Annotated in this window: 57 protein-coding genes (1 of these 57 cut by a window edge); 31 read left to right on the forward strand and 26 right to left on the reverse strand. The window is 38.1% G+C overall.

Annotated elements, in window-relative coordinates; translation table 11 throughout:
* The first annotated feature begins 95 nt into the window (after positions 1–95).
* From AABB81_RS12465 to AABB81_RS12475, 3 genes are all read left to right on the forward strand, one after another.
* On the forward strand, positions 96–527 hold the full coding sequence (locus AABB81_RS12465; RefSeq protein WP_342160880.1) for a DoxX family protein: 432 nt from the start codon (positions 96–98) through the stop codon (positions 525–527).
* Positions 528–592: 65 nt separating this feature from the next.
* A complete protein-coding gene (locus tag AABB81_RS12470; RefSeq protein ID WP_342160881.1) occupies positions 593–1,012 on the forward strand; it encodes a MarR family winged helix-turn-helix transcriptional regulator in 420 nt (139 codons plus the stop codon).
* Between the two features lie 35 nt (positions 1,013–1,047).
* Positions 1,048–1,680, forward strand: coding sequence for a nitroreductase family protein (locus AABB81_RS12475; protein WP_342160882.1), 633 nt, complete (start codon positions 1,048–1,050; stop codon positions 1,678–1,680).
* Between the two features lie 50 nt (positions 1,681–1,730).
* Here the strand turns inward: AABB81_RS12475 and AABB81_RS12480 are convergent, their stop codons facing one another.
* Positions 1,731–3,317: a M1 family metallopeptidase gene (locus AABB81_RS12480; protein ID WP_342160883.1), complete on the reverse strand. Its 1,587-nt coding sequence runs from the start codon at positions 3,315–3,317 to the stop codon at positions 1,731–1,733.
* Positions 3,318–3,349: 32 nt separating this feature from the next.
* The gene (gene manA, locus AABB81_RS12485; protein WP_342160884.1) at positions 3,350–4,552 is read right to left on the reverse strand and encodes a mannose-6-phosphate isomerase, class I; all 1,203 of its coding nucleotides are present in this window, start codon (positions 4,550–4,552) and stop codon (positions 3,350–3,352) included.
* Between the two features lie 33 nt (positions 4,553–4,585).
* On the opposite strand from manA, the gene AABB81_RS12490 reads away from it, so the two are divergent.
* Genes AABB81_RS12490 through AABB81_RS12500 form a run of 3 tightly spaced genes read left to right on the forward strand, consistent with a single transcriptional unit; the run spans position 4,586 to position 6,117 of the window.
* The gene (locus tag AABB81_RS12490; protein ID WP_342160885.1) at positions 4,586–4,762 is read left to right on the forward strand and encodes a hypothetical protein; all 177 of its coding nucleotides are present in this window, start codon (positions 4,586–4,588) and stop codon (positions 4,760–4,762) included.
* 55 nt (positions 4,763–4,817) lie between these two features.
* The gene (locus AABB81_RS12495) at positions 4,818–5,384 is read left to right on the forward strand and encodes an RNA polymerase sigma factor (RefSeq protein WP_342160886.1); all 567 of its coding nucleotides are present in this window, start codon (positions 4,818–4,820) and stop codon (positions 5,382–5,384) included.
* The gene (locus tag AABB81_RS12500) at positions 5,371–6,117 is read left to right on the forward strand and encodes a tetratricopeptide repeat protein (RefSeq protein ID WP_342160887.1); all 747 of its coding nucleotides are present in this window, start codon (positions 5,371–5,373) and stop codon (positions 6,115–6,117) included. Before AABB81_RS12495 ends, AABB81_RS12500 begins: the two co-directional genes overlap by 14 nt.
* Here the strand turns inward: AABB81_RS12500 and AABB81_RS12505 are convergent, their stop codons facing one another.
* Both AABB81_RS12505 and AABB81_RS12510 read right to left on the reverse strand, forming a co-directional pair.
* Entirely contained in the window at positions 6,118–8,979 is a 2,862-nt protein-coding gene (locus AABB81_RS12505) for a CHAT domain-containing protein (protein WP_342160888.1), read from the reverse strand.
* A 63-nt stretch (positions 8,980–9,042) separates the two neighbouring features.
* Complete coding sequence (locus AABB81_RS12510; protein WP_342160889.1) at positions 9,043–9,624, reverse strand: DUF3109 family protein; 582 nt, start codon at positions 9,622–9,624, stop codon at positions 9,043–9,045.
* A 169-nt stretch (positions 9,625–9,793) separates the two neighbouring features.
* On the opposite strand from AABB81_RS12510, the gene AABB81_RS12515 reads away from it, so the two are divergent.
* Positions 9,794–10,369 (forward strand): MarC family protein, encoded by a 576-nt coding sequence (locus AABB81_RS12515; protein ID WP_342160890.1) that lies wholly within the window; start codon positions 9,794–9,796, stop codon positions 10,367–10,369.
* Positions 10,370–10,375: 6 nt separating this feature from the next.
* The gene (locus tag AABB81_RS12520; RefSeq protein ID WP_342160891.1) at positions 10,376–10,990 is read left to right on the forward strand and encodes an FAD-dependent oxidoreductase; all 615 of its coding nucleotides are present in this window, start codon (positions 10,376–10,378) and stop codon (positions 10,988–10,990) included.
* 11 nt (positions 10,991–11,001) lie between these two features.
* Here the strand turns inward: AABB81_RS12520 and AABB81_RS12525 are convergent, their stop codons facing one another.
* The 3 genes from AABB81_RS12525 to AABB81_RS12535 form a co-directional block, all read right to left on the reverse strand.
* Positions 11,002–12,594, reverse strand: a complete 1,593-nt coding sequence (locus tag AABB81_RS12525; protein ID WP_342160892.1) for a S41 family peptidase — start codon at positions 12,592–12,594, stop codon at positions 11,002–11,004.
* Positions 12,587–13,015, reverse strand: coding sequence for a deoxycytidylate deaminase (locus AABB81_RS12530; RefSeq protein ID WP_342160893.1), 429 nt, complete (start codon positions 13,013–13,015; stop codon positions 12,587–12,589). The genes AABB81_RS12525 and AABB81_RS12530 overlap by 8 nt, the downstream gene beginning before the upstream one ends.
* 161 nt (positions 13,016–13,176) lie before the next feature.
* Complete coding sequence (locus AABB81_RS12535) at positions 13,177–13,719, reverse strand: RNA methyltransferase (RefSeq protein WP_342160894.1); 543 nt, start codon at positions 13,717–13,719, stop codon at positions 13,177–13,179.
* A 206-nt stretch (positions 13,720–13,925) separates the two neighbouring features.
* Here AABB81_RS12535 and AABB81_RS12540 point away from each other — a divergent pair, with 206 nt between their 5' ends.
* The 5 genes from AABB81_RS12540 to AABB81_RS12560 all read left to right on the forward strand — a co-directional run bounded on the left by AABB81_RS12540 (position 13,926) and on the right by AABB81_RS12560 (position 20,100).
* Entirely contained in the window at positions 13,926–14,600 is a 675-nt protein-coding gene (locus AABB81_RS12540) for a phosphoadenylyl-sulfate reductase (RefSeq protein ID WP_342160895.1), read from the forward strand.
* Positions 14,601–14,812: 212 nt separating this feature from the next.
* A complete protein-coding gene (mutS, locus tag AABB81_RS12545; RefSeq protein ID WP_342161577.1) occupies positions 14,813–17,386 on the forward strand; it encodes a DNA mismatch repair protein MutS in 2,574 nt (857 codons plus the stop codon).
* A gap of 49 nt (positions 17,387–17,435) precedes the next feature.
* Positions 17,436–19,172, forward strand: coding sequence for an alpha/beta hydrolase-fold protein (locus AABB81_RS12550; protein WP_342160896.1), 1,737 nt, complete (start codon positions 17,436–17,438; stop codon positions 19,170–19,172).
* A gap of 69 nt (positions 19,173–19,241) precedes the next feature.
* Complete coding sequence (locus AABB81_RS12555) at positions 19,242–19,526, forward strand: Sec-independent protein translocase subunit TatA/TatB (RefSeq protein WP_342160897.1); 285 nt, start codon at positions 19,242–19,244, stop codon at positions 19,524–19,526.
* A gap of 1 nt (position 19,527) precedes the next feature.
* Positions 19,528–20,100 carry a phosphatase PAP2 family protein gene (locus AABB81_RS12560; RefSeq protein ID WP_342160898.1) on the forward strand — a complete coding sequence of 191 codons (573 nt, stop codon included), beginning with the start codon at positions 19,528–19,530 and terminating at the stop codon, positions 20,098–20,100.
* On the opposite strand, the gene AABB81_RS12565 is transcribed toward AABB81_RS12560, so the two are convergent.
* Positions 20,097–21,065 (reverse strand): LuxE/PaaK family acyltransferase, encoded by a 969-nt coding sequence (locus AABB81_RS12565; protein WP_342160899.1) that lies wholly within the window; start codon positions 21,063–21,065, stop codon positions 20,097–20,099. The genes AABB81_RS12560 and AABB81_RS12565 overlap by 4 nt on opposite strands.
* A 101-nt stretch (positions 21,066–21,166) precedes the next feature.
* Between AABB81_RS12565 and AABB81_RS12570 the strand changes: the two genes are divergently transcribed.
* The 5 genes from AABB81_RS12570 to AABB81_RS12590 all read left to right on the forward strand — a co-directional run bounded on the left by AABB81_RS12570 (position 21,167) and on the right by AABB81_RS12590 (position 26,254).
* Positions 21,167–21,625 carry a hypothetical protein gene (locus AABB81_RS12570; RefSeq protein WP_342160900.1) on the forward strand — a complete coding sequence of 153 codons (459 nt, stop codon included), beginning with the start codon at positions 21,167–21,169 and terminating at the stop codon, positions 21,623–21,625.
* Complete coding sequence (locus AABB81_RS12575; protein ID WP_342160901.1) at positions 21,594–22,136, forward strand: RNA polymerase sigma factor; 543 nt, start codon at positions 21,594–21,596, stop codon at positions 22,134–22,136. Before AABB81_RS12570 ends, AABB81_RS12575 begins: the two co-directional genes overlap by 32 nt.
* Positions 22,137–22,147: 11 nt before the next feature.
* The gene (locus AABB81_RS12580) at positions 22,148–23,401 is read left to right on the forward strand and encodes a hypothetical protein (RefSeq protein ID WP_342160902.1); all 1,254 of its coding nucleotides are present in this window, start codon (positions 22,148–22,150) and stop codon (positions 23,399–23,401) included.
* Positions 23,402–23,583: 182 nt separating this feature from the next.
* The gene (gene amaB, locus AABB81_RS12585) at positions 23,584–25,137 is read left to right on the forward strand and encodes an L-piperidine-6-carboxylate dehydrogenase (protein ID WP_342160903.1); all 1,554 of its coding nucleotides are present in this window, start codon (positions 23,584–23,586) and stop codon (positions 25,135–25,137) included.
* Positions 25,138–25,825: 688 nt separating this feature from the next.
* Positions 25,826–26,254, forward strand: a complete 429-nt coding sequence (locus AABB81_RS12590) for a DUF6646 family protein (protein WP_342160904.1) — start codon at positions 25,826–25,828, stop codon at positions 26,252–26,254.
* Position 26,255: 1 nt separating this feature from the next.
* Here the strand turns inward: AABB81_RS12590 and AABB81_RS12595 are convergent, their stop codons facing one another.
* Genes AABB81_RS12595 through AABB81_RS12605 form a run of 3 tightly spaced genes read right to left on the reverse strand, consistent with a single transcriptional unit; the run spans position 26,256 to position 29,591 of the window.
* Positions 26,256–26,741, reverse strand: a complete 486-nt coding sequence (locus AABB81_RS12595; protein ID WP_342160905.1) for a hypothetical protein — start codon at positions 26,739–26,741, stop codon at positions 26,256–26,258.
* 15 nt (positions 26,742–26,756) lie between these two features.
* A complete protein-coding gene (locus AABB81_RS12600) occupies positions 26,757–28,649 on the reverse strand; it encodes an amidophosphoribosyltransferase (protein WP_342160906.1) in 1,893 nt (630 codons plus the stop codon).
* Positions 28,650–28,661: 12 nt separating this feature from the next.
* Positions 28,662–29,591, reverse strand: a complete 930-nt coding sequence (locus AABB81_RS12605) for a PfkB family carbohydrate kinase (protein ID WP_342160907.1) — start codon at positions 29,589–29,591, stop codon at positions 28,662–28,664.
* Between the two features lie 43 nt (positions 29,592–29,634).
* Here AABB81_RS12605 and AABB81_RS12610 point away from each other — a divergent pair, with 43 nt between their 5' ends.
* From AABB81_RS12610 to AABB81_RS12630, 5 genes are all read left to right on the forward strand, one after another.
* Positions 29,635–30,057 (forward strand): SufE family protein, encoded by a 423-nt coding sequence (locus AABB81_RS12610; RefSeq protein WP_342160908.1) that lies wholly within the window; start codon positions 29,635–29,637, stop codon positions 30,055–30,057.
* A gap of 71 nt (positions 30,058–30,128) precedes the next feature.
* Positions 30,129–30,449, forward strand: coding sequence for a DUF59 domain-containing protein (locus AABB81_RS12615; RefSeq protein ID WP_342160909.1), 321 nt, complete (start codon positions 30,129–30,131; stop codon positions 30,447–30,449).
* 33 nt (positions 30,450–30,482) lie between these two features.
* A complete protein-coding gene (locus AABB81_RS12620) occupies positions 30,483–30,989 on the forward strand; it encodes a DUF2480 family protein (protein WP_342160910.1) in 507 nt (168 codons plus the stop codon).
* A gap of 62 nt (positions 30,990–31,051) precedes the next feature.
* Positions 31,052–31,975 carry a DUF3078 domain-containing protein gene (locus tag AABB81_RS12625; protein ID WP_342160911.1) on the forward strand — a complete coding sequence of 308 codons (924 nt, stop codon included), beginning with the start codon at positions 31,052–31,054 and terminating at the stop codon, positions 31,973–31,975.
* Positions 31,976–32,082: 107 nt separating this feature from the next.
* Positions 32,083–33,156, forward strand: coding sequence for a CNNM domain-containing protein (locus tag AABB81_RS12630; protein ID WP_342160912.1), 1,074 nt, complete (start codon positions 32,083–32,085; stop codon positions 33,154–33,156).
* Positions 33,157–33,158: 2 nt separating this feature from the next.
* On the opposite strand, the gene hflX is transcribed toward AABB81_RS12630, so the two are convergent.
* Complete coding sequence (gene hflX / locus AABB81_RS12635; RefSeq protein ID WP_342160913.1) at positions 33,159–34,382, reverse strand: GTPase HflX; 1,224 nt, start codon at positions 34,380–34,382, stop codon at positions 33,159–33,161.
* A gap of 74 nt (positions 34,383–34,456) precedes the next feature.
* Between hflX and AABB81_RS12640 the strand changes: the two genes are divergently transcribed.
* Positions 34,457–35,395 carry an endonuclease/exonuclease/phosphatase family protein gene (locus AABB81_RS12640; protein WP_342160914.1) on the forward strand — a complete coding sequence of 313 codons (939 nt, stop codon included), beginning with the start codon at positions 34,457–34,459 and terminating at the stop codon, positions 35,393–35,395.
* Positions 35,396–35,422: 27 nt separating this feature from the next.
* On the opposite strand, the gene AABB81_RS12645 is transcribed toward AABB81_RS12640, so the two are convergent.
* Together AABB81_RS12645 and AABB81_RS12650 are read right to left on the reverse strand one after the other, a co-directional pair.
* Positions 35,423–36,817: a DUF5689 domain-containing protein gene (locus AABB81_RS12645; RefSeq protein WP_342160915.1), complete on the reverse strand. Its 1,395-nt coding sequence runs from the start codon at positions 36,815–36,817 to the stop codon at positions 35,423–35,425.
* Positions 36,814–39,612, reverse strand: a complete 2,799-nt coding sequence (locus AABB81_RS12650) for a carboxypeptidase-like regulatory domain-containing protein (RefSeq protein ID WP_342160916.1) — start codon at positions 39,610–39,612, stop codon at positions 36,814–36,816. Before AABB81_RS12650 ends, AABB81_RS12645 begins: the two co-directional genes overlap by 4 nt.
* A 160-nt stretch (positions 39,613–39,772) precedes the next feature.
* Here AABB81_RS12650 and AABB81_RS12655 point away from each other — a divergent pair, with 160 nt between their 5' ends.
* Positions 39,773–40,807, forward strand: coding sequence for an endonuclease/exonuclease/phosphatase family protein (locus AABB81_RS12655; protein ID WP_342160917.1), 1,035 nt, complete (start codon positions 39,773–39,775; stop codon positions 40,805–40,807).
* 13 nt (positions 40,808–40,820) lie between these two features.
* Here the strand turns inward: AABB81_RS12655 and AABB81_RS12660 are convergent, their stop codons facing one another.
* A complete protein-coding gene (locus AABB81_RS12660) occupies positions 40,821–41,159 on the reverse strand; it encodes a toxin-antitoxin system YwqK family antitoxin (RefSeq protein WP_342160918.1) in 339 nt (112 codons plus the stop codon).
* A 107-nt stretch (positions 41,160–41,266) separates the two neighbouring features.
* Between AABB81_RS12660 and AABB81_RS12665 the strand changes: the two genes are divergently transcribed.
* Complete coding sequence (locus AABB81_RS12665; protein WP_342160919.1) at positions 41,267–42,076, forward strand: DUF695 domain-containing protein; 810 nt, start codon at positions 41,267–41,269, stop codon at positions 42,074–42,076.
* A 13-nt stretch (positions 42,077–42,089) separates the two neighbouring features.
* A complete protein-coding gene (mmuM, locus tag AABB81_RS12670) occupies positions 42,090–42,992 on the forward strand; it encodes a homocysteine S-methyltransferase (protein WP_342160920.1) in 903 nt (300 codons plus the stop codon).
* 26 nt (positions 42,993–43,018) lie between these two features.
* Here the strand turns inward: mmuM and radA are convergent, their stop codons facing one another.
* From radA to kbl, 4 genes are read right to left on the reverse strand one after another with little or no spacing between them, the layout of a single operon-like run.
* Positions 43,019–44,380, reverse strand: coding sequence for a DNA repair protein RadA (gene radA / locus AABB81_RS12675; protein ID WP_342160921.1), 1,362 nt, complete (start codon positions 44,378–44,380; stop codon positions 43,019–43,021).
* A gap of 20 nt (positions 44,381–44,400) precedes the next feature.
* Entirely contained in the window at positions 44,401–45,153 is a 753-nt protein-coding gene (locus tag AABB81_RS12680) for a UDP-2,3-diacylglucosamine diphosphatase (RefSeq protein ID WP_342160922.1), read from the reverse strand.
* Between the two features lie 34 nt (positions 45,154–45,187).
* Positions 45,188–45,640 carry a 6-pyruvoyl trahydropterin synthase family protein gene (locus AABB81_RS12685; protein WP_342160923.1) on the reverse strand — a complete coding sequence of 151 codons (453 nt, stop codon included), beginning with the start codon at positions 45,638–45,640 and terminating at the stop codon, positions 45,188–45,190.
* Positions 45,641–45,678: 38 nt separating this feature from the next.
* Positions 45,679–46,872: a glycine C-acetyltransferase gene (gene kbl, locus AABB81_RS12690; RefSeq protein ID WP_342160924.1), complete on the reverse strand. Its 1,194-nt coding sequence runs from the start codon at positions 46,870–46,872 to the stop codon at positions 45,679–45,681.
* Between the two features lie 190 nt (positions 46,873–47,062).
* On the opposite strand from kbl, the gene AABB81_RS12695 reads away from it, so the two are divergent.
* The gene (locus tag AABB81_RS12695; RefSeq protein WP_342160925.1) at positions 47,063–47,413 is read left to right on the forward strand and encodes a hypothetical protein; all 351 of its coding nucleotides are present in this window, start codon (positions 47,063–47,065) and stop codon (positions 47,411–47,413) included.
* A gap of 20 nt (positions 47,414–47,433) precedes the next feature.
* On the opposite strand, the gene dprA is transcribed toward AABB81_RS12695, so the two are convergent.
* The gene (gene dprA / locus AABB81_RS12700; RefSeq protein WP_342160926.1) at positions 47,434–48,537 is read right to left on the reverse strand and encodes a DNA-processing protein DprA; all 1,104 of its coding nucleotides are present in this window, start codon (positions 48,535–48,537) and stop codon (positions 47,434–47,436) included.
* 116 nt (positions 48,538–48,653) lie between these two features.
* On the opposite strand from dprA, the gene AABB81_RS12705 reads away from it, so the two are divergent.
* Positions 48,654–49,574, forward strand: coding sequence for an HU domain-containing protein (locus tag AABB81_RS12705; RefSeq protein ID WP_342160927.1), 921 nt, complete (start codon positions 48,654–48,656; stop codon positions 49,572–49,574).
* A gap of 63 nt (positions 49,575–49,637) precedes the next feature.
* Positions 49,638–50,147, forward strand: coding sequence for an acyl-CoA thioesterase (locus AABB81_RS12710; RefSeq protein WP_342160928.1), 510 nt, complete (start codon positions 49,638–49,640; stop codon positions 50,145–50,147).
* On the opposite strand, the gene AABB81_RS12715 is transcribed toward AABB81_RS12710, so the two are convergent.
* The 6 genes from AABB81_RS12715 to AABB81_RS12740 all read right to left on the reverse strand — a co-directional run bounded on the left by AABB81_RS12715 (position 50,144) and on the right by AABB81_RS12740 (position 57,104).
* The gene (locus AABB81_RS12715) at positions 50,144–51,007 is read right to left on the reverse strand and encodes a fructosamine kinase family protein (RefSeq protein ID WP_342160929.1); all 864 of its coding nucleotides are present in this window, start codon (positions 51,005–51,007) and stop codon (positions 50,144–50,146) included. The two genes, AABB81_RS12710 and AABB81_RS12715, sit on opposite strands and share 4 nt — an antisense overlap.
* A gap of 13 nt (positions 51,008–51,020) precedes the next feature.
* Positions 51,021–52,184 carry a murein hydrolase activator EnvC family protein gene (locus AABB81_RS12720; RefSeq protein WP_342160930.1) on the reverse strand — a complete coding sequence of 388 codons (1,164 nt, stop codon included), beginning with the start codon at positions 52,182–52,184 and terminating at the stop codon, positions 51,021–51,023.
* A gap of 95 nt (positions 52,185–52,279) precedes the next feature.
* Positions 52,280–53,047 carry a lipoprotein insertase outer membrane protein LolB1 gene (gene lolB1 / locus AABB81_RS12725; RefSeq protein WP_342160931.1) on the reverse strand — a complete coding sequence of 256 codons (768 nt, stop codon included), beginning with the start codon at positions 53,045–53,047 and terminating at the stop codon, positions 52,280–52,282.
* A gap of 9 nt (positions 53,048–53,056) precedes the next feature.
* The gene (locus AABB81_RS12730; protein WP_342160932.1) at positions 53,057–53,971 is read right to left on the reverse strand and encodes a tetratricopeptide repeat protein; all 915 of its coding nucleotides are present in this window, start codon (positions 53,969–53,971) and stop codon (positions 53,057–53,059) included.
* Between the two features lie 66 nt (positions 53,972–54,037).
* Positions 54,038–55,045: a sugar phosphate nucleotidyltransferase gene (locus AABB81_RS12735; protein WP_342160933.1), complete on the reverse strand. Its 1,008-nt coding sequence runs from the start codon at positions 55,043–55,045 to the stop codon at positions 54,038–54,040.
* 52 nt (positions 55,046–55,097) lie between these two features.
* Complete coding sequence (locus tag AABB81_RS12740; RefSeq protein WP_342160934.1) at positions 55,098–57,104, reverse strand: ComEC/Rec2 family competence protein; 2,007 nt, start codon at positions 57,102–57,104, stop codon at positions 55,098–55,100.
* A 90-nt stretch (positions 57,105–57,194) separates the two neighbouring features.
* Between AABB81_RS12740 and AABB81_RS12745 the strand changes: the two genes are divergently transcribed.
* A protein-coding gene (locus AABB81_RS12745; protein WP_342160935.1) for an MATE family efflux transporter crosses the window boundary here: on the forward strand, positions 57,195–57,671 show its start. Its footprint extends 861 nt past the window's final position; the window shows 477 of its 1,338 coding nt (coding positions 1–477); the start codon lies at positions 57,195–57,197; its stop codon lies beyond the right edge, outside the window.

A 57,671-nucleotide genomic window follows, 5' to 3' on the forward strand; every position in this document is an offset into this window, starting at 1 on the left:
TTGCAATTAACATTTATTTAAGAAGCGATTGATGATTTAATTACCTATATTTGCATCGCGCACGATACAAACGTGAGCGACTAATTATATATCACATGACAAACCAGGTAGAAACATCGCTGATTCAAAATGGGTTTAGAATCTTATTGGCCGTGTTTATGATCCTTGCGGGCTTTAGCCACCTAAGTTTTAATCGCATAGATTTTCAGGCTCAGGTTCCTGATTGGGTACCAATGAGTAAAGACCTGGTTGTTATTTTATCGGGTATCGTAGAAATTGCTTTAGGGCTGGGCCTGGCTTTTTGGAAAAAGGAACGCGTCAAATTCGGTTGGGCATTAGCCCTGTTTTTTATCCTCATTTTTCCGGGCAATATTGCCCAATATCTTGACGGTAAAGATGCCTTTGGTGTTTTAAATTCAGACGGAGCCAGATTAGGACGTCTGTTTTTTCAACCCTTTCTTATTGTTTGGGCACTTTGGTCATCCGGTGCGTACAGGGCTTGGAGAAACAACAAAACTGAAAACTGATGAATGATACTCAACTACAATTAAGCAATCAAATCTGCTTCCCGCTATATTCAGCCTCGCGACTTATGACGCAAGCGTACAAGCCTCATTTAGATGAATTAGGCATTACCTATCCTCAATATTTGGTGCTCATGGTCTTGTGGGAAAACGATGGCCTCACTGTGAATCAGATCAGTGGCAAACTGCTCCTAAAAACCAATACCCTATCTCCTTTACTAAAACGCATGGAGCATATGAAACTTTTGAAGCGCAGCCGTTCCAAAGAAGATGAAAGAACCGTTATCATTGAATTAACGACTGAAGGCAAGCAGCTAAAAACCAAAGCACTTCCAATTCCTGAAAAATTAGTTGCCGAATTAAAATCCGATAAGATCGAATTTGAAGATCTTCTCGCATTAAAAGATACACTTTGTGAATTGATATCAGTGCTCAACACGAAAAAGGTTGTCTTAGAAAACCAAAGTGTTGAACCCATTAAAAAATAAAAACAAATCATATAAATACATTAAAATAGAATACTATGGAATTATTAGATAAATTAAACTGGAGATATGCTGCCAAAGCTATGAACGGTGAAAAAGTACCTCAAGAAAAAATAGATAATATTATCGAGGCGATCTCATTGGCACCTACCTCAAGCGGCCTTCAGCCTTTTGAAGTCATCGTGATCACAAATCAGGAATTGAAAGAAAAAATCAAACCAATCTCATGGAATCAATCTGTTATTACAGACTGTTCGCATTTGTTTGTATTTGCCGCCTGGGATACCTATACCCCGGAGCGCATCAACAAGATGTTTGATTTGACAAATACCGTTCGTGGATTTAAAAACGAAGGGTGGGAAAATTACAGACAGATGTTATTGGGAAGTTATCCTCAAAAAGACCCTGAGATCAATTTTAACCATGCCGCTAAACAAGCTTATATTGCCTTTTCACAGGCCATCGCTGCTGCTGCCTTTCAGGGAGTGGATACGACTCCTTTAGAAGGTTTTGACGCTGACGCCCTTGACGAGATATTGAATTTAAAAGAAAAAGGACTGAGAAGTTGTGTCATGCTTCCTGTTGGCTACAGAGATGCTGAAAATGACTGGCTGGTCAATCTTAAAAAAGTTCGAAAAAGCAAAGAAGATTTAGTAACGTTGATAAAGTAATAAATTGACCCTAAAACAAAAAAAGCCCAAAGAATATTCTTTGGGTTTTTTTATTTCTCTTCAAACAAAAGCCAAACCTCAGGATCAATCAATACCTCCTCGGGTTTCGACTCAAGCTCATATTCAACACTTGTTGACTTTTCTGTTAATTCAACAGTTTCGGTCCTTATCACCCCGTTCTGAACGATCCCAAATTCAACAGGAACATCAAAAATATGGTGCGATTGAACCTGCTCGATATTGATTTTGAGTTTCCCGTTTTTGAATTTCCAGTTCCACTTAAGTTCAGGATAACCTTTAAGAAACAACCATTGTGCAAAGAAGCCCTTCAGATCCTCTCCCGAAACCTCCTCCATTACTTTCCTGAAGTCTTCAGTCATGGCATTGGCATTTTGAAAATTCTTGTAATAAGCCCGAATTCCTTTCCAAAAAACCTCATCGCCAAGCTTGTGCCTGAGCATATTGAGCACCCACCCGCCTTTTTGATAGGTATTGCGGTTCAATACTTTCAGAGGGTCCTTAATGGAATTGTCAACCACGGGAGAAGGGTTTTCCTTATAATATGCTATAACTTCCTCGCGATCCTGAATCAACTCTTTTTTTCTTATATCGTTTCCATCAACCGATTCCTGATATAAGATGGCAAAATAGGTTGCAAATCCTTCACTGAGCCAAACATGGTTCCAGCTATTTTCACTGGCCGAATTGCCGAACCATTGATGTGCAATCTCATGAGCCATCAATCGTTGAATTTCTTTTTTGCCTGTAATTGATTTTTCGTTATATGCAATGGTTCCTGCATTCTCAAGCCCTCCCCAGGCAGTTTTAGCCTGCATATTGGTAAGCTTGGCATAGGAATATGGCCCAACCTCATTGATAAAATAATTTAAAATCTTTGTCGCTTCCTCAAAATCGGTAAATCCCTCTAATCTGTTTTCAGGATATACCCAGGCACTTACCTCTATGTCGCCAACCTTTCCCAGGAATGTACTGGCAAATTTCGTAACTCCAATCGTAACCACCTTGGTCGCTACCGGTGCCGGCTCCACATATCTTGTAAGTTTGAGTCCATTGCCCAGGTTGCTTTCTTCAATCTTTTTCCCTGTGGCAATAACATCGTAATATTCTGGAGCTGTAATTCTAAATTCAACCGACGCCTTGTCTGAAGGATGATCTACACAAGGCAGCCAGTACCTTGCCAAATTTGGCCAGTTATCACCAAAAAAAGAGCGCTGACCATATTTTGTCTTGTCGATTACCAAACCCTTTTCAGGGATTCCATGATACTGTATCCTATAGGTACGGATCCTTGTGCCCTCCTGAGCTGGTTGGATCACTATTTTGTGATTTGCGTAGGTATAATTGACCTTGCCATTTCCATTGAAGACCCCTGTCAATTCCATTCCGAAATTCCCTGATTTTTGAATCAGGTCCAAGGCAAATGAATCTTCAATATTTTCTAAATCCACTGTAACTAAAGCTTCTCCAAGAATCTCATTGCTTTGATCATTTAGTGTTAGGTTAAAAATGTAGTTCTGCACTTCAGCAGATGTATTCCTCTTGTAAACATCCTGAGCAAAGGAAGAAATCGCAAGGGTTAAACCAAGAAAAAGGGTAAAAATATATTTTTTATACATAGGATAAAATTTCGATTATATTTATCTTAAATCTAAGGAGTCGCTGCTTTGTATATAACGGCCTCACTAAAAGTTGTTATTTGAAATTCGGCCCCGGACATGGCGATAAAACTCTCCCCCTTTTTCAAGTTTAGTGAACTGTTTTTTTCAGTCACCTCTGCTTCGCCTTCCATAATGATATAGATTTCGACTGAAACTGTTTTGCCCGAATAAGAATTTTCAGGGCTGATCAACAGTTCACTTAGTTCAAAATCAGGAGCAGGGCTCACATATTTTCTTTCAATGCCACCGGCTTGTACATCGCCTGCTAAAATCCTTGGGGTTGTCTCCTCAAAAACCACGTGTTTCAATAATTCCGGGACATCCACGTGCTTTTGGGTTAAACCTCCCCTTAACACATTGTCAGAATTTGCCATTAATTCCATATTCTGTCCTTCCAGATAGGCATGAGGTACTCCTGCATCCTGAAAGACAGCCTGTCCTTTTTTTACATTGACAATATTGAAAAAATAGATTGAATATATACCCCTGTCATAGTTTCCTTTGCCCTGATTTAAAAGGAATGCCTTTGCCGCCCAATAATCCGGGCTGGACCTGTCAATTTTCCCCTCATAAAACAAGGGCATAATCCCTTCGATCAGGGGTTTTAATATGGAATTGCTTTCCTCAACTCCTAACTCCATCACATACTGATACAGTGCTTTATATCCTCCTTTTTTAAATATGGGAAGCAGGTGGCTAAACATTTGTTTGTCGTTAAGAAGCTTTATTAATTGAGCCTTGGGTAAAAATCCGTGTAGCAACCAAAAATCACCAAGAGCCACCATAATCTCCGGTTTATGATTATCATCTTTGTAATTCCGATATGGAGCAGTTAATGGAATCCCTTGTTCATTTTCCAGTTGAAACCCTTTTTCAGCTTCCTTTTTTGAGGGATGGACTTGTATGGAAAGCATCTTGTGAACATCCAAAACTTTGAGTAGAAATGGCAATTTGCCAAAAGCTTTAAACGTTTGTTCTCCTAATAGTGATCGCGGACTGGTTTCTAATAAAGCATCCAAAGGCACTTCTCCGCCCTCAACCTCAACCAAAGCCGGTGCACTTACATGAGCTCCCAGCCAATATTCTGCATATGGCCTCTGATCTGGTTCAATACCCAGCAGGGCAGGAATAAATTTTTGCCCTCCCCAGGCATAATGCTGTATACGGCCTTTTAAGGCAAATACCTTTTTCATACATTTCTTTTCAAGGTTCGAATATAATCAATAATGACAAAAATGATAAGGCCAACCTTTGGAATTCAATATCATTTGATCCTGTTAGAAGCAGCGATTACTCATAAAAGAGCCTGTTTTGAAAGGATAAACCTTACATGGAGAACGGCAATAAAAGCAACTTATGGTTTTGTTTCCTGTAATTTTGACATAAAACAAACGCTTATTTGAGATCCTTCAGGGATCAAGAGGCTCGATATAAAACTTTTTACTTTCTTTGTTAACCATGAATCATCAGGAATCAGAAAATCTAATCGAATTATTAAAAAGAGGGGACCAAAAGACTTTGGAAAAAATATATCTCGAAAACAGAGAGGGGTTTATCAATTTTTCAAAAAAATACAATGTTGACGAAAATGATGCGATAGACATTTACCAGGATTCTATCCTTATTTTAAGAGAGAATGCCATCAATGGGAAAATTGATCATCTGCAAAGTAATATTTCAACATACCTCTTTGCCATAGGAAAATATAAGATATACCATAATTTCAGGGTCCAGTCAAAAATAGAAATGACAAATGATTTTAATCTTGTCGAAGAAAATGTAGATTTTGATGTTAACCTTTATGGCCCCGTTTTAACTAAAGAACAGGAGTTATTAAAAAAATACTATGATCAGTTAGGTGATAGATGCAAAAGTATCTTAAATTTGTTCTATTATCAGGGATACAATCTTGATGAAATCAGAGCAATTCTGAATTATAGCAATAAAAAAGTTTTAAAAAGCCAAAAATCACGCTGTATCAAGCAACTGAAAGATTTGGTAAATAAGCATTATGGAAAATCATGATTTGATCGATCGTTATTTTGAAAATTCTCTTCGTCCAAAAGAGCAACAACGCTTTAATGAGCTTTTGCAAAACGATTTGAATTTTAAAAACGAATTCCTGTTTCAAAAAAACCTTAAACAGGTTATTGCAGCGAATCAAAAAGAAGAGCTGAAATCTGTGCTGTCCAATATTGAAGAGAGGGCAAAAAAGCGTTCGCCATTTGCATCAGTGCCTAAAAAATGGCTTGTTGCTGCTTCTGTAATGATCATTATGGGTATAACTACCTGGATACTGCAAAAAACTTATTACCCTACCAATGAGGCTATCTATGCTGAATATTTTAAAGCAGACAGAAATACAATTCAACCTGTAGTCAGGGGAGAAGCTTTAAACACTATTGAATACAGAGCCTTTGTGGCTTATGAGGCAGAAGATTACTACAAGGCAATCAACCTGTTCAATTCTGTAAAGCACCCGGATGCCACTTATATACTTTATTATAAAGGCCTTTGCTACTTGGCTGTAGGTAAATCGTATAAAGCTATTGAATTGTTATCTCTTGTAAGCAATGAAGTTGAGGTTGAAGGCCCATCTGCTGAATTAAATGCAAAATCAAAATGGTTTCTGGCCTTGGCTTACCTTCAAAATAACGAGAATGAAAAGGCTGTATCACAGCTGAAATTGACCGCAAACAATCCGGTTTCAATGTTCAAAAAACAGGAAGCAAACGAAATCCTGGAATATCTACAGTAATTATCTGAATCTTTTAATTAGGAAAGTGATTATGATGAGCCCGCAAATGGATAAAACCATCCAGATGACAGGATACATTGTATTTTTAATTTTAATTGGATCTGTTTGTCCGTTAATAACAAACCCCGACCAATAATAGGGATGTTTTAACGCAGTGTCAGATGTTTTGTCAAGATAATCCAGTTTTGCCCGCCTTAATGCTTCGCTCTTACTTTTCCCCTTTTTCAAGTACCTGTAAAAATCAACCATAATGGTTTTTGTTTCCTTATCCGGAACTTTCCATAAACTCATCATTACGGATGGTATCCCTGAATAGTGAAACGCCCTGGCCATACTCATCACACCTTCTCCTTTCTCAATCTTTCCAAATCCTGTGTTACATGCACTCAATACCACTAAATTTGCCTGAGAATGTGACATGTATATTTCAGAAGCTGTAAGTTCACCATCTTCAAACAATAACCTGTTATAGAGGGAGTTTTCATTATCGATTTCAGCGTGCATGGCAAGATGTAATATTGAGAACTCTTTTTTGTGTAACATAAAATTCTCTTTTTTTGCTTCCTCTCCCACGAATTTCTCACCGTTTGTTAAAGAGGCAATTTGATCAATTTCGCTTTTGCTTGAGGCTAATTCCTTCCCCTCAGTATACATTGGGGCAAATCCGGCCCAATCCTTAGGAGTATCATATTTAAAAAACTCTTTTTGTAATTCAAGAAATATCCTTGCCGAACCATTATAACTAACGTTATACTTTTCAATCAGCAACGACCCGTCAGAAGATCGAAGAATTTCGAAAGGAATATAATTCAACACATTATCCGCCACAATAACAAGGTTTCTTTTTTCCCGATCAAACTGCTGTCCCAACAAGTACATAAAAAGATCATAACTCAACTCATCAATATTATCCCTATTTGATAAATGATGTTTAAAATCATTGGTAATATTGATAAGTTTGTCTGCGATGTCCGCCCTCAGCAAACTTATTGTGTCCTTTCTAATGTTAAAGCTAAATAAGCTATGTTCTCCCAAAAAATAAGTAATCATTTGAGTATCATCGTCTAACTGAGCCTGCACATCTTCAATTTCTAATAAAACTTTCGCTGAATTTATACTTTTAAATTTTGGATAATTCTTGTAAAAATCCTTGTATATGCTGTCCAGCTTATGGCTTAATCGAATACTCTCATCTAAAAGCGACTGATAAAGTTCCTTATCGGGCTCGCTTGAGCTCTTTTCAAAAAAGATATCCATCTTAACCTTTTCCAAGGCTGTTTTTGTCGTTTGTTCTAAATTGAGCTTTATCTCTGGTATTTCACCATAAGCCCTGTATTCAATTCCTTGCAGTCCTTTCAGTAAGGTGGTATTGCGATTTGTCTCTGATAGCTCAAATGCCTTTTGAAGGTATTTATGCTCTTGCGTTTCATGATAAAGCAACCAGCAAAGGCCTAGGTCTGTTTCAAAGACCTCCCTGTATTTATTAGCAAAATCTATCCGGGAACGATCGGATGAAAAATTATTCTGAGTGTGTGTTATCAAGGCTATTTTCTGATCTACCAACCTGTAAGCCTCAAGCAGGTTTTGAATTTTCTGATCCTTTTCATAGATTTCAATATACCAATCACCCAGAAGCATTAACGAATTTAGGGCTTGTAAGGGGCCTATTACGGTTCCCAAATCTTCTTTGTCGTAATTGGCGGCTGCAAGGCTCATTTGTACATGGTCTGCAAACTTGAATGCATCTTTTTTTAGTTTATACAATTTTGCCAATTGCAGGTAATTCTCGGCAACTAAATCACTTTTATCCCCGTATATTTCAATATTTGATTTTAATGCTTCGAGCAGTAATCTTTCAGCTTCATCAAGGTGGATACCCCTGTCAAGATACAACTGGGCCAAAAAATTCCTGGCGTTTGCCAAGTACTGCCTGCTGTTTATTCTCTTGCCAATTTCTATAGCCTTTTTGTAATACGCTTCTGCCTTGTCAAATTTTTTGACCAACATATAAGAATTTCCAAGGTCATAGTAGGTTTCACAGGTCCACCTGTGCCATTGACCGTAAGTCGATATTCTGATTTTTAGATTTTTCTCAAGTAAAGTTACAGCCTCCTCATATTTTTCCTCGGCTTCTAAAATATTGGCATACGTGGTATACACAAACGTCATATTTGGATTAAACTCTCCATAAGAAATCAAGCCCTTTTCCATGGCCTTTTCAGCATAGATCTCTGCTTTGGATAATTCTCCTGAATAGAAATAGATCAGAGCCATCCCAACATACACATCCGAAAGGAAATTCTTTGGTTGTCCGCTTTTTAAAAGCAGCGTTTCGGCCTGTCGATAAAGTTCCATGGCCTTTTGATTTTGCCCCAGGTCGCCAAAGACAAGGGCGAGGTTATACGCTGAAACTGCCAAGGCATATGGATCAGTTTTTATTCTTTTTTTGATATCGAAAGACTTTTCATAATAATAGGTAGTACTATCGTAATCTGCTTTAAAATAGTGGTTTATACCAATTGTATTATAACTGTCGGCAATATTTAAACTATCGAAATGTTTAAGGGAGATTAAAAGGGATGATCTTGCCAGCTTTGTGGATTCTTCATAATTCCCGAGGCTTTGCACAACTTTGGCCTTGGTCTGATAGGTAGTGGCAAAGAATTTCTCATCGGCGTTTTGAGTTTTTAACTTGGCTAATAACTCGTCGAGAATTTGATCTGCTTTGCTAAACTTGCCTGCACGGTTAAGTTCTGCTGCTAATCTGTTTTGATTGATGACATAGTCCTTTTCGATGGCCTGAGACCAAACAAAAGATGGGCCTAATAAAAGTAAACATATATATAATAATCGCTTAACCACCTATAATCTTGAATCTATATGAACGTAAATATAAACTAAGTTATCAAATTGAGGTTTCTAAATCTAAGATTGATTCGAACGGCTTCTTTCTTCAGCGATATGCTCAAGCTCCTTGTACCACTGTTCTCCAAATTTGCGCACGAGTGCTTGTTTTACAAATTTATATACCGGAACACTTAATTCTTTCCCCAGGTTACAGGCATCGTCACAAATTTCCCAACGGTCGTAATTCACGGCTGCAAATTCACTATACTGTTTAATCCTTATCGGATATAAATGGCAAGACACCGGTTTTTTAAAGCTTATTTCACCTTGATTATATGCTTCCTCTATACCACATAGGGCTACTTTTTTTTCGTCGTAGATTACATAGGCGCAATCAGCTCCATTAATCAGTGTGGTTTCATGTTCGCCAAGTTCATTCGTTGTATATGCCCCTTGTTTCTTTATGGCCTCAAGACCTTCCTTTCTTAAGTATTTTTCGAGGATTGGAAGTATTTCCTGAAGAACGGGCAACTCATCTTTCTCAAGTGGAGCACCGGCATCACCATTAACGCAGCAGGCTCCTTTACATGCACTTAGGTTGCAAATAAATTCTTTTTCAAGGATCTCCTCTGAAACTATGGTTTTATCAAGTTGAAACATATATTCTTGGGTATAAAGGGCAAAAATACATTGTTTTTAATAATAGATCATAAAACTCATCTGTTTTGTCAACATTTACAGAGATAAAATTATGTTTATGAACTGAAATATTTCTGCTAATCCATTGAATCTAATTTTCTAACTTTGCGAACATTTTTAAAACATGTTCATGGAACTTAATTTTAAGGAAATTGTTACAGCTACCATGGTATTATTTGCCGTGATAGACATCCTTGGGAGTATTCCCATCATAATTGATTTAAGGCAAAAAGTAGGTCATATTCAATCTGAAAAGGCATCGATAGTAGCGATGTTCATTATGATCCTGTTTTTGTTTTTAGGAGTTCAAATACTTAATTTAATAGGAATTGACGTGTATTCGTTTGCCGTAGCGGGTTCTTTTGTGATTTTCTTTCTTGCCATCGAAATGATCCTTGGAATTCAGCTGTACAAAGAAGAGTCTCCCAAAACCGCCAGCGTCGTACCTCTTGCGTTTCCTCTAATTGCAGGTGCAGGAACCATGACCACGATATTGTCTCTTAAAGCGGAATTTCAAACAATCAATATAATTGTTGCCATTATCATAAATATCATTTTTATATATATTGTATTGAAATCATCTTCAAAAATTGAAAGAATTATTGGTGAGGGCGGGATCAATGTTTTAAGAAAAATATTTGGGGTAATTCTTTTGGCCATTGCCGTAAAGCTTTTTGCTTCAAATATCCAAGGACTTTTAAATTAAGTATATATGAATTTTGACGTATTGATTATTGGTGGAGGTGTTGCCGGAATGTCTTGTGCTCTCGTCCTGGGCTCTGCCCGGTCAAAACCATATGCCAAAGACAAAAAAATTGGCATTGTGATGCATCAAAAGACCTCTGCTTTAGATGGGGCTCTTTTTAATAATGTTTTGGGAATTGCTCCGGGGACTACAGGAAAAGAAATTCTTTTAAAAGGCAGACAACAATTGGCAGATACCTATCCTCATGTTGTACAGCTGGAAAAGGAGAAAGTTTTAGGTGTTTATCCTTCTGATGGGGGCTTCAGGGTAAGCACTAATAGAAATTCGTATACGAGCCGCATTGTGGTCGTTGCTGTGGGCCCCTCAAATTTGTTTAATATAGACGGTTTGGAGCAATATGTTGAAGCCCACCCCAATCTGCCTGCTAAAAAAGAGCGCATACAATTGAAAAACTGTGATCATAAGATAATTGAGAACCTTTATGTTGCAGGCGTATTGGCAGGTTGGCGCAGTCAATTTGCGACTGCCGCAGGGAGTGGTGCCCATGTCGCTACTGAAATCTTAACCCAATGGAATGAAGGGCAAACATCTATGGTACACGATTCTGAGCCAAAAAATTAAAGCCCAAGCCCTTAAGGGTCAATAGGATAACCTTCATCATGCAATTCAATGACCTTCCTGATCATCATGTCCTGCTCATTTACAATCCTAAAGTAGGCGTTGATATCAAATATCTGCTGGGCAAACAAGGCTTTTAAGTACAACCTGAAGTTCTTCTCTTCTTCTCCGGTAAAACTTTGGAATTCACTGGGGATTTCAGACATGTATTCGTTAAAGATGTGCTTGTCTTTATCAAAGTCGCTCATTAATGTATCAAAACTCCAACCTTCGAATTCATCGACATGCGTATCCAAATATTGAAACACGAATTGACGTGACCGCTGATAGTGAAAATCTGGGAAAAACATGGTTGTGTCGATGGGCACGAATATATCGGGAATTATTCCTCCACCTCCGTAAACGATCTTTCCTTTAGGCGTTTCATATTTTAACGAATCATTTACTTTTATGCTGTCGGCATTCATGAGTTCTCCTCCGTGATACCGCTGCTCAAAATCATTAAAGTATTCTCCATTACCCTTATTTTCATATGGTTTCTGAATGGATCTCCCCGTTGGAGTGTAATACCTTGAGACCGTCAAACGAACTGCCGACCCATCACCTAACTGCATTTCCTGTTGTACGAGTCCCTTTCCAAAAGATCTTCTGCCTACTATAGTCCCTTTATCATTGTCCTGTAATGCACCTGCAACAATTTCACTGGCAGAAGCCGAAGCCCCGTTGATCAGCACGAAGACATGACCATCTTCAAAATCCCCTTTACTCGTGGCAAAGGTTTCGTCGATCCTTCCTTTTTTGTTTTTCGTAAAAACAATGAGCTTTCCATCTTCAAGAAATTCATCAATAATTTGAGTTGCCACCTGTAAATATCCTCCGGGGTTATGCCTCAGGTCCAGTACCAGTTTCTTCATTCCTTTATCAAGCAAATCGTTCAGTGCAACCTTGAATTCTTGATAGGTTGTTGCTGCAAACTTGTTGATTTTGATATAACCCAGGTCTTCACTGAGCATATAATGAGCATCAACACTGTTGATGGGAACCTCACCTCTTACAATCGTAAATGGAAGTAGCTCATCTTCTGATTTTCTGTAAATGATCAGGTCAACAGAAGTGTCGGGTTTCCCCTTTAACGTCTTTAGAATGTAGTCGCTGTTAATTTGTTTTCCATAAAGTGTATCATTATCGGCAATGAGAATTCTATCACCAGCTTTGATACCCGCCTTTTCACTTGGCCCTTTGTCAAGCACTTTGACAACCGTTAAAGAATCTCTATACATTCTGAACTGAATCCCAATACCTACAAATTTACCATTCATTGACTCAGATACCCCCTCTAATTCCCTGGCAGAAATATACACTGAATGCGGATCCAGCTTATCGAGCATATGCTTTATCGTGCCATCCAATAAACTATCTGTATCAACTTCATCTACATATTCATATTGGATATAATCAATCAATCGTTTGATTTTCCTTTCCTGCGGTGTGCCGCCAAAAAAAGTTATGGTCTTCTTCTGGTAATTTAGGGAAGTGCCTAAAAATATGCCCATAGCAATTGATATCGCAATGATCAAAGGGAGAAATATTCTGGTTCTTCTATTCATTTATGGGCAAGTATAAAATTTCAATATTGGCCTTTTTTAAAAAATCAATTCCTGATTCATCTTTATAGGAATTCGCATAAACCATTCTTTTTATACCTGACTGGTGAATTAATTTACTGCATTCCTTGCAGGGTGATAATGTAATGTAAAGTGTGGCACCCTGACAGGCCTGAGTAGAAGAAGCAACTTTTAAAATTGCATTGGCTTCTGCATGTAACACGTGCCATTTTGTATTCCCAAGGTCATCTTCACAGCAATTGTCAAAACCTGTTGGTGTTCCGTTATATCCGTCAGAGATGATCATTTTATCTTTAACGATCAGGGCTCCGACCTGTTTTCTTTTACAGTGAGAAAGTTTTGACCATTCAATTGCCATCTTCAAATAGGCCTGATCATATCTTCTCTGTTTTTTATCCGTCATTATTCTGGCTATCGTATATGATTCCGAATTAGCGAAAATATAAAACTTTAAAATGAAAGGTGTTAAAAAATTATCAAAATTTACCCTGGCTTTATTAAATTATAAAAACGTGGCAGTCAAGAGGTCTTCACATGATCCGTTGGTTTTGGAAAATGAAAGGGCTACTTCTGTGAATTGATTTTCATTTTCACAAAAAGGTCCCAAATAACAATGCCACAGCTTACTGAGATATTAAGAGAATGCTTGGTTCCAAATTGTGGGATTTCAAGGCACAGGTCAGATGCATCCACGACATCTTGTTGTACTCCTTTTACTTCATTCCCAAATACAACAGCATATTTGACCCCTTTCTCAGGAATAAAGGAGTTCAGGGGTGTGCTTTGATCGGCCTGTTCAATTGAAATTACCTTTATCTTGTTGCCTTTAAGTTTTGATACCAAATCTTTTGTCTTTTCCTCATAAGCCCATTCTACCGATTCAGTTGATCCCAAAGCAGTTTTATGTATTTCTTTATGCGGGGGCCTGGCCGTGATCCCGCACAGGTATATCTTTTCTATTAGAAAAGCATCGGAAGTTCTGAAAACAGAACCAATGTTATTTAAACTTCTAATATTATCCAAGACAACGATAAGGGGAATTTTTTCAGTCTTTCTGAATTGCTCAATAGTAAGCCTCTTTAATTCGCTGTTCTTTAATTTTCGCATGGTAATTCTTATTGGTCAGGCAAAATTATAAAATCCAAATCAGCTTGTTGCTTTTAAACCTTTTTTATTTAAAATTGATATAAATTAGGCAAAACATGACTTTTATCATAGCATTCCGCTAGGGTTTATAGTTTTTTTGCATAATTTTTATGGAAAGGCCTAAATATATAACTATTTTAGCCTCTTATTTTTAGAATTCAATTGATATGTTAAGCCTAGTTAATCATTCTGGAACTGAGAAACTGAACCAGCAATACGACAAATTAAGTGTATACAAAAGAGTAGAACAATTGTATACCGATTTTGATGCAGGAGATATTATGATCACCTCGGCATTCGCGGCGACTTCGGCTTTTTTACTAAAGGTGTTTTCGGATATTAACAAAGACCAGGTTATCTATTTTATAGATACGGGTTATCACTTTAAAGAAACTTTGGTTTATAAAGAATACCTAACAGAATTATATGACCTCAATGTCGTAAGCATTAAAGCCGAGCCTGTAGAATTTCAATTCTCTAAAGAAAAGGAACTTTGGAAAAACAATCCTAACAGGTGTTGTCATATCAATAAGGTGAAACCTCTGGACCACATCAAAAAAGAGTATAAAATATGGGTTTCCGGATTGATGAAATGGCAAAGCGATCATCGCAACAGCCTGAATATATTTGAGCAGAAAGAAAACATTTTAAAATTTTATCCCCTGTTGGACGTCGATTATATTCAAAGGGACCAATTTATTATTGATCATCATTTACCTTTTCACCCCTTGAAGTCTAAAGGATATTCTTCCATTGGCTGCTTCCATTGTACGGTTCCCGGAGAAGACCGTCACGGAAGATGGAATAATTCACCAAAGACTGAATGCGGATTACATCTCTGATTTCACATGCTCACTGACAATTCTCTAAAGAGTTGTATCATGACTTCGGGATTTTTGGTTTTTTCAGGGTTTTCATAATTCTCGATTCCCTTATTCTTTTTAATATTATATCTTTGCCTTCCTGAGCCCTTAATTATGAGGTGTCACTACAAATAATTAATAAAATCTTCTAAACATTGACTAAGGCAAAAGCGAAAAAAGTTACCCCCTTGATGTTGCAGTATAACAATATCAAAACCAAGTATCCTGACGCTTTGCTGTTATTTCGTGTTGGCGACTTTTATGAAACTTTTGGTGAAGATGCCAGGAAGGCTGCGAAAATTCTGGGAATCGTCCTTACGAAAAGAGGGGCCGGATCAGACAGTGAAACCGCTTTGGCGGGATTCCCACATCACTCTTTGAACACCTACCTTCCCAAACTGGTTAAGGCAGGATTGCGTGTGGCCATTTGTGACCAACTAGAAGATCCTAAGCTCACAAAAAAAATTGTGAAAAGAGGCGTTACTGAACTCGTTACTCCCGGGGTCTCTTTAAATGATGAGGTTTTGCATTCAAAAACCAATAATTTTTTAGCAGCACTTCATTTCGGGAAAAAACAAATTGGTATTTCATTTTTAGACGTTTCAACAGGGGAATTTATTACTTCTCAGGGGAATCAGGAATACATCGACAAATTATTGCAGAATTTTGACCCAAGTGAAGTACTTGTTCGAAAAGATTGCAAACTTAAATTCAATAATTATTTTGGGAGTCAGTTCTATACCTTTTTTCTAGACGACTGGATCTTTAATGAGGATGCCTCTAATGAGATCCTTAACCTTCATTTCAAGGTTCGATCACTCAAGGGCTTTGGAATTGACGACCTAAATGAGGGGATTGTCGCTTCGGGGGTAATCCTTCATTATCTCTCAGAAACACAACATCACAAGCTTGAACATATTTCAAATATACAGAGGCTGATTGAAGAAGATTTTGTTTGGATGGACCGCTTTACCATTCGCAACCTTGAGCTCTACCATGGCAATACACCCGGATCTGTCACCTTACTGGATGTAATCGACAGTACCATTTCTCCAATGGGTGGAAGACTTCTTAAAAGATGGCTGGCACTTCCGTTGAAAAATATTGAAGACATCAAAAACCGTCATGAAATAGTCAAATTTTTTATACAAAATGAACAGTTCCTCCAGTCACAAAACGAGCAAATTGATCAGATCAGCGATCTTGAAAGACTGGTGTCAAAAGTGGCGACATCTAAAATCAATCCCAGGGAAGTCGTCCTGCTGAAGAATTCACTTGAGGCAATTTTACCCTTGCGAGAAATAGCTCTGAAAAGTGCCCATCCACAACTCATTTCCATTGCCAAAGAACTGGATCCGATGACAGAAATGATCTCAAAAATCCATAACACTCTTGAAGATGACGCTCCGGTGGCAATAAGTAAAGGTAAAGTTGTTAAATCGGGTGTACATGCCGAACTGGATGAATTGAGGCGTATATCCAATAGCGGCAAAGAATACCTCGATCATATGGTAACCCGGGAAATCGAAAGAACTCAGATCAGTAGTTTAAAAATTGCCTTTAATAACGTTTTTGGATATTATATAGAAGTTAGAAATACGCATAGAGATAAAGTGCCCGAAGATTGGATCAGAAAACAAACCCTGGTTTCTGCTGAACGCTATATCACTGAGGAACTCAAAGAATACGAATCAAAAATTTTGGGAGCCCAGGAAAAAATTGCAGCTATCGAGCTCGAAATTTACCATGACTTGTTGGAATTTATCGTTCCGTTTATTGTGAAAATTCAAAAAAACGCGCATATCATAGCCCAACTCGATTGTTTAGGTTCCTTTGCCAAAGTTGCCGTTGACAATAATTACGTAAGGCCCGACATAGACGATTCCACTTTAATCGAGATTCATAATGGCAGGCATCCTGTTATTGAAAAGCAACTTCCCTCGGGAGAGCAATATGTTGCCAATGATATAGTGCTCAATCGCGATCAGCAACAGGTCATCATGATAACAGGACCCAATATGAGCGGTAAATCGGCTATTTTAAGGCAAACCGCACTGATTGTTCTTCTGGCGCAAATAGGATCATACGTTCCTGCTCAAAATGCCAGGCTTGGCGTTGTCGACAAAATTTTTACAAGGGTCGGTGCCAGCGATAATATCTCTATGGGCGAATCAACGTTTATGGTTGAAATGAATGAAACGGCCAATATTTTAAACAATTTGTCAGAAAGGAGTTTGATCTTACTCGATGAGATCGGGCGCGGCACCAGTACCTACGACGGGATTTCGATAGCCTGGGCCATAGCAGAATACCTTCATGAACACCCCACAAGGGCGAAAACACTGTTTGCCACACATTATCACGAGCTGAATGACATGAGTGAAACATTTGAAAGAATTAAAAATTTCAACGTTTCGATCAAAGAACTAAAAGATAAGGTCATATTTATCAGAAAGCTCGTTCCGGGCGGAAGCAAACACAGTTTTGGAATACATGTGGCCAAACTTGCCGGAATGCCCAGTCCGGTTCTTCACCGGGCTAATAAGATGCTGTCACATCTTGAAAAAAGCCATGCTTCTGAAGAAATCCAGGCCAAATTAAAAACGGCCAGCCAGAAAGATTTACAGTTGAGCTTTATCAACTTGGATGATCCCTTGCTTGAAGAGATCAAAGAAGAGATCTTAGGTACTGATATTGATACCTTGACGCCCATTGACGCCCTGATGAAGCTCAATGAGATTAAAAGAATGCTCACTAAGAAATAAGTCAATTCCTGAATTTTTTTTTGCTTATCTTGAGATCAAATTCTACTGTATGAAATTGACTATTCCTTTACTTGGCCTTTATCTTTTGTTTATGGCTGCGTGTCAGCAAAATCCAGATAAAAAAAATGTGGAAATCAGTGTTTCCCTGCCAACAACAACCGATCAGAAAGCCATGGATGGAAGGCTGCTGCTGATCTTTGCAAATAACAACGAGACAGAGCCCAGGTTTCAAATAAATGGTGGATTGAAGTCACAAGTAATCTTTGGAATGAATGTGGTCAATCATAAGCCCGAACAAAAAATCTTGTTTGATAACAAAGCGCTGGGGTTTCCTTTAGAAAAACTGAGTGATTTAAAAGAAGGAGACTACTATGTACAGGGTCTTTTTCATGTATATGAGACTTTTAACCTGTCTACCGGTCAAACGGTCAAACTTCCTATGGATCACGGAGAAGGGCAACAATGGAGCCGCTCCCCGGGAAATCTTTACAGCAAGCCCATTAAGATAACGATCGGTGCAAACGGGCTTGAGAATTTTGAATTGATCCTGGATCAAGTTATTCCCGAAATTAAACCTCCGGAGGATACAGAATGGGTAAAACACATTAAATTCAAGTCTGAAAAGCTATCGGAATTTTGGGGGCGTGACATATACCTGGGTGCCCATATCTTATTGCCTAAAGGCTTTGACAAACATCCGGAGGCCAAATACCCTCTAATGATATTTCACGGACATTTCCCTGCTGATTTTGGAGGGTTCAGAACCACCCCCCCCGACAAGAGCCTTGAACCGGTTTACTCCGACAGGTTTAAAGTCGAAGGGTATAACATCATTCAGCAAGAGGAGGCCTATAACTTTTACAAGAGGTGGAATGAGCCGGATTTTCCAAGGTTTCTTATAATAGAAATTCAACATCCCACCCCCTATTATGATGATTCCTATGCCGTGAATTCTGCCAGTCAAGGTCCTTATGGAGATGCCATTACCTATGAATTGATTCCTCATATTGAAAAGGAATTCAGGGGGTTGGGAGAAGGCTGGTCCAGATTTCTCTACGGAGGCTCTACCGGAGGTTGGGAGGCTCTTGCGGTTCAGGTAAAATATCCGGATCAATACAATGGATGCTTCGCTGCCTGCCCTGATCCTATAGACTTCAGCAGTTATTGTCTGACAAATATATATGAAGATACAAACGCCTATTTCTATGAATCCGATTTTAAAACCCTCGAGGTCCCTTCTCACAGGGATTATCTGGGGCAGATCACCTCTACAGTAAAACAAGACAACCATCTTGAACTCGTTCTTGGCGACAAATCGAGATCAGGTCAACAATTCGATATTTGGGAAGCGACCTATTCTCCGCAGGCCGAGGACGGATATCCCGAACGAATATGGGACAAATACACCGGAGACATCAATCCTGAAGTAGCTGATTATTGGAAAGAAAACTATGATCTTCGTTATATTCTTGAAAGAGACTGGGACAAATTAGGTGACAAATTGAAAGGTAAAATCCATATTTATTGCGGCGATATGGATAATTACTATTTAAACAATGCGGTTTATTCCATGGAGTCCTTTTTAGAAAGCACTTCCGATCCTTATTATGACGGTGAAGTAGATTATGGCGACAGGGCTGAACATTGCTGGAATGGCGACCAGGATAACCCAAATCATATCTCTCGATTGCGATATAATTCGATGTATGTTCCAAAGATCATGAAAAGAATCGCTGCTTCTGCGCCCCCCGGTGCGGATTTGACAAGTTGGAGATATAAAGATTAAAAAAGGCTTATTGGTCATTGCTCATTAAAACGAGTAATTGTATTATCTTTGTGGCGTAAATCAAGAAATATGTATTTATTTATTAGTGGAGCTGAAATATTTATCATTCTTGTGATCGTGGTAATGTTATTTGGAGCAGATAAGTTACCCGAACTGGCCCGTGGCCTTGGAAAGGGAATGCAACAGTTGAAAAATGCTACTAACGAAGTGAAAAAAGAAATTACCGAAGGTGTCAAAAAGCAAGGAATTGACGCCGATCTAACCAGCGATATTGAGAAGGAAGTCAAGAATATCAAGAATAAAGTAAAAGATAATATTGATGACCTTACGGGTCCAATAAAAAGAAACTTATAGTTTGAACTTATTAGATAAAATTATTCAATTCGATAAAAATCTGCTTGTCTTTATCAATGGATTGGGCACAGAGAACTGGGATAGTTTCTGGCTTGCTATAACAAACCCGCTAAGCTGGATTCCACTGTATCTCTTATTCTTTTATTTGATCTTTAATACCTTCGGATGGAAAAAAGGCCTTGGTTTGTTATTACTTACTGCTGTTCTTGTTGCATTTTCGGATCAGTTCACCGTTTTTCTAAAAAATTACTTTGAAAGACTCAGGCCAAACCGAGATCCGGCTATCAATAACGTGATCAGGATTCTAAAGAATAATTCGAGCTTCAGTTTTGTTTCGGGTCATGCCACCACTTCAACTGCAGTTACTCTAATGATGCATCTTATCCTAAAAAAATACTATAAATACACCATTTTGTTTTTTATCTGGCCCCTGTTGTTTTCGTATAGTCGCATGTATATCGGTGTACACTTCCCAATGGATGTTTTAACGGGAGCTTTGATCGGGTTGCTGATCGGCTATGTTTTTTACAGACTCAGTATGAAATTACTGCCCTGGATCGATAAAACATTTTAAACCACCATTAGGTTACAACCTCTGATATCTGAGTGGTCAAACCGACCAAGGATTTCAAATTTACTATCGCTTATTTTACGGCCCAGATCCTGCGTGGCAATAAATGAACAGGAATTGACATTCGCAAGGTCCACAACGTTGATACCGCCGTTTCTGTTATTTTCAAGCATATGAAAAGGGTCTTCGGTATCTCTTATCAGGACCTTCATCCAGGGTGGAGTTTCAAATATTCCGTCACCCAAAGAATATGCTTGAGACAACAATTCTGTCATACCATATTCAGAATGTATTTTGTCTACGCCAAATCCCTCGGAAAGAATCTCATGGAGTTCTTTTCTTACAAGTTCCTTTCTCCTGCCCTTCATTCCTCCCGTTTCCATGACCACGGCGTGCTTTAGTTCAAACCTGTGGCTTTCAATAAGGTCTAATAAGGCATAAGTTACTCCAATGAGCAGGACTTTCTCTCCTTTTGAATCCAAATGCATGAGCAGTTCGCTTAGTGCCTCCAATTCATTCAGATAAAAACCGCTGTACTCTGAGCTGCTTTTTCCAATAAGGTGATCGACCATATAAATCAGCGAGGAGCCTTTTCTTTCCAAATAACCCGGAAGCAAAGCAAGCACCGTATAGTTTTCAGCACTTCCATAAAAATATTCAAACCCCCTGGTAAAACTTTCCTCGTATAATGTGAGGTCGGTTACCAAATGTCTACTTTGAATGCTGCCGGTAGTGCCACTGCTTGTAAAAACACGTTCAACTTTTTTGGTGTTGCTCAGTACCTCATAAGATTTAAAAAATTCAACGGGAAGATAAGGGATGTTTTTTACGCTGTTTACAGTTTTTGGATCTATCTTTAAAAGGTCAATAAAGCGGCTGTAAACCTGGTTGTTGATCGCTTGGTACCTAAATATTTTCAAGGCTTCGGTTTCAAAATTCCGAAAATCTGAGATGCTGAAAATATCCATCTGATAAAGGCTTCTTTTTAACAAAAGTAGCCCTTTTTTACGCAACCAATTAACAATTGGGCATCTTAAATTATACTAATAGCTGCTTTTTTTGTTAAAAAATGATCATTAAAAAGATATTTTTCGTAATTTTTGCCGTTATATTGTTTGTATCATGCTCAGATGATGACAGCTATGATTATCACTATGAATTGCTGCCCATTGAAGAGGCAATGGTACCTGAAGAATTTGAATACGGTAAAATATATGATATCTCGGTAAAGTATATTGTTCCCGATGACTGTTATAGAAACAGTGACATTTTATACGAATACGACCAGAATGCAAGAAATGTAGCCGTTATTTCGCTTGTTATTGAAAGTAACGATTGCGAAACAATTGATTTAGAGCAGGAACTCACTTTTCAAGTTCATGCTTTGCAGGCGAGTCCTTACATTTTTAGATTCTGGCAAGGAGATGATGATAACGGAGAACCCATTTATTTAATAGTGGAAGTTCCAGTAATAAATTTAAGTGAGCAAAACGCCAATGAGTTTAAAGGGACTCATACAAAAATGTAAAAGTGGAGATATTATCTCCCAGTCTGAGGTTTACCACCTATTTGCTGGTAAGCTTTTCGCTATATGTTTGAAATATTCAAAGACACAAGAAGAAGCTGAAGATAATTTGCAAGAGGCGTTTATTACGATTTTTAATAAAATCAATCAGTTTCAATTTAAAGGTTCTTTTGAAGGATGGATGAAAAGAATCGTTATCAATACAGCCTTACAGACTTATCGTCAAAAGAAGGTGTTGAATTTGATAGAAGAAAATTATCCTGAGGAAGTAGAAGTAGAAGTAGATGAAAATGAAATTTCTCTTGATTTTTTATTGAAAATAATTCAGGAATTGCCTGAACGATATAGAATGGTGTTCAACCTTTATGTGCTTGATGGTTTTTCTCATAAAGAAATATCAGCCATGTTGCAAATCGCAGAAGGAACATCCAAGTCAAACTTGTCAAGAGCAAGACTGATCTTAAAAGAAAAAGTTGAGTTATCGCAGCAGCAAAAGAACGCAGGGCTGTTTTAACAAATAATGAAATGTTAGAAAGAAAAAACATAGACAGGGTTTTTCAGGAAAACTTAAAAGATTTGGAAGTATATCCAAATAAAAGAGTCTGGAACAACATTGAAGCAAAGCTTAGCGGCAGACCTTCCAAACCTGCTGTTGCGCTCTGGAAAAAGCTAAGTGGCGCAGCTGTTATGCTGGTTGCTCTTATCACTACAGGTCTTTTCTATTTTAATGACAGTAAAGTGATTCCTGTCAATTCTCAGGTTAGCAAAACTGATGCCGTCACGATTGATCAATCGGTTGAAACAAAGCTTACCCCTATATTCACTAATGAGCAAACTCAATTAGTCGATAATAACAAGGATAAGAATACGACAAGAAAAACCGAAAAGCCTATTTTTATCAAGAAACCTTCTAACAAGGTAATTGTTACCACCAATGAAATAGCCACAATGTATTCGACCATAGAGAATAAATACGTGGTAGATAAAAATGATTTTCTGGATGAATTGAAGGCGACTGAATCGATAACGGCCAAAATGGAGCGTATTCCTGATAAAATAACCACACAAAACACCATCGATAAAAAATGGTCTGTTGGGCCGACAGTAGCCCCTGTGTTTTACAATTCACTTCAGAATGGATCTCCTCTTAACAATGCGTTGTCCAACAATACCAAAACCTCTGATAATGCACTTTCTATCGGGGTTAAAGTGAATTACCAGCTATCTAATAAATTCTTTATTCAATCGGGCGTGAACAAAGTTGAATTGGCCTACAATACCAAAAATGTCAATGCTTTGATTTCATCCTCTAAGAATGCTTTGAGCAATATCAATACCGACAAACCTGGAGTAATCTTGACTCCTGTGGGAATTGGACGCAGCAACGGAGTTGGAACACAGTTGAATAAATCCACTGTTAGCGGAGATTTGAATCAATCTATTGAATATTTCGAATTGCCAATTGAAATGAAATATAATCTTTATGACAAAAGAATTGGGTTAAATGTGGTTGGTGGTTTCAGTACACTTATTTTATCAAATAATTCACTCTCTATGATAACACAGAGCGAGGTGACTGATTTAGGAAATGCAAACAATCTAAACGACCTCAATTTTAGTGGAAACTTAGGTGTCGACTTCGATTATAAGATCAGTAAAAGCTGGTATTTAAATGTGGCCCCAATGTTCAAATACCAATTCAATACCTATTCTGGTAATTCCGGTAACTTCAGACCTTATTACTTTGGGCTTTACTCTGGCTTAAATTATAAGTTTTAACCGACACATTGACCTGGTATTTAACTCTTCCTTCTATAATCTTTAGGAAATCTTCATTTTTATCGTATTCAAATTAAAGTTTTGTGAATAATGTCAAATTATTTTACCAAATCCTATTAATTTTACATTTTAATGCACGTTGAATGTTGACGTCAAACAAACTTTAATTTAAAACATAAAATATGGGATTAGTTGCGACAGATTATGGAATAAAACAAGCCTTGATACAATTAGGGGTAAAAGAGATCAATGAGGGGAGTTCAACTGGTTCAGATTGTTTTTCCAATGGAGATCTCATCTCTTCTTTTTCTCCCGTTGACGGTGAATTAATTGCCAAAGTCAAAACGACTTCAGGTGAAGATTACGACAGGGTAATGCGAACGGCTGAAGCCGCTTTTTTAAAATGGCGTGTCATCCCGGCTCCCCAGCGTGGTGAAATCGTTAGACAGTTTGGAGATAAGTTAAGAGAGCTTAAAGACCCGCTGGGCAAATTGGTTTCATACGAGATGGGGAAAAGCCTGCAAGAAGGATTGGGTGAAGTTCAGGAAATGATTGATATCTGTGATTTTGCCGTAGGTCTGTCCAGACAACTTCATGGTCTTACCATGCACAGTGAACGTCCTGGTCACCGCATGTATGAGCAGTATCATTCCTTAGGTATCGTTGGCATCATTTCAGCATTTAATTTCCCTGTTGCTGTTTGGGCCTGGAACACTGCCCTGGCATGGATCTGCGGTGATGTCTGTGTTTGGAAACCCAGTGAGAAAGCACCACTTTGCGGAATTGCCTGCCAACATATTGCAGCCTCAGTCTTTGAAGCCAATAATTTACCTGAAGGAATTTCCTGTTTGATCAATGGTGACTACCGGGTTGGTGAAATGCTTACAACCGATAAAAGGGTTCCCTTGATTTCTGCTACAGGTTCCATTAGGATGGGAAAGATCGTTGCACAAAAAGTTGCTGCCCGATTAGGAAAATCCTTATTGGAATTGGGGGGTAACAATGCAATCATCGTTACTCCGGATGCTGATATTAAAATGACCATTATCGGAGCCGTTTTCGGTGCTGTCGGAACGGCAGGTCAAAGATGTACTTCAACAAGAAGGCTCATCATTCACGAGAGTGTATACGATAAAGTAAGAGATGCTTTAGTCGAGGCATATGCACAGCTGCGCATCGGAAATCCTTTGGACGAATCCAACCACGTCGGACCGTTGATTGATGTGGAAGCTGTTAATATGTATCAATCCGCACTTGATAAAGTAGTTGAAGAAGGAGGAAACCTCTTGCTTAAAGGTGGTGTTTTGAAAGGTGAGGGATATGAAAGCGCATGTTATGTTAAACCTGCAATTGCAGAAGCGCAAAACAACTATCAGATTGTTCAGCATGAGACTTTCGCTCCTATTCTTTATCTGCTTAAATATTCAGGTGGACTGGAAAATGCAATCGCCTTACAGAATGGAGTCGTACAGGGACTTAGTTCGGCTATTATGACAAACAATTTGAGAGAAGCAGAGCTGTTTTTATCAGTGGAAGGTTCTGACTGCGGAATAGCCAACGTCAATATTGGAACATCAGGGGCTGAAATAGGCGGTGCCTTTGGCGGAGAAAAAGAAACAGGAGGGGGTCGCGAATCAGGTTCTGACGCTTGGAAAGTTTACATGAGAAGACAAACCAACACGATTAATTATACAACAGACCTTCCTCTGGCTCAGGGGATAAAGTTTGATTTGTAAAATATTAAGATATAATGCAAAAAAAATCGCCCCGATCTCTCGGGGCGACATTTGGTTGAAATAAATCAACCAAAATCAACTAACCAAACCTTATTTTAAATATTTTTATTGCGTTTTTATAATTACTTCTATAATTTCTAACGCTAAGCTTCTAATTTTGTTGTCGTCATGTGGAAGATTTTTTTACTACATTATAAGAACCCAATAATTCTATCTCCAACCTCGTATTTCAACTACAAAATAAATACTTCTATTTCTAAATTATCATAATCTAATGTTAAAGTTTTTTAAGGACTAAAACCAAATAGCAGCTTTATTTAAATTCTATTATTACAAATCAACATTCGTGCCAATTTCGACTCAGAAAAATCCTAAACTGTTAATATAATATTAAAAAACACGATACTGTTTTAAAGTATTTCGAATCCTGAAAAAATCATTAAATATACCTGATTGGACGTAATTTTTTCTAGAACCTTACCTTTGACATTCACAAACCTCTGAATATTTTTAGATTTAATTTCCAGGTTTTTTGTATCCATTTCAACATAACAACATATAGATCATGTCAATATGTCTTTCAAGCTAATCTATGTTGTTTCACCTCTTTAAAAATCAACTCCAAATACATAATATTTTACTTGTTTTTTCGTTATCAATAAGGAGTTTAATTTTTTAAACTTTTGCTATGAAAAATTTAATAATTACCCTATGCTTCTTGCTTGGAGCATTCTTCAGTTATGGTCAGTCTTTTGACGGGAAAAGTGATCAAAAAATCAATATTGGTTATGAAGCCTATGGTTTCGGAAATGGCGTAAAAGCCACCTATGATTATGGTCTTGGAAAACTATTTTCACTTGGTGCCGGTGCCAGTGTCTATTTTAACGATGGCGAAAACGATTATTATATTTTTGCCAGAAGTCAGGTTCATCTGGGAATAGCCTTTGACCTGCCATGTGAATTTGACATATATCCAGGACTTGAATTAGGTTACCTGTCGAGCGAAAAAATAGGTGTTTCAGGCTATCTGGGTTTTCGGTACTTTTTCACCAAAAAAGTCGGTGTTTTTGCCGAAATCGGCAACAATGGATCTGTTGGGGTAAGTTTTAATGTCTAGATTAGGGCCTGTAAACTTTATCCAATCTTTTTACACCGGTGATTTTATGAAAACCTTCCAGGCCATTGACAGAATACAATAAAACGGCCTCATCGTCTTTAAGCTCGAATGGAATCTTTTTTATGGGCTTTTTAGGCTGGTTGCCAAATTCTTCAGAAGGGTCTTTGGCAAAGACCAGTTCCTTTTCTTTAAATTCAGAAAAATTACCTTCAATCTCAAATTTATCACCATTAAACATAGGAACAATGCTGTACTCATGATTTTGAAAATACAGTTTAGAAAATGAAATATTTAATGATTTGGTATTGCCGACGATTCTAACAGTTGTTCCCTGGGTGCCCTGTTTACCTCCAACCCAATAAAAATAGGTCTTTTCCTTTATTTCAAATGGAGCCGAAGTTTCAATACTCTGAGATTTGCATCCCATTACAATAATTGACAGAACAAAGGTTATCAGAAAAATTTTCGGCGATTTCAATATATTCATAAATTCGGGTATTGATTAATAGGCTCTTTCACTTTTACCCTCGTAAAAATTCATAAAAGCCCTATTGACTACTTTCATTCCTCCCGGAGTTGGAAAATCTCCTGTAAAATACCAGTCTCCCGTATCGTTAGGGCAGGCTCTGTGAAGGTTCTCAATTGATTGAAATATAATTTTCACCTCAGCCTTGATGTTCTCCGTTTTTAAGAGTTCCGCAATTTTATCCGAAATTTGTTCGGGTGTAAATGGAGCATAAATCTCCTTGACATGATTTTCAGGATGGTCCTGATCCAAACTTTTCTTACATTTTAAATATACCTCATCGACAATATGGTACTTCCCTGCATCCTTTAATAACTCTAAAGTAGCTTTAAAGGCAATAAATTCATCAATTCTGGCCATATCAATTCCATAACAATCAGGATATCTTATTTGAGGAGCTGAGGATACGACAATGATCTTTTTAGGATTCAAACGGTCGAGAATCTTAATGATGCTCTTTTTTAACGTGGTTCCCCTTACGATACTGTCATCGATGATCACTAAATTATCAGTGGGCTTGACTACGCCATAGGTAACATCGTATACATGGGCTACAAGGTCGTCTCTGCTATTGTCATCAGTTATGAAAGTTCTTAATTTCGCATCTTTTATGGCAATCTTTTCTATCCTCGGACGCTCCGACAAAATTTCAGTGAGCTTTTGTGCAGAAATATTCTTATTCCCTTTTAAAATGGTCTGTAGCTTGTGTTCGTTCAGGTATTCTTCGGCAGCCTCAGTCATCCCGTAAAAGGAGGTCTCTGCTGTATTTGGGATATACGAAAATACCGAATTTGATATGTCGTTGTCTATTGATTCCAATACTTTAGGAAAAATATATTTACCAAGCATTTTTCTTTCCTGATAAATGGACGCATCACTTCCCCTGGAAAAATATATTCTCTCAAACGAACAGGATTTTTTAGGAAGTTGCTCCATAATCTGCTGCATGCTTACCTCCCCGTCCTTTTTTATAATTAAGGCATGAGCCCTTTCAATCTCTTTCACCTCATCAATATCCACATTAAAAACCGTTTGTATAACGGGTCTTTCTGAAGCGACTACAACGACCTCCTCGTCAGCGTAATAATAAGCTGGTCTGATACCTGCCGGATCCCTAAGAACAAAGGCATCTCCATGCCCAATCATACCTGCCATGGCATATCCTCCATCCCAGTTCTTTGAAGCCCTCGTTAATATTTTCTGAATATTTAATTCTTTTGCTATAAGTGGAGAAGCCTGTTTCTTACTGATCCCTTTCTGTTTGAATTTATAATAAAGATCAAGAACTTCATCGTCCAAAAAATGGCCGATCTTTTCCATGACGGTCACTGTATCGGTATATTCCTTTGGATGTTGGCCCAATTCAATAAGTTCCTTTAAAAGCTCTCCCGAATTGGTCATATTAAAGTTTCCTGCTACGATCAGGTTTTTATGTTTCCAATTGTTTTGTCTCAAAAATGGATGAACACTTTCAATACTGTTCTTTCCAAATGTACCATAACGAACATGGCCCAAATAGATATTGCCCAGATAGGGCATGTTTGACAATTGCCAATCAAGGTCATTTGCTCTTTCGGGATACTCCTGCAAAACACCGTTTAATCGTGAATTGATCTTTGCGAATACATCTTGAATTGGTTGCTGGTCATTTGACCTTACCCTGCTGATATATCGGGCCCCGGGTTCAACATCAAACTTGATACTGGCAAAGCCTGCCCCGTCTTGCCCCCTATTGTGTTGCTTCTCCATTAACAGATACATCTTATTGATTCCATAAAATGCAGTTCCGTATTTATCTTTATAATACTGAAGAGGTTTTAACAGTCGAACGAGGGCAATTCCACATTCATGTTGTAAAGCATCACTCATTTTTTAAAGCAGTTAATGTGTTAATTCAATATCAAATTGAGTAAGTTGTTTGAATTCCTTTAATCTTGCCTGAATTTCATTTTGGCTCAGGTTTTGCATTCTTTCGGTACCAAATTTTTCAACACAAAAAGAGGCAAAATTTGAACCGTAAATTACCGCTCTTTTCATATTTTCAAAAGAAACATCATGGCTGCTGGCTAAATAACCTATAAAGCCCCCGGCAAAAGTATCTCCTGCCCCGGTTGGATCAAAAATATCTTCCAAAGGAAGTGCAGGTGCAAAAAACACATCCCCGTTATTAAACAATAATGCCCCATTCTCCCCTTTTTTGATCACTACATATTGGGGGCCCATTTTATGGATCTTTTGAGCTGCTTTAACCAGAGAATATTCTCCACTCAATTGTCTGGCCTCTTCGTCATTTATCGTAATAACATCTACTTTTGCAATAACCTGATGCAATTCATCCATTGTATTATCCATCCAAAAATTCATGGTGTCTAATACAACCAGTTTTGGTCGCTCAGGAATTTGATTGATCACAGACATCTGAACCAGCGGATGCAAATTCCCTAACATTAAAAAATCACAATCCATAAAATTTTCGGGTACAACGGGATTGAATTCGGCTAGCACATTTAAATCAGTAACCAGGGTTTCCCTTGTGTTTAAATTATAATCATATTTGCCACTCCAAAAAAAAGTTTTCCCTTCCTTGATCACTTCAACTCCCTCAAGGTCAATATTCTTGTCACTCAACATATCAAGGTATCTGACAGGGAAATCCCCTCCTACCACAGAAATTATGCCTGATTCCAATCCAAAATAAGAAGCAGACAGGCCGATATAGGTAGCGGCACCACCCAGGATTTTTTCGGTCTTTCCAAACGGAGTTTCTATGGCATCAAATGCAACGGTTCCTACGATTAAAAGTTTTCCCATGTCAATTACAAATTACTTATTTTTGCAAAAATAAGTTTAAAATATGACTATTAAAGAAATACAAGAAGAAATTATTGAAGACTTTGACCTGTTTGAAGACTGGATGCAACGCTATGAATTTATCATTGAAATGGGAAAATCGATGCCTCAAATAAAAGAAGTTAACAAATCAGATGAAAACCTCATCAAAGGCTGCCAGTCAAAAGTATGGCTTCATGCAGACTATGAGGATGGCAAACTCTTGTTTTCGGCAGACAGCGACGCCATTTTAACCAAAGGAATTGTTTCGTTACTCCTGAGAATTTACAACAACCAGACTCCCGATGATATTCTCTCCAATGAGCCGTACTTTATTGATGCTATTGGTTTAAAAGAGCATTTATCACCAACAAGGGCAAACGGCCTTTTGTCGATGGTCAAACAAATCAAACTTCTGGCACTGGCCCATAAATCCAAAAACGCTTGAAATTAGAATTTTGTGGTAAAGGTACATTAGCGTATCTTTGCCCTTATTTAGAATGATTTTAAAGAACCGGCATGAATAATAAAGTAAAGGAAGATCTTGGAGAAAAGATTGTAGATGTTATCAAAACCATATTTGATCCTGAGATCCCCGTTGACATATATGAACTAGGATTGATTTATGATGTTTTTGTAAACGAGGATATGGATGTCAAAGTGTTAATGACGCTAACTTCGCCTAACTGTCCTGTTGCAGAAACCCTGCCCATGGAAGTGGAAGAAAAGATCAGGTCTATTGAAGAGGTGAGAAACGCGGAGGTTGAGATCACATTTGATCCTACCTGGACACAGGATATGATGAGCGAGGAAGCAAAACTCGAACTGGGTTTTCTTTAAATTGATCACGAAAGTCAATTAAGTACTAAAACTATGTCAGGAGAAATAGTCAACAGAGTTGCCAAGAGCAAACTAAGAACACTGGATCTGGAAGATTTTTTTCCGGAAGGGGAAAGAGTATTATTGGATATTAGCCAGTGGTTGTTCGAAGGCATTATTTTAAAAGAAAAAGATTTCAGAGAATCGGTAAGAGATCATCGCTGGGAAGAATACCAAGATAAATATGTTGCCGTTACCTGTTCATCTGATGCAATCATACCATCCTGGGCTTATTTGCTTATTAGTGTGGCTTTGGCTCCCTATGCTAAAAAAATTGTGGTTGGCGATCTTGAATTACTCGAAAACATGATCTTTCAAGAGGTCGTTGCAACGATTCCTTTGGACTCTTTTGCAGGTTCTCCCGTTATTATAAAAGGATGTTCAGACAAAAATATCCCTGATTCGGCATTCGCTCAGATCACCCAAAAATTGTTACCGGTTGTCAACTCTTTAATGTTTGGAGAGGCATGTTCGAGCGTACCTTTGTTTAAAAAGAAATAATAGAATTCTTTTTTTTATCCAATTTAGCTATTTTTGCCCCTTACTAATCAAATGTTTCCCCCATGAAAAAATTAATCGTCGTATTGTTTATTGTTTCTGGAATCAGCCAGATCAATGCCCAAACAAAAGAAGAATTAAAAGCCTTACAAAAGGAAAAGAATGATTCAATAAGCGTCCTAAAAGGAAAAGCTGACGCTATTCAAAGCCAAATAGATGCCTTGCCGGGCTGGAGGTTAAGAGCCACCGGAACCATTGGTGGGAGCATATCAGGATTCAACAATTGGTATTCTAAAGAAAGCCCCAATTCTTCTGTAGGCAACTTTGGAATAAATGTAAACGCATTTGCGGATCGTATCGAGGAAAAATATTTCTGGAAAAATGCGATGAATGTAAATATTGGATGGGTCAAATTCGATGATAAAGACGATGATACAGACAGTGATTCGTATGAAGTTGCAACGGATGTTTTTAGTTTGAGCTCTCTCTACGGATATAAAGTTTCCAAAAATTTTGCAGTATCAGCTTTAATGGAATACCGATCAACATTGGTGAATAACTTTAACGATCCCGGTTTCCTTGACCTTGGTGTGGGTGGAACCTGGACCCCTATCGCTGATTTGGTCGTCGTTATTCACCCTGCCAACTACAATTTTGTATTTAGCAAAGGAGATGCAGAATATGATTCCACTTTCGGTGCAAAAGTAGTAGCAGATTACACGAGAAAGTTTGGCGGGTTAAACGTAAAATCTAATTTGTCGGTTTTCATGAGTTATGAAGGATCAGATTATTCCAATTATACCTGGACAAACTCATTTAGCTACACACTTTGGAAATCCCTTGGGGTTGGATTCGATTTTGGTCTAAGGAAGAACAAACAGGAAGCGCTTAATTACAACCTGATTTCAGATCCGGATGCGACCTTTGACTCTATAAATAATGATCTGCAATCGTATTGGCTAATCGGGCTTAATATAACGCTGGATTAAACTTTTTTAGTTCATACTTTATTCACGCAATTTGAATTACCTGAAAAAATTATCTCAAATTTTATTATAAACTGTTAATTTTAATAAATTAGCTGAAACAAAGATATATGACCCTATTAGTAGTATATGGAGTTCTTTCTATTTGCTTCTCTTTTCTCTGCTCAATTCTCGAAGCAGTTTTATTGAGTGTAACACCAACCTTTATTACAGTAAGGATAAATGAGGGTAAAAGTTATGCCAGAACTTTGAAAAAACTTAAAGAGAAAATAGATGAACCACTAATTACTATTTTAACGATTAATACCATCGCCCATACGGTTGGCGCTATTTTAGTGGGTGTTGAGGCTGAAAAAACATTTGGCTCAGGGAATAATTCGGTCGGAATTGTATCGGCTATTATGACTCTTTTGATTTTGATTCTCTCAGAAATAATTCCAAAATCAATAGGCGCGAATTATTGGAAAAGTCTTGCGAATTTTTCAACAAAAGCAATCATGCTGCTTATGTTTCCACTGAAATATACCGGGATCTTATGGCTGCTGAAATTTGCAACAAGGATTGTTGGTAAAAATTCGCATAACGCCAATATCAGCCGAGAAGATTTCCACGCTATGGCAGATATCGCACATGAAGAAGGTATCTTTCAGGAGTCTGAAAGCCTCGTCATCAAAAACGTCATTGACTTCGAAAACATGGCCGTTAAAGATATCATGACTCCCAGAACTGTGCTAAAAACAGCTCCGGAACAAATGAAAATAAGAGATTTTTACGACAAAAACCCAAAATTAAAGTTTTCACGGGTCCCTATTTTTAAAGATGGATCGGATGACATTTCAGGTTATTTTCTCAAAGATGAATTATTTGAATCTATCATCAACGGAGATGGAGACAAGGAACTAAAAAGTATATCGAGAGAAATTGTAGTGACCGACAGGGAAACCCCTATCAAAAATTTATTCGAACAACTGATAGAAAAACAGGAACACATCGCCCTTGTTGTTGATGAATTTGGTACCGTGAGCGGTATTGTCTCTCAAGAAGATATCATCGAGACTTTACTCGGTTTTGAAATTGTCGATGAAAGCGACGCAGATGAAGACTTGCAGCTTTTGGCTCGGAAAATCTGGAAGATCAGAGCTAAGCGGCATGGCATGGTTGACGGTGATAAGGACGAAAAGTAACTTTAGACGTTTTCTTCATATTCCTGATACAGGAAGTCATTGTAAGGAAACCTCGTAATGTGAATCTTTTTCACTTCTTCAAACACTATTTTTTTGAAATCTTCCAGGTTATCCTTTTTTAGTGCAGAAATAAAAACACATTTGTTTTCCATTTTGGCATACCACGACTTTTTCCAGTCTTCCAGTGTATAGTGTTCCTTGGAACGTTCAGTTGTTAAATCATCCTCTTCAATGGATTCGTGCTTAAATGCATCAATTTTATTAAAAACCATGATTGTTGGTTTACTTGAATCTTCACCTTGAGGAGTTATCTCACTGATAATATTGTTCACCGAAGCAATGTGATCTTCAAAATTGGAATGTGAAATATCAACTACATGCAACAAAAGATCTGCTTCCCTCACCTCATCAAGTGTAGACTTGAATGACTCTACCAGTTGAGTTGGGAGTTTTCGAATAAATCCAACGGTATCAGTTAGCAAGAAAGGTATATTTCTGATCACCACTTTTCTTACTGTGGTATCCAAAGTGGCAAACAGTTTGTTTTCTGCAAAAACTTCGCTTTTACTGATGACATTCATCAGGGTTGATTTTCCAACATTGGTGTAACCAATAAGGGCAACCCTTACCATTTTCCCTCTGTTTTTACGTTGAATCGACATTTGACTGTCAATCTTTTTCAACCTTTTCTTTAGCAGGGAAATCTTGTCCCTGATAATTCTTCTATCGGTTTCTATCTCTGTTTCCCCAGGACCTCGGAGTCCTATACCCCCTTTTTGTCTTTCGAGGTGGGTCCACATTCTTGTTAACCTTGGCAACAAATACTGACACTGAGCCAACTCTACCTGAGTTCTGGCATAAGAGGTTTCGGCACGTTGGGCAAATATATCAAGTATCAGGTTTGTTCTGTCAAGAACTTTACAATCAAGCAATTTTTCAATGTTTCGCAATTGGGCCGGGTTCAATTCATCATCAAAAATGACTGTTTTGATCTCCTTATCCTGGATAAAACTTCTCACTTCGTCCAGTTTCCCGGAGCCAATAAATGTTTTTGGGTTGGGGTATTCCAACTTTTGAACAAATCTCTTTACCACTTCACCTCCGGCAGTATAGGTTAGAAACTCGAGCTCATCCAGGTATTCTTTGGATTTCTCCTCGTTCTGCTCTTTGGTTATGACGCCAACCAATACCACGTTCTCAATATTTGAATCCCTTTTTTCTATCATGGTACAAATTTACAATCCTTTTTAAACTAATCTAGTCGATTTTACTTAATTTGGAGCATCACTTGCAATTTTCTATGTTTCACACTTATTCTGTTGCCTTTTACAATCTCGAAAACTTGTTTGACCCTCTCGACAATGAGACCACACGTGACAAAGATTATACGCCTCAAGGAATCTATCAATGGAATAAAGAGAAATACCTTCAAAAAATTGAACACGTCTCAAGGGTTATTTCAAAAGTAGGCAAGATGAGGTCAAATATCCCTCCGGTATTAATGGGTGTTTGTGAAATCGAGAATGAATTCTGCCTCAACGACCTCATACAGTCTGATCATTTAAAAAAATATGACTACGATTGGGTTTTTGATAATTCAGGTGACCCCAGAGGAATAAATGTAGCCCTGTTATACCAAAAACAATATTTTAAAATAGAAAACCAGGCTACATATCCGATATCGCTGCATATTGATGGTCAAATTGAATATTCAAGAAACATTTTGCATATAAGCGGAACACTATTTGACAAGAAGATACATCTCATTATCAATCACTGGCCTTCAAGGACAGATGGGACAATTAAAACCAATTCCAAAAGAATGCTTGCCTCGAAGACAGTGCTGCAAATAATTGATAAAATACGCCTTGATGAGCCTTCAGCCAACATGTTGATCATGGGCGATTTTAATGATGATCCTTTAAGTGAAAGCCTTCAGGCCTTTAAGTCACGTGATTTTACCAATGCCATGGAGGGATTTCATCATCAGAAAAAGGGTTCTGTAAAATACAAAGGGAAATGGAAAATGTTTGATCAAATCCTTTTAAACCAACAGCTGCTCAATACATCATGGTTTTGTTACCAGGAGGCTCATATCTTTGTGGAGCCCTTTCTTATTCAAAAAACAGGAAGATTTAAAGGTTCTCCTAAAAGAACCTTCATAAACCGGTACCATCAGGGCGGTTATAGTGATCATTTCCCGGTTTTTATTTATTTTAATACAGCGCTTCAGGTATAAAGGCATTATCAATTAAAATCTCCCGGATCAATTCGAAGAGGTATCTCCTAAAATCAAAATATTGTCCAGATCATAAGTCGTCGAAGCCCCTGGATCGGAGCCTGTATATTTAAAAGCTAGCCGAATACTGCCTTCTAAACAATCAAGTTGAAAAGAATTGGTACCGGTAAATTCCTTATTGCTTCCATCCCTGCTTCCAACGGGAATCTTTATATCCAACTGATGCCAGCTCGCTTTATTAATATCATCCGTATCATCGGTACTGAACCAAACGGTTAAAAGGGTTCCTTCTTCAAAAGTTGTTCTTATGTCGAATGTCAGGTATTCATCTCTCGATTTGTCTAGTTCAATTACCGGGCTTACCAGCCAAACCTCCATAACATACTCATTGGAATCATAGGCTGAAATTTGAAGAAAGCCATTCTCATCAGCGCTTCTTTTTCTAAATCTGCCATTGCCAAAATTTTTATTTACATTTTGCCAGCCAATTTTATCAATATCCTTGGTGCTCTTAAGCTCGTCAAAATTCTCATAAAAGATAATATCCTTTTTCTCATTCTCGACCCCTTCAGGACATTCAAAAAATACCGGGTCACAGCGCTCCTCTTCCGATTGCTTAAGGTCTTCGGGAGAATTCAAGATCAAATTGATCTTACGGGAATAATAGTCGCTGCTCATCACAGCGTTCAGATCAAACTTCTTACCGGGTAATAGGTTTGACCTGAAGTTGGCGTAGGTACTCGTGAACAAATAGCTTCTTGCCAGATTATCGCATTGTTCAACAATACGCATGCCGTTGTAACGGTCATATGCTTCAGCTGCAAATGATTTTCCGAGATCCTGTCGAATAAATTGAATTTGATCGAGCGCTACAAAAATGTTCATCATTGACTTGGTAACCTCTTCCAGGGAAATATTGAGCGGAATGATTTCAACTGTTTCAAGTGAACGAATGATAAACTTATCAAGTAAACTTACAGGGATGTCGACAAGTGAACCTCCTGATAAATAACCAATGACGTACTTCCCATTCTCCTTTTGCATACTTAATCCGGCCAGCTTCAGGAATAATTTTCGGCCAAGATTATATTTGGAATAATATGATCTTCTGTCAATTTTAAGTTCCAGGCCATGAGTTGGATTTTCCGGTTGATCCTGAACGACCAGTGTCTTATAAAAATTTCCAGCCTCATCACTTGAAATCACAAATGCCTCTACTACGATATGATCATCAGCGTCAAATGTATATATCTCTTTTTCTGACTGTTCGAATGAATTAATGGCTGTTCCAATATCGGATGTTACCGAAATATCGACTGCTGAGTGTTCAGGGATCCAAATATCGGTTCCGGGCTCCTGCAGACAGGCAAAACAAGGTAAAAAAATAGCAAGTAAAGTTGATTTTGTAAAAATATATTTCATAGTCTGATATAAAACGAAGTAAAAAAAGTTGTTCCATATGAAAACCAGTATTTTGGACCAAACAAGGGTTTTCTTCTGAGCTTGTCTTCCTTTAATGTGAGGTAATTTGCATTTCTGGATTGCTCAAAACCCCCTGTTTTGTATATAGTATTTGTGAGGTTATTTACAGAAGCAAAAAAACCAATATACAGGTCCTTTATTTTCCATGATTTTCCACCAACCATATTCAGGTTCATATAAGGTTCCAGCGATTCCTGACCCAACAATTTTTTGGCCAGATCAATATCAACCGGATGAATTGGCAAGCCGTCGGTATTCAGAAAGAAATTTTTAGTCCTGGTTATAGGAGCAACTGCAACAAAAGATTTATGAAAATAATTTAAACTGCTGCTAAACCACCAGTACTTGGGGCTCGAATACTCAAAACCAAATGAATACACCTCTTGAGGACCGCCGGTGGCATAATAGCCCCTTAAAAAGGATTTACCCAGGTTTAAAGGTCCTTCAATGGCATTAGACGTGAGGTACAGTTGAGGGTTTGAAGCATATATGGACCTGCCCAAAGCGGTGACAGCCTTCAGTTTGAAATTCATAAATAAAGGTACTTCAACGCTAAATTCAAGCCCCGCGTTTTGTTTATCGATACTTGTGAGAACCTCCTGAACAAAGGCACTGGACGCTGAATTTTCAAGGCCAGTAAGTCCATCGGCATAATAGAAGGAAACCTTTGATCCGTCCTTTATCCTCACATAATAGCCTGATATGGTTGCGTGGAAGTTAGGATGTCTCCAGGTATATTTCAAATCAATGCCCGTCATTCGCTGAGGTTTAAGATCATTGACCAGGTCATTGCTTACCCTGACATTGGAGAATACATGATTCATCACAGGGGCCTTTTGTAAATAGTTAACATTCAATGCCATGACATGCCTTCCAGAAAACTTATACGAAAAACCCGTTTTAAATGCCGGCAAATGAAATGTCGCAACTTTGCTCTTTCCCAGGGAAGCGTTCTGTGGAAAGAATCCGTTTTCATAGATTCCATTTCTAAAGTAACTGTTCGATGTAAATGCCAAACCTATAAATGCATCCGTTTTTTTTGACCTGTAACTTGTTTGGATAAATGCATTAACCTCCTTCGCCATAAGTTGATAATTGTACCTGAACTTTTCGTTTTCCTGGACTATTCTGTTGATTTCTTGAAGGTTGTTTTGGGCCCGGCTAAAATTGTTGGCAAATGAATCCACATCCAGGTATCCAGAACCTCCAAGAAGGTCTGTCATCAAGGCATAATTCTCTGAAGTGTTCCCTGTGATTGAAACTGCCCCATCCATTGAAAGTTTATCGGATAAAATTGTTGTAAAACCCGAGTTTAAAGCCCAAAACTGATTATCCTGACGATCTTCATACAGGGCATAAATAGCATTATTCCCTACAGAAGGGTTCGTGTTTTCATCATACATTTGCTCCCAGTCGATCTGGCCCTTTTTCATAAATTCCTGTTCAGCCAAATAGGCTCTTCCAAAATCCGGATTGGAAGGGTCTTTAAGAAAATAGCTCGGCAATTTTTGATAATAAGATGGGTCGGGGTTTATTCCTCCTCCAATAAATGATTGAGAATTCTGTAAATATCTTAGCCCTGAATAATCTAACCTGCTCGAGGAAACTGCTCCAAATTGATAGGTAAAATGACTGTGGATACTTGTCTTTTGATTTATACTAAACTGATAATTAAGTTGAAATATAGGCTCAAGGATTCCTTTCTCACGGGAATTTCTTTTGTTGTTTTTCTGGTATCCCCAGTAAGAATTGTAAGACTCATTTTTTAATTCAAATACTTCTTTTGTTAAAGGAGATGACTTACCTTTTCTGGTATAGGCATAAATAAAAGTGGCATTAATACTTTGTCGCTCACCAAAATGTTTATCAATTGAAGCAAGAAAGGAATAGGCCTTGTAATTTGTTCCTGCCCTGTAACCTTGATCAGCCATCCTTACTGAAGCCGATAACATACAGGCCCAGCCTTTATTCATCAATCCACTGGTAAAAGTTGCCATAAACCTGTTTTGATAATTTTTATTAGACAATGCGCCCGAAAGTTTTATGCCTTTCCGCTGCTTTGAAGCCCTGCTTATCATATTAACTCCGTCAAACAATCCTCCGATGCCATAAGGAGAAGTTTGCATCGAGGCAAATCGCTCCTGCTCTCGCAAAGCATCATTTAATCCACCCCAATTGCTCCATTCCGGGCGTCCTGAATAAATTTTATTCATAGTTACCCCGTTCAACATGACTTGAGTGTGTTCAGAGCCAAGAAACCTGGGCCTGAAAAAATTGGAACCGAAATCATAGGCTGCCGTTCTCGAAAAAAGATCCTTTCCAGCCATTAAAATCCCTGAAATATTCTCGACCTCACCATTACCACTGTCAATTTCATCCTGGCTGAATTCAACCCAGTCATCATTTTTGACCATCTCTTTCGTTCTTAAAAGAGTCACCGGGCCCATATCAATTTCCTTTGCGCTGCCATCAAGTTTTAGAGGGATTCTACGTTTTTTATAACCCTTCAATTCAAGGTTTAATACCGCTGTTCCGAGCATCGGGCTTTCTATGATAAAATAACCTTCTTCATCAGTGTATACTGACATGTTATGGCCTTCAAAACTTATTGAGACAGGATACAAACCTCTGCCGGAAATTTGATCAACAACCCTCCCCGAGACATTTATTTGGGCAAAAACCAAAAAGCCTTTTAAGAAGCAAAGAATAACCAGCGTAACGATTCTTGGGTCCATAAAATGTCGATGAATAAAATGTACACTCTTTTGGTACACTTCAAAAACAGATGTCAACAAATTTGAAAAACACTTAATTTCTTGCTTACAATTTCATTTTTTCATCATAAATCAAAACGCTGATCTTCGATTCCCGATGAAGAGATATTATAAAATAGTCATGCTTATTTTCTTGTTGCAACTTGTTCAGCCTGTTGATGGTCAAACAAAAAAATACAAGGTGATGACCATTGGCTTTTACAATGTTGAAAACCTTTTTGATACGATTGATGACCCCAAAACCATTGACGAAGATTACACGCCAAACGGCAAAAATCACTACTCCCAAAAAGACTACAAAAAGAAGATCGACCATATGGCAAAAGTAATCTCAGAAATAGGGTCAACACCAAAAAGCAAAGGGCCGGTAATTCTGGGTTTGGCAGAAATTGAAAATTTTAGCGTGCTTCGTGATTTGATTGAAACAGATCAGTTACGCAGACATCAGTATCAGATTATACATCAGGATTCTCCAGACAGAAGAGGCATTGACGTTGCTTTACTCTATCAACAAGAATTTTTTACACCCTTAGGGACCGAAATCATTGAAGTCAAACTTTGGAGTGATAAAGGCCAAAGGATATATACACGTGATATTCTCTATGTTTACGGTATCCTGGAGGATGAAGAATTGCATATTCTTGTGAACCACTGGCCCTCAAGACGAGGAGGTAAAAATAAAAGCAATCCCAAAAGAGTAAAAGCGGCCTATCTGGCAAAACAATTCACTGACAGGATATTTATTGAAAACCCAGATGCTAAAATTATAATTATGGGCGACTTTAATGATGATCCGAGTGACGAAAGCATCAAAAACGGGCTTCTTTTACCGTCAGCTGTTGAACAGGAAACCGGTAAGCGGTTCTTTAACCCCATGGAAAGCATGCATAAAAAAGGATTCAATACCCTGGCTTACCGTGATGGATTGAATCTATTCGATCAGATGATTATCTGTAATAACTTGATTCGCGATGGGCAAAGTGAATCAGGATACCTGTTCTTTAGAGCAGGAATCTACAATCCCTCATATTTAATAACAAAGCGGGGTAGGTATCTGGGATACCCTTTTAGAAGTTTTGATAATAATCACTATTCAGGAGGTTACAGCGACCATTTTCCGGTATATATTGAATTGGTCAAACCTTTTTCAAATTGATGCAAGCTTGTTATTATTCTATAGGAATTTCTTCAACCTTTACAATTTTGTTTTTGTTATACACAACTTTGGTTTTCTTATCCATAAACCAATAATACCAGGTTCCTACTTTATCACCATTGTCATATATGGCGACACATTTTCTGTTTCCGTTAGGATAGTAGCTCTCCCACGAAGCGTGCAGCTTACTCTCTTTGGTCATAAAACCATGTTGCATAACCGACCCGTCATCATAGTAAATTGTAACTTCAAAAAGATCTCCAACGGGTTCAATTTTTTGATTTTTCCTTTCCTGTGAATAAGAAAATGCAGTGTATAAAACCATGATCAAGAAAATCAGTATCTTTTTCATTATTTTGGATCTTTAAAATTTATGATAAATTTAGTCCTATTCTCTATTCTTTCCTATGATAATTATCATCGATTAATTTATTAACTTTGAGATTATTAGCTTTTCATATGAGTCGTTCCTTTTTCTTTTTAATTGTTCTTTTATTGACTTGTGTTAATGTACTTCAGGCCCAGGACGACTGGGTTGAATACGTTTCCATGAAAGAAAATGGTCCGATGTCTGTCTCGCTTGACTTAAGTCTTGACCTGGCCAAACCAAATTATCCCAACCTTCTCATTGTTGGGGTCAAATTTAAAAACTGTCTCAACAATGGTTTTCCATCCGAAGATAGTCTTGACGAAATATTCTCCTTTTCAGATTCTACCTTGGCTGCTATCGATAAGATTGCCAAAAATCGTTTGGCTGGCTATATCACCTACCAATGCATGGCATTTGATGTTTTTTATGTCAAAGACACTGTTAATCTCAGAGCGGAATTAAACAAAATGTTCGACGATAATTTCTCCGGGGTCAAAACCATTATCGATATTAGAAGAGATAAAAAGTGGTCTTATTATTACAATTTCCTTTATCCGAGAAATTTTTCTTCTGAATTTTTGATTGATCAGGGCTATCTCCATGATCTTGTTCTTCAGGGAGATGATCTTCAAGGTCTGAGGAAGGTCAATCATTGGTTTTATTTTAAAAGTGTGACAAAAAGAAATGATATGGGTAAAGCTTTAAAAACACTGAAATTCTCTCTTGACTCCATCGCCTATCAAAAAGAAAGGCAATTCCCTTTTCAATTAACCATTTCAAGACAGGATTCAATTTTACCGATGTCTATTTATGAGCTAACCACAATGCTTCGCAATTTATCAGCATCAATGAATGGTCTTTATGATGGCTGGAGTACAGAAGTAAAACCTAAGCAATAAAATATATTGTTTTATGAATACGATTAACTATCCCCTGATCCTTGATGGAGGTCTTTCAAATGTTCTTGAAGATTATGGCTGTAATCTCAATCATGAGCTTTGGTCTGCCAGGCTTCTAAAGACAGATCCTGAATTGCTGGTAAAGGTACACTATACCTATTTGGAAGCGGGCGCTCGTTGTATTACAACGTCGAGTTATCAGGCTACCGTTGAAGGTTTTATGCGATCTGGAATTGATAAAAATGAAGCTGAAAAACTTTTATTGAGTTCCGTTACACTCGCCGAAAAGGCAAGGAATCTTTATTACAATAGACACGGGTTGACTCAAAAGGTCTATATCGCTGCCAGTATGGGGCCCTATGGAGCCTTTCTGGCGGATGGATCAGAATATCAAGGAAATTACGGAATTTCAGAGGAAGCATTAAAAAACTTTCACGGTAAAAGAATTCGGTTATTTGCAACTACGGGGGCAGATTTCTTAGCTTTCGAAACCATTCCAAGCTATTTGGAAGTAAAAGTATTGTCTGAGCTACTCGATCAATATACCAAGCCTTCGTGGGTGTCATTTTCATGCAAAGACGAACTACACTTAAATGACGGAACAAGAATTGAGGAAGCAGCGTGCTTGCTTGCCAACAAACCACAACCGTTTGCCATCGGCGTGAACTGTACATCTCCAAAATATATATCTGAAATCATCGACGGTCTGAAAAAATCAGCGCCGGGTAAAAAGATCATTGTGTACCCAAACTCAGGAGAAGTTTATCATGTAGAAAGTAAAACGTGGATTGGTGTGTCGGACTCTTACGGTTTTGAAAAAATGGCGGCTGCATGGCGCAAAAAAGGGGCAGATATCATTGGTGGTTGCTGCCGAATAGGCCCCGATCATATCAACAGAATAAAAGGCTTACAATAATTCTTGTTTGGCGTTCGTGTTGTATTCTAGACTTTAAATAAAACACTGATAACCTCTTCTATCTTGCTTACTTTAATGATCTCGATTTCAGGATTCTTTTTGGCGATTTTGTTGAATTTTGATAATACGATTTTCTTAAAACCAAGTTTTTCAGCTTCCTGAATCCTCTGTTCTACCCTCGATATAGCTCTTATCTCTCCGGCTAAGCCCACTTCGGCCGCAAAGCAGATGTTTTGGGGTATGGATATTTCACTATTAGAAGAAAGTACCGCACATACCACTGCCAGGTCAATGGCGGGGTCTTCCACCCTTAATCCTCCTGCAATATTCAAAAATACATCCTTGGCCCCAAGTTTAAAACCTGCTCTTTTTTCCAACACGGCAAGCAGCATATTCAATCTTTTAATATTATACCCTGTACATGATCGCTGGGGCATGCCATAAACAGCAGTACTTACAAGGGCCTGAACTTCTATCATCAGGGGCCTCATTCCTTCAAGAGTAGCAGAAATAGCTGTTCCGGTCAGATCAGAATCTTTTTCGGAAATAAGGATTTCTGATGGATTTTCAACTTCCCTTAAACCCGTGTGAAGCATTTCGTAAATGCCCAGTTCGGCAGTAGATCCAAACCGGTTCTTTTGAGCCCTGAGAATACGATAGGTATGATTCCGGTCTCCTTCGAATTGAAGCACAACATCAACCATATGCTCCAATATTTTAGGACCGGCAATATGTCCTTCTTTGGTAATATGCCCTATTAAAACCACCGGAGTATCCGTTTCCTTGGCATACTTTATCAATTCAGCCGTCGTTTCGCGTATCTGAGAGATACTTCCGGGGGAGGCTTCAATAAGTTCGGTGTGCAGGGTCTGAATAGAGTCTATTACAATAACTTCAGGAGATGTTTCTTCAGCCGAATTAAAGATTTGATGTGTTTTTGTCTCGGTCAGAATCAAACAATTTTCATTAGCCGATTTAAGCCGGTCAGCACGCAATTTGATCTGGGTCATGCTTTCTTCGCCTGAGACATAAAGAACCCTGTTTTTCATCATCAGTGCTATTTGCAGCAGCAAAGTGGATTTTCCAATACCTGGTTCTCCCCCCAATAACACTATGGAACCTTTGACTAATCCTCCTCCTAAAACCCTGTTTAATTCTTTGTTACAGGTGTCGATTCGTTCTTCGTTTACAGCAGTAATTTCCTTTAATTTGACAGCCTTACCAACCTTTTTACCAGAACCAGCTTGCTTCCAGGAAGTCTTTTCCTCTCGCTGTATCACCTCCTCAACGATGGTATTCCATTCATTACAAGAATTGCATTTACCAACCCATTTTGGGAACTGAGCCCCGCAATTTTGACAAAAAAAAGTAGTTTTGATCTTGGCCATAAATGATAATAAGAGGTGTTTTATTGATATGTTTTCAAAGTGAGGTCTTTTCCGTCAAATACAGCATAGGTAAAATGCGAAATCCAGTCTCCGGTATTGATATATTTACTGTTTTTTCCTACCTCAATTTCCATGGGTAAATGCCTGTGTCCAAAGAGAAAATAATCGTAATGCTTTTGTTCCAGCTTTCTTTTGGCATATTGTGCCAGCCATTCATTTTCTTCCCCTAAAAACTTTATGTCTTCCTGCCCGGAAATCAGTTTATTCTTGGTCGAAAGGTATTGGGCAAGTTTAACGCCGATATCCGGATGAACCCATCTGTAAAACCATTTTGACAAAGGATGGGCAAATATTTTTTTCATCCTTTTATAGCCCTTGTCGCCTGGTCCTAAACCATCTCCATGTCCTATTAAAAAGGTTTTACCTTCAAATTCATATTCTTTCGGGTGATGATAAACAGGAATCCCAAGTTCCTTTTCAAAATAATCAACCATCCACAGATCGTGGTTCCCAACAAAGAAATATATTGGAATTCCACTATCTCTGAGTTCGGCAATTTTTCCCAGTACCCTGACAAATCCTTTTGGAACCACTGTTTTATATTCAAACCAGAAATCAAATAAATCCCCTAAGAGAAATATGGCTTCAGCATCGTTCTTTACTTCGTCGAGCCAGGATATAAATTTCTTCTCCCTTAATTTACTGCTCTCAGAATCCGGAATACCAAAATGCTGATCAGAAGCAAAATATATGTTTTTTGGAGGCTTATTCATTCACAAGTTTATTTTTCAAAACAACAGATCTTAACTAGTGCTGGTCATCAGCATGCCACTCAGCATAAGAATTAGCTGTTTCATATAACTTTAACGAATGTAATAAAACATTTTGAGGTAATTGTTTTTGAATTTTCACTGAAAAGTCCAATAGCATATTTTCACTTGTAGGCTGGTATGGCACAAGAACTACATTATGAGAGTGATCATTGATCGTATGCGCTAATTCCCTGTGGGGAGAATTTTCATTCAACACCACGGCGTGATCAAATTTGTCAACGATTTCGTTTTTGACGATGACCTTTAGATCACCAAAATCCATCACCATCCCGTTTTTAGGATGCTGATCATCATCAATAGGTATCCCGATAACGGTAACATGCAAATGATAGCTGTGTCCGTGAATGTTTTTGCATTTGCCATCATAACCATAGAGGGCATGAGCCGTTTCAAAATCGAAATGTTTTGTTATCCTAATTTTATTCATCTTTCAAATTCTGTGGAAATCAACGATCCCATTTTTAATTAAATAACATTCAATTCCTTTCCTACCTTAATAAAAGCAGCAATGGCCTTGTCTAAATGTTCTCTTGAATGTGCAGCACTTAACTGCACTCTTATCCTAGCCTTTCCCTTTGGAACCACCGGGAAAAAGAATCCTATTACATAAATTCCCTCCTTTAGCAAGTCATTGGCCATATCTTGGGATAATTTTGCATCGTATAGCATAACCGGAACAATGGCTGCATCTGCTCCCACTAAGTCAAATCCCGCTTCTTCCATTTTTGATCTGAAATAATTCGTGTTTTCTTCAAGTTTATCCCTTAAACTTGTATCATTCTCTATCAAATCAAAAACCTTCAAAGAAGCTCCTACTATCGCAGGAGCAAGAGAATTGGAAAAAAGATAAGGTCTTGATCGCTGTCGCAATATCTCGATGATTTCTTTAGGGCCAGTCGTATAGCCACCCATAGCCCCGCCAAGGGCTTTTCCAAGGGTTCCTGTAACAATGTCTACCCTTCCCATTACATTTTTCAACTCAACGGTACCTCTTCCTGTTTTACCAATAAAACCGGTTGCGTGACATTCATCGACCATGACCAACGCGTCGTATTTGTCGGCAAGGTCACATATCTTGTCTAATTGAGCTACGATTCCATCCATTGAAAAAACCCCGTCGGTAACAATGATCTTAAATCGATGCCCTTGCTTATTGGCTTCTATCAACTGTTTTTCCAGATCCTGCATGTCATTGTTTTCATATCGGTAACGGGCAGCTTTGCAAAGCCTGACCCCATCGATAATTGAAGCGTGATTAAGCGAATCTGAAATGATGGCATCCTCTTTTTGAAATAATGGTTCAAAAACCCCGCCATTTGCATCAAATGCCGCGGCATATAAAATCGTGTCTTCTGTTTTATAAAAGCGCGCTATTCTTTCCTCCAGTTGTTTATGGATATCCTGGGTTCCGCAAATAAACCTTACCGATGACATACCATAACCATGATGGTCCATTGTATCTTTGGCAGCCTGTATCACCTGGGGGTCATTCGACAAACCAAGGTAATTATTAGCACAAAAATTGATCACTTCTTCTCCTGTGGAAATTTTAATCACAGCATCCTGGGAGCTGGTGATAATTCTTTCCTTTTTATACAAACCAGCCTCTTTAATTGTTCTTAGCTCTTCCTCTAGGTGATCTTTTATTTTATTATACATACGATTGCTTTGTTTTTTGGCAGTTAATACTTTTTAATCCCGGTATTTAGCAGCTAATATTTGTAAGGATACGAATTTAAAACCTTTTAAGTACCACCTTAATACGATGATGGCTCTGCATTGGCAAAAGTAAGAAATTATGGGGTATTTGTATTTCGTAATTAGTATTTTTGACATCTAAATTATTGATATGGCCAGGGATGAAAAGATAAAGATGCAATGGGAAGAAATCCAGAAAAGTATTTCTGAAAAATTTGGAGGAGGTGAAAAAATGGATCTTGATGCCATCATCTATCTTATCGGAATACAGGAACTCGGCAAAGGCTATCAAAAATTCAGCAAGGATGAAAAACTGAACATCATGCATATTGCTATTTGCAAATTGCTCGAACCCTTTGGATATTATGATTTTGATTATTTTGACGATGATGGTTGGCCCCACTATAAAACCATAGACGAACTGCCAACATTAAAGGCAGGTGAGCAATCTGTATTGATGAAGGAGGCCGTTGTTCTTTATTTTGAAAGGTTAAGCGCATAATTTTCCTGTGCTCCACCAGGTTATATAGCCTGAAATCGCTTTCCCGAATGGCCTAATACAATTCCTTTTAGCTCTAGTTGCAGCAAAAGCATCAAGGTTTTTTGAACACCGAATCCGCTCTCAAGAGCCAGCTCGTCAAGGAGTTTTTTACCTGATCCCTCCAATAGATTGTACAGCCGTCTTTCCTGCTCATCGAGTTCGACAAAAAGTTTTTTTTGAACAGGCTTTTTGACTGATGGTTCTGATGTCCATCCCAAAGCGTATTCAAGGTCTTTAAAAGAAGTGACCAAGGCCGCTTTATTGCTTTTAATCAGCATGTTACAACCCTGGCTAAACCTGTCTGTGGTTCGACCCGGAACAGCCAATACATCCCGATGGTAAGACGAAGCTAGTTGAGCCGTGATCAATGATCCCCCTTTATGAGCGGATTCCACGACAAGGGTAGCCTCTGAAATTCCTGCGATAATTCTGTTTCTTTTCACAAAATTCACCGGGTCCGCAACTGTACCCGACCAAAACTCTGTATAAAGCCCGCCATTTGTAATCATTTTCTGAACCGTTCCGGTATGTGATTTCGGATAGATGCGGTCGAGTCCATGAGCCAGAATACCAACGGTACAAATATCGTTGCGCAGAGATTCCTGATGGGCACAAATGTCTATTCCATAAGCCAGTCCGCTCACAATAATGGGGTCATAAATTTTTGCTTCTCGAATAAATTCTTTTAAAAACCGGCTTCCATAGCTTGTCATCAGCCGGGTTCCAACAATACTGATGACCTTTTTTTGGTTGATATTGAACTTTCCTTTTTGAAAAAGTACAATCGGTGCATCCTGGCAGTGTTTTAGTTTTGAGGGGTAGTCCCGATCTGAAAAACAAACGGCATGCAGTTCCTGGTCTTCTAAATAAAGTAGTTCCCTTTCGGCCTTTTCAAAAATTTCCCGCTTATTTAATCCCTTAAAAAGTCCAGAGCCAAATCCTTTGATTTTCCTTTTTTTGTGTTGTTTTTCATCGAATATTGATTTGACATCTCCAAAGTGATCCACAAGTTTTTTAGCTGTTACCGGGCCTATTCCATCCACTGCCTGCAGGGCCAAATAATAAAATAATTCATCATTTTTCATCTTAAAAATTTGATTTTCAATTGTGCATCTTTTTGTTAATAAAAATGACAAGGACAATGTAAACCCTCATTGTTTTTTTTTAGTTTTGTTTAAGTGAATCTAAACTCCCTTTTTCATTGAACCTAGCGAATTACATCAGTGATCTATTATATCGATACGAATGTGTCATTGTTCCAAAATTCGGAGGATTTGTGACCAATAATAAGTCTGCCAGAATCGATATTTCCCGTCACACCTTATATCCACCTTACAAACAGATTACATTCAACAGTCATCTTACCAACAATGACGGGCTTCTGGCAAATTATATTGCCTCGGTTGATCAGATCTCCTATGACTGTGCGGTAAATTATATTCAATTCGAAATTGATGCCTGGAAAGAAAAACTGAAAAACAGTGAACTCACTTTGAACGGATTAGGAACGTTTAACCTTTTGGATGGAAAACTGCATTTCGAACCGCAGCAAAAAGTAAACTATCTAACCTCTTCTTTTGGTCTTTCCAATGTGGTTAGAAGTGAAATTGAAAGAGAGTCAGCTCCTAAAGTGGATACAGTTGTTGAAGCACCTAAGGTAATTCCTGTCAGAGAGAAAAAGACGCCAAATTATCTCAAATATGCTGCAATATTCGTAATTGGCCTATCTGTTATTGGGTTTTCCGCAAAGTATTATCAGGATCACCTTTATAAAAAACAATTGATTGAGGCACAAAATCAGCAAGATTTGATGGAGGAAAAGATAGAAAGTGCCACTTTTGTAATTACCAAACCTCTTCCTACCCTGAATTTGGAGGTCGAAAGCAAGAAAAAAAGCTTTCATGTGATTGCAGGGGCTTTTAGATTTCCGCAAAACGCTGATCGAAAAGTGAAGCAATTGTTGAAGGAAGGTTATGATTCCCGCATTCTTGGAGTGAATAAATGGAACCTTACTGTAGTTTCATATGGTAGTTTCTCTACAAGAGATGAAGCGCTTGAAAATTTGTCGGAGATCAGAAATAATGTCGCTAAAGACTCTTGGTTGCTCATTCAGGAATTTTAATAATTGCCCCTTTATTTATTGAGACTTACTCATTTTTAATTAAATTGTTTATCCCCATTTAAGATGCAAAGCAAGACCCCTAATGATTCTTTAACAATAATGACCGACCTTGTTTTACCGGGTGAAACAAATCCTTTAGACAATCTTTTTGGAGGGGAGCTCCTCGCCAGAATGGATCGTGCTTCGAGTATAGCAGCCAGGAGACATTGCAATCGAATAACCGTTACCGCTTCGGTAAACCATGTGGTTTTTTCAAAAGCTGTTCCGGTTGGCAGCGTGCTCACCATTGAGGCAAAAGTTTCCAGGGCTTTTCAATCATCCATGGAAATTTTTGTTGATGTTTGGATGGAAGACAGGGAGTCAGGAGAGCGAACCAAAGTAAATGAAGGGATCTATACCTTTGTTGCCGTTGACAGGACTGGAGCACCTGTGAAGGTTCCTGGAATTGTGCCTGAAACCAAACTCGAACAAGAGCGGTATGACGGTGCTTTGAGAAGGAAACAGCTCAGCCTTGTTCTTTCAAAAAAAATGGATCCACAGGATGCCACTGAATTGAAGGCTCTTTTCCTCTAATTTTTTCGGGTAAATCTTTTGATTACATTCTCAATACCTGACAAATAAGATCTTCCGAATAAGATCAAATGAACAAGGTTAGGGTATAAATTATGAATTGAAATACGGTTTTGCCAACCTTTTTCCAACGGAAAACAATCATTGTAAAAGTTCAGGAATGCTGAGTCAAAGCCACCAAACATCTGAGTCATGGCAAGGTCTGCCTCACGGTGACCAAAATAAACCGCCGGGTCAATGAATACAGGTTTTTGTCCTGCAGAACAAAGTAAATTACCCGACCAAAGATCTCCGTGCAAAAGCGAAGGAGGCTCAACAGGAATAAGTTCAGAAAAAACCGTGAAGAATCCTTCGAAGGAATTTAAATGACTTTCACTTAGGAGCTTATTGTCAAAAGCTTTTTTTATTAAGGGTTTAATACGGTTTTCAATAAAAAATTGTTCCCAGGAGCTTTTGAATTCATTAGCCTGTTGCAAAGAACCAATATAATTGTCGTAGTCGAGACCGAAAAATGTGTGACTGCTCTGATGAAGATTCGATAAATCCTGTGCAAAGTACATCCAGAATTCTTTGTTGGCCCTCTCCTCTTCAAAATACTGAAGAATCAGCACCTGCAGTTCGTCATGCTCAAAATGGTCGATAACTTCGGGAGTCGTTACGCCACTTTTACCAAGTTGTTTTAAACCTTTGGCTTCCCTTTCTAACATGTTGGGAAACATTTCACGATAATTGGATTTTATGATAAACTGCCCTGCGGAAGTATCCAGCATATAAACATCGTTGATATCTCCTCCCGAAAGCGGGGACATGGATATAATATCGACTGAAAGCCTGTCTTCAATTAACTTTTTGACAACCATCATATGATTGCTGAAACTAAATTTTATAAACCCACTCCTCAGGGTTCTGCCTGTGAATCTCTTTGAACAAGACAAAAGCCAAAATGGTTTTTCCGGTTGTCTTATCGGTATGGATCTTACCAAGCAGTTGTTTGGTCGATACGAGGTCTCCTTTTTGTACGGTTACATTATCGAGGTTCTTGTAGACTGAAATATAATTTCCATGCTGCACAAGAACTGCTTTCTTTTTTCCAGGAAGTATCTGAATAGCCAATACTTTACCGTCAAAGATCACACGGGCATTGGCATCCTTTTCTGTAGCGTAAAAAACGCCATTGCTTTCTATGGTAATACCCTTTAAGGTTGGGTGAGACTGTTTTCCGTACCTTCTTACTATCACTCCTCTTTCAACAGGAGAAGGAAGTTTGCCCTTGTTGGATATAAAGTCTTTTTCAAGAGCAACGGCTTCAGGGGTAAGTGCAAAGCCCGAACTTTTTACATTTGATTCCTTTCTTGAATTAGCCATGGCTTCTGCAATTAAGGCTTCAATCTTTCTTTCTATTTTCTTTTCCTCCTTTTGCTTGGTATTGATTTGAGCGATATATTGTTTTTCCTTCTTTTTAACTGATTTCACCAGGACTTCTCTGGAGGATTTTTCTTTGCTGATACTGTCCTTCTCCTTGAGGTTAATGGCAATCAATTCTTCCTTTGCGCTTCTGGTGTCAATCAACAAATCGTTGAGGTTTTGAAGCTTTATGGTTTCTACTTTGATCTCTTCTCCTTGCCGTTCCCTGTATGCAGCATATTGTTTCAAGTAATCCAAACGCTTATAGGCCTGCAAAAAATTTTCAGACGAAAGGAGAAACATCAAACGGCTGTTCTTTGTTTTACTCTTATACGATTGAACAACCATATTGGCATAGTCCTTTTTAAGAAATTCCAACCTTTCCTCCAGCAAATCCACTTGTCTTTCGTTCTCTTTGATTTCAAGATTCAACTGTTCGGTTTCTTCATTAATCGTATTGATCAACTTTGTTCTGACTCCTATCCGCTGAACCAGATCAGAAAGGTCAGACAATAAGGTTTTTTCTTTCTTTTGTGACTGAAATAAAAGCGTATTGATTTCTTTAATCTCTTTTTGGAGTTGAAGTCGTTGCTTTTCAAGCTCCTGCCTGCTCTGCGCCGCAACTGAAAAAGGCACAAGGCAAAGTATAATAAGTAAAATGATTGAAGATCGAAAATCAATCGATAGGTAGGGTCGACGCTTGCATTCCTCTATGTTAGCCTGAAGTAATATCATTCAAGTTCAATATTTCTGTAACCAGCTGGTATTTCAAAGGGGAATTTCAAAGGAACATTAAATTGTACATTCTTAAAACTTACATCTATGATCGTTTTCATCTTCAGGGTCGTAGCAGTGATTAAAAATCTTTTAGGGAACAAAGATTCACTAATTTTATGAAAATCTTTATATAAAATTGTTAAATTTTGTTTCTTTTCCACATGATTTATTTTCTCAAAGACAACCTTAAAATGATCAGGATCTATCCTGTATGTAATGTCAAAAATAGGATTTCTTTTCTTGGGATGCAATTCATATTGTCGATCCTTTATGCTAACCTGGTATTTTTGGGATTCCAAATCCAACAAAGCCTCCCCTAAAAAGAGGTTCTGAACTTTTTCAAAATCAAAATCGGTACCGAGCCAGGCAGTGATCAGTTGAAAATCTCCATCAAAAGCTGTTTTACCTACTTTTTCATAGAATTTTACTTCTGAAGGCGTGATCATAAGCTTGGCAACCGGAAACCCAAGTTTTGAAAAATTGAGCCAGAGAATAGAATCTTTAACCATCCTCAACGAAGCGTTTATATTGGGATAATCACCCTCTCCCCTGTACTTGATTTGCATCATGGCCTTGACCGAATTTCCTGAAAAACTGGTCGACTGATTCTTCTTGATCACAGAACGCGCAGATAAGATCTCGATGCTTTTATCAGAAACCTTAGCACTTTTACAAGAAATCAGGGTCAAAACAATAACGAGAAAAGTAATGGTTCTATTCATTTACCCTTGTTATTTATCTTTTAAATCCAAAGCCTTGTTGTAAAAATCGGTTGCCTGTTTGTTGTTACCCATGGCTTTATGGCTAAGACTCAGTTCTTCATAAAAAAAGGCCGTTAAATTATTATCGTCAATGATATAATCCAATCCTTCTTCCAATATTTGCATAGCCTCTTTGTACTTTCTTAAACTATTGAGGGCACGCGCATTCATTAAATAAAGACTTGGCTGGGCCGGAAATAATGACAATCCTTCTTCACTATCCTTTAGCAAATCAAGATATTGTTTTGTTTTCCATTGTTCCTCCAATAAAGTCACCAAGGTATTATAATCCCGGTTCAAAGCATACGCTTCCTTAAGCCGGTCTACCTGCCTCATGGGGGATGATTCAATGACAGGTTCCGAAATTTTCAGCATTGGCCCGCTTCCATCCTGCAACAACGATTCTTTTAAAGCTTCAAGCCCCTCCGGCAATTTATTCAAATCATCGAGCTTTTTCAAAAGTTTGATGGCATTGTCAATCTCGCCTGATTTAATATAAAGTATCACCAAGTCGGCTTCTTCCTCGGGTTTTAAACTATTGATGGTGTTTTGAACCTTAATAGCTCCCAAATAATCATTTCGTTTGGTTTTGATCTCCTTTAAATGACGCAGCATATGCAAATTCAAAGGCTCATTTTCAAGTCCTTTTAAGATATAATATTCTGCTTCAGTATATTTAATGAGCATTGCATAGTTCTTGGAAAGTTCAAAAAGCACGGCAACATTATCTTTTTCAATATTGTTACATGCCTCTAAAGCGAAAACTGCCTTGTCATAATTTCCTATGGCCTTCTGCTGCAGGGCCTCGAAAAAAAAGGTTTGAAAATTAATATTCTGCTGTTCCACAAACATTTCTTCACTGGAAACAACATCTTCTTGTCCCATAATGAGAAAGGAGTGAAAAATTACTCCAAAAAAAATACCTATATGTGTTGCTTTTATAATCAATATCTATTTCAACACTGAATAATCTCCTATACTTACTGATTTGAATTCTCCATCAAAATATGCATTGTTTCCTATCATGGCTTGCTTTAATGTCACATTTTTGATTATTGTATTGGTCTGGATCAGTGAATTGACAATTTTTGAATTCTCCACGATGCTATTATCCCCTAAGGAAACATTGGGGCCTATAACGGAATCATTCAATTCCACGTTCTCGCCAATATAACAAGGTTCAATGATGCTGGAATTGTTTAAAGTTACACTTTTGGAAATTAAGTTTTCATTCTCCTGACTCGCAAATTGTAATATTTTACTATTCGTATCAACAGTGACCTCCTTATTCCCGCAATCCATCCATTCGGTGACCTGACCGGGAACAAATTTCAAGCCTTTCTGTTTCATGTTTTCTAAAGCATTGGTCAGCTGGAACTCGCCCTTATCTTTTATATTATTGTCGAGCAAGTACTGGATTTCTTCTCTAAGAACCTCTCCATTTTTAATGTAATAGATTCCGATGATCGCTAAGTCGGAAATAAATTCATCCGGTTTTTCAACAAAATCAGTGATAATACCATCATGGAGTTTGACGACCCCATATGCACTTGGCTCTTCAACCTGCTTGACCCAAATGGCACCATCTGATTCCCCGTCTAACGTAAAGTCTGCTTTAAACAGGGTGTCTGCAAAAGCCACCACGCAAGGTCCTTCCAATGTATCCTTTGCGCATTGAATAGCATGTGCGGTTCCCAAGGCCTGTTCCTGCACAGACACTTTTCCTTTGGCACCCATATCACGGGCAATAGTCATAAGCTTTTCTTCTGTATCCTTTGGGAAAGTAGGTCCAATCACAAAAGCAATTTCCTCAACTTCCTGATCGATTACCTTTACAATATCTTCAACCAATCTCTGGACAATAGGTTTCCCCGCTATTAAAGTAAGTGGTTTCGGAATAGTTAGGGTATGCGGCCTTAATCTTGAACCAATTCCAGCCATTGGAACTATGATATTCATGTTTAAATATTTTTTCTTTTAAACGCCCAAATATACATAAAATTGTTACAGCTTATGAATGACTTATAAGCGTGAATGCACCATCCCTATAGGTATCATGAAAAATTATACCCTTTTGTTTACAAGACTTTTCCCAAAGAGACTTATAGGAAGAGAAATCAGACCCGTCGGCAATAATTACTTTTGGTCGTATTTCGCCTAAAATTCTGTCAAGATTTATTTGAGGAGAATTTATGAGTATCAGGATATCCGGTTTGAATCCAAAATCACTTTTTATTGACAAATGATCAATAACCATGATGTTGTAATTCCCCACTTTATAAAAGTTTAACATTTGCTCTGATTCGGAGAGATTAAGTAAAAAATGGTTCCTTGCATAGTTTTTCACAAAACTCAATTCTTTAACACTGTTAGCTCCTGAACCCGAATACAGAATTCCCTTATCGCCTGTTCGCCTGAGAAACAGGCTCTGTTTATACTGATGAAATACAATAAAAGCAGATTCAGATTGGGTAGTCCTTTTCTCAAAAAGAAGGATTGAAAACAGCAAAATACAACAGACCAATATGGCTGCAGGTCTTTTAGCATTGAGTTTGCTGATGCTAAAAGTTAACAAACCAATAAAAAGATAGCTTATATATAAAAGGGGTTCAGTAAAAAATACATTTTTAAAGATCAGGGTATTGATGCTTCCAAAAATCTCTATGGTATGATTCATCATTGTGATTATCATTGCGTAAACCTCAACATAGAAGGGCCACAAAAAATTAAAAAAGTCAAGTATTATCATAAAATATCCCATTCCCAAAACAATCCCTAAAAAAGGAATGATGGCAATACTGCTTAGAACGAATAGGGCAGAGAAGTGATGAAAATGATATAAACTTAAAGGTAATACCCCAAGTTGAGCGGAAATAGAAATCACAAAAAGGTTCCAGATATAGCGCAGTAATTTTTGATCCGGATTCCAAAGCGATTTCAAAAAAGGACTGATACCAAGGATAGCTGCTACGGCAAGATAACTCATTTGAAACCCAAGATCGAAAACATACAATGGTTTAAATATCAGGTTGAGAAACAAGGCTGTGAATAAATAGTTGCCCAGCTGTGAATAACGTCCAATACGTATTCCAAAAGAAAGCACGGTGAACATAGTTGCGGCTCTTATTACCGAAGGGGATAATCCTGAGATGAAAGCAAAAAACCACAAAAATCCAATGAGTAAAACCCATTTTATGGCTTTCCCATGGCGCAAGCGCTCGAACGGCCCTAAAGCAACATTTAAGATCATCAGTAAAATGCCAATATGCAATCCTGAAATTGCTAAAAGATGCATGGCCCCGGCATTCTGATAACTCGACGTTGTTTCTTTAGAAAGATCCTGTCTCTTACCCAGTAACAAGGCTTCAATTACTGAAAATTCTTTACTGGTAAATCCCTTATCCCCTAACGACTTTATGATTCGGCCACGACACATTAACGCAAGTGCTCTTACATTCATTTGTTCTGCCGGGAGCGTTGTGAACTGTTCCTGACTTAAACTCAACTGATGATAGATGCCTTTTTTTCTAGAGTACTCTCTAAAGTCAAACGCTGCCGGATTCAGGACTTTCCCTATTTCCTTTGGCTCTGTGGAAGTTAAAATGCATTCATCCAATCTCAAAGGCTGGCTCATTTGATCTTTTGAGATACGAATTAAAATATCACCCTCTGTTTTTTTCTTATCGACACCGGTGATCTCTCCTCTGAATCTGAAATAATGGCCTGTGTGTTTAAGTTCTTCTCTTAAGGAAATTCTTATACTTGAACCTGGGATAAAATGGTGCGTATAATGCATCAGGTTTCGGCCGGGCTTGTTCTTTGTAATAATGAACATCCCATACTGCATCATCAACAGGGCCGAAAATAAAACAAATAAAAAAGGAGGGTGAAATGAGTTCCTGGCATTGAAATAGCATAAAATAAAAGCAATGAATATTAAACCGGCTCCTGTTGAGATCCATTCTAATGAAAAGTCAAAAAAAAACCGATCAGAATCCCCGTGATCAGGGAGAAACAAAAATGTGCCGGAAGAAATTTTAAATTGATCAAGAGGGTCTGATTTTCCAATTTAATTGTTTTATTTTCGCCCTGGTAAACATTCGGCTCGTTGAACAAACTTCCTAAAATCTCCTTTCGGCAAATCAATAAACTGGCAATTCCTGCGATCATTTCAGGTATTGCCGAACCCTTGTTGTCAATTACAGATACCGCTATTGTTGGCAATATTCCTGTAAATCCAACCGAAGCCCTTGCAGCAGTGGGTATAGCAGGATCATTTATTTCGGCTATTATTTGGATTCTTGCCCAGACCAGGTCTGCGATTTCGGCTATTATCGCCCAATACTTTGGAGCAAACAAACTTAAAGAGATACAACATCTGCCAGCTCAGATCATTTTGATTAATGTTATCCTCAGTATTTTTATTTATGCACTAACGGTTTTTTTTGTCGAAAATATTTTTGAGTTATACAACGCAAGTGGATTGATTCTTGAAGAATCAGTTTCCTATTATAAAATCAGGGCTTTTGGCCTTCCTTTTACGCTCTTTGTGTTTTCTGTTTTTGGGGTTTTCAGAGGTCTTCAA

The sequence above is a fragment of the Lutimonas vermicola genome, assembly GCF_038433205.1.
GTDB lineage: Bacteria > Bacteroidota > Bacteroidia > Flavobacteriales > Flavobacteriaceae > Lutimonas > Lutimonas vermicola.

Coding starts and splice junctions, on each gene's coding strand:
- AABB81_RS12735 (WP_342160933.1), bottom strand. CDS start 55,045: ATGAATATCATAGTTCCAATGGCTGGAATTGGTTCAAGATTAAGGCCG.
- AABB81_RS12575 (WP_342160901.1), top strand. CDS start 21,594: ATGAGTTTAAAGGGACTCATACAAAAATGTAAAAGTGGAGATATTATC.
- AABB81_RS12555 (WP_342160897.1), top strand. CDS start 19,242: ATGTATTTATTTATTAGTGGAGCTGAAATATTTATCATTCTTGTGATC.
- AABB81_RS12475 (WP_342160882.1), top strand. CDS start 1,048: ATGGAATTATTAGATAAATTAAACTGGAGATATGCTGCCAAAGCTATG.
- AABB81_RS12540 (WP_342160895.1), top strand. CDS start 13,926: ATGTTAAGCCTAGTTAATCATTCTGGAACTGAGAAACTGAACCAGCAA.
- AABB81_RS12580 (WP_342160902.1), top strand. CDS start 22,148: ATGTTAGAAAGAAAAAACATAGACAGGGTTTTTCAGGAAAACTTAAAA.
- hflX (WP_342160913.1), bottom strand. CDS start 34,382: ATGATAGAAAAAAGGGATTCAAATATTGAGAACGTGGTATTGGTTGGC.
- lolB1 (WP_342160931.1), bottom strand. CDS start 53,047: ATGAATAGAACCATTACTTTTCTCGTTATTGTTTTGACCCTGATTTCT.
- AABB81_RS12630 (WP_342160912.1), top strand. CDS start 32,083: ATGACCCTATTAGTAGTATATGGAGTTCTTTCTATTTGCTTCTCTTTT.
- manA (WP_342160884.1), bottom strand. CDS start 4,552: ATGAAAAAGGTATTTGCCTTAAAAGGCCGTATACAGCATTATGCCTGG.
- AABB81_RS12595 (WP_342160905.1), bottom strand. CDS start 26,741: ATGAATATATTGAAATCGCCGAAAATTTTTCTGATAACCTTTGTTCTG.
- AABB81_RS12615 (WP_342160909.1), top strand. CDS start 30,129: ATGAATAATAAAGTAAAGGAAGATCTTGGAGAAAAGATTGTAGATGTT.
- AABB81_RS12605 (WP_342160907.1), bottom strand. CDS start 29,591: ATGGGAAAACTTTTAATCGTAGGAACCGTTGCATTTGATGCCATAGAA.
- AABB81_RS12650 (WP_342160916.1), bottom strand. CDS start 39,612: ATGGACCCAAGAATCGTTACGCTGGTTATTCTTTGCTTCTTAAAAGGC.
- AABB81_RS12655 (WP_342160917.1), top strand. CDS start 39,773: ATGCTTATTTTCTTGTTGCAACTTGTTCAGCCTGTTGATGGTCAAACA.
- mmuM (WP_342160920.1), top strand. CDS start 42,090: ATGAATACGATTAACTATCCCCTGATCCTTGATGGAGGTCTTTCAAAT.
- AABB81_RS12640 (WP_342160914.1), top strand. CDS start 34,457: ATGTTTCACACTTATTCTGTTGCCTTTTACAATCTCGAAAACTTGTTT.
- AABB81_RS12625 (WP_342160911.1), top strand. CDS start 31,052: ATGAAAAAATTAATCGTCGTATTGTTTATTGTTTCTGGAATCAGCCAG.
- AABB81_RS12565 (WP_342160899.1), bottom strand. CDS start 21,065: ATGGATATTTTCAGCATCTCAGATTTTCGGAATTTTGAAACCGAAGCC.
- AABB81_RS12645 (WP_342160915.1), bottom strand. CDS start 36,817: ATGAAATATATTTTTACAAAATCAACTTTACTTGCTATTTTTTTACCT.
- AABB81_RS12570 (WP_342160900.1), top strand. CDS start 21,167: ATGATCATTAAAAAGATATTTTTCGTAATTTTTGCCGTTATATTGTTT.
- AABB81_RS12520 (WP_342160891.1), top strand. CDS start 10,376: ATGAATTTTGACGTATTGATTATTGGTGGAGGTGTTGCCGGAATGTCT.
- AABB81_RS12525 (WP_342160892.1), bottom strand. CDS start 12,594: ATGAATAGAAGAACCAGAATATTTCTCCCTTTGATCATTGCGATATCA.
- AABB81_RS12470 (WP_342160881.1), top strand. CDS start 593: ATGACGCAAGCGTACAAGCCTCATTTAGATGAATTAGGCATTACCTAT.
- dprA (WP_342160926.1), bottom strand. CDS start 48,537: ATGAAAAATGATGAATTATTTTATTATTTGGCCCTGCAGGCAGTGGAT.
- amaB (WP_342160903.1), top strand. CDS start 23,584: ATGGGATTAGTTGCGACAGATTATGGAATAAAACAAGCCTTGATACAA.
- AABB81_RS12730 (WP_342160932.1), bottom strand. CDS start 53,971: ATGGGACAAGAAGATGTTGTTTCCAGTGAAGAAATGTTTGTGGAACAG.
- AABB81_RS12535 (WP_342160894.1), bottom strand. CDS start 13,719: ATGCGAAAATTAAAGAACAGCGAATTAAAGAGGCTTACTATTGAGCAA.
- AABB81_RS12500 (WP_342160887.1), top strand. CDS start 5,371: ATGGAAAATCATGATTTGATCGATCGTTATTTTGAAAATTCTCTTCGT.
- AABB81_RS12600 (WP_342160906.1), bottom strand. CDS start 28,649: ATGAGTGATGCTTTACAACATGAATGTGGAATTGCCCTCGTTCGACTG.
- AABB81_RS12665 (WP_342160919.1), top strand. CDS start 41,267: ATGAGTCGTTCCTTTTTCTTTTTAATTGTTCTTTTATTGACTTGTGTT.
- radA (WP_342160921.1), bottom strand. CDS start 44,380: ATGGCCAAGATCAAAACTACTTTTTTTTGTCAAAATTGCGGGGCTCAG.
- AABB81_RS12660 (WP_342160918.1), bottom strand. CDS start 41,159: ATGAAAAAGATACTGATTTTCTTGATCATGGTTTTATACACTGCATTT.
- kbl (WP_342160924.1), bottom strand. CDS start 46,872: ATGTATAATAAAATAAAAGATCACCTAGAGGAAGAGCTAAGAACAATT.
- AABB81_RS12480 (WP_342160883.1), bottom strand. CDS start 3,317: ATGTATAAAAAATATATTTTTACCCTTTTTCTTGGTTTAACCCTTGCG.
- AABB81_RS12510 (WP_342160889.1), bottom strand. CDS start 9,624: ATGTTTCAACTTGATAAAACCATAGTTTCAGAGGAGATCCTTGAAAAA.
- AABB81_RS12715 (WP_342160929.1), bottom strand. CDS start 51,007: ATGATGGTTGTCAAAAAGTTAATTGAAGACAGGCTTTCAGTCGATATT.
- AABB81_RS12620 (WP_342160910.1), top strand. CDS start 30,483: ATGTCAGGAGAAATAGTCAACAGAGTTGCCAAGAGCAAACTAAGAACA.
- AABB81_RS12685 (WP_342160923.1), bottom strand. CDS start 45,640: ATGAATAAAATTAGGATAACAAAACATTTCGATTTTGAAACGGCTCAT.
- mutS (WP_342161577.1), top strand. CDS start 14,813: ATGTTGCAGTATAACAATATCAAAACCAAGTATCCTGACGCTTTGCTG.
- AABB81_RS12710 (WP_342160928.1), top strand. CDS start 49,638: ATGCAAAGCAAGACCCCTAATGATTCTTTAACAATAATGACCGACCTT.
- AABB81_RS12465 (WP_342160880.1), top strand. CDS start 96: ATGACAAACCAGGTAGAAACATCGCTGATTCAAAATGGGTTTAGAATC.
- AABB81_RS12550 (WP_342160896.1), top strand. CDS start 17,436: ATGAAATTGACTATTCCTTTACTTGGCCTTTATCTTTTGTTTATGGCT.
- AABB81_RS12495 (WP_342160886.1), top strand. CDS start 4,818: ATGAATCATCAGGAATCAGAAAATCTAATCGAATTATTAAAAAGAGGG.
- AABB81_RS12530 (WP_342160893.1), bottom strand. CDS start 13,015: ATGACGGATAAAAAACAGAGAAGATATGATCAGGCCTATTTGAAGATG.
- AABB81_RS12680 (WP_342160922.1), bottom strand. CDS start 45,153: ATGAATAAGCCTCCAAAAAACATATATTTTGCTTCTGATCAGCATTTT.
- AABB81_RS12695 (WP_342160925.1), top strand. CDS start 47,063: ATGGCCAGGGATGAAAAGATAAAGATGCAATGGGAAGAAATCCAGAAA.
- AABB81_RS12590 (WP_342160904.1), top strand. CDS start 25,826: ATGAAAAATTTAATAATTACCCTATGCTTCTTGCTTGGAGCATTCTTC.
- AABB81_RS12490 (WP_342160885.1), top strand. CDS start 4,586: ATGACAAAAATGATAAGGCCAACCTTTGGAATTCAATATCATTTGATC.
- AABB81_RS12515 (WP_342160890.1), top strand. CDS start 9,794: ATGGAACTTAATTTTAAGGAAATTGTTACAGCTACCATGGTATTATTT.
- AABB81_RS12610 (WP_342160908.1), top strand. CDS start 29,635: ATGACTATTAAAGAAATACAAGAAGAAATTATTGAAGACTTTGACCTG.